This is a genomic window from Bordetella sp. MIP270_01_BMS (assembly GCF_054958705.1).
Genome location: NZ_CM143297.1, coordinates 969,570 through 1,026,973, shown reverse-complemented (window position 1 = coordinate 1,026,973; position 57,404 = coordinate 969,570). Strand labels below are relative to the sequence as shown.

Annotated in this window: 51 protein-coding genes and 1 pseudogene (2 of these 52 cut by a window edge); 28 read left to right on the top strand and 24 right to left on the bottom strand. The window is 64.7% G+C overall.

Annotated features, from left to right (window positions below):
• Positions 1-267 carry the 5' portion of a single-stranded-DNA-specific exonuclease RecJ gene (gene recJ / locus ACV17W_RS04715; protein WP_462595288.1) on the bottom strand. The gene continues 1,434 nt to the left of window position 1, outside the view, so 267 of the gene's 1,701 nt are visible here — the first part of the coding sequence; it begins with the start codon at positions 265-267; its stop codon lies off the left edge, out of view.
• On the bottom strand, positions 249-1,193 hold the full coding sequence (locus ACV17W_RS04710; RefSeq protein ID WP_462595287.1) for a hypothetical protein: 945 nt from the start codon (positions 1,191-1,193) through the stop codon (positions 249-251). Before ACV17W_RS04710 ends, recJ begins: the two co-directional genes overlap by 19 nt.
• 112 nt (positions 1,194-1,305) lie before the next feature.
• Between ACV17W_RS04710 and ACV17W_RS04705 the strand changes: the two genes are divergently transcribed.
• The 8 genes from ACV17W_RS04705 (at position 1,306) to greB (ending at position 11,517) form a co-directional block, all read left to right on the top strand.
• Positions 1,306-2,538 carry a lipoprotein-releasing ABC transporter permease subunit gene (locus ACV17W_RS04705; protein WP_462596460.1) on the top strand — a complete coding sequence of 411 codons (1,233 nt, stop codon included), beginning with the start codon at positions 1,306-1,308 and terminating at the stop codon, positions 2,536-2,538.
• A complete protein-coding gene (locus ACV17W_RS04700) occupies positions 2,531-3,238 on the top strand; it encodes an ABC transporter ATP-binding protein (protein WP_462595286.1) in 708 nt (235 codons plus the stop codon). Before ACV17W_RS04705 ends, ACV17W_RS04700 begins: the two co-directional genes overlap by 8 nt.
• A 77-nt stretch (positions 3,239-3,315) precedes the next feature.
• Complete coding sequence (locus ACV17W_RS04695) at positions 3,316-4,116, top strand: TatD family hydrolase (protein WP_462595285.1); 801 nt, start codon at positions 3,316-3,318, stop codon at positions 4,114-4,116.
• Positions 4,117-4,310: 194 nt separating this feature from the next.
• Positions 4,311-6,548: a TonB-dependent receptor domain-containing protein gene (locus ACV17W_RS04690; protein ID WP_462595284.1), complete on the top strand. Its 2,238-nt coding sequence runs from the start codon at positions 4,311-4,313 to the stop codon at positions 6,546-6,548.
• Between the two features lie 136 nt (positions 6,549-6,684).
• Positions 6,685-9,099: a DNA internalization-related competence protein ComEC/Rec2 gene (locus ACV17W_RS04685; RefSeq protein ID WP_462595283.1), complete on the top strand. Its 2,415-nt coding sequence runs from the start codon at positions 6,685-6,687 to the stop codon at positions 9,097-9,099.
• Positions 9,100-9,134: 35 nt separating this feature from the next.
• Complete coding sequence (locus ACV17W_RS04680; RefSeq protein ID WP_462595282.1) at positions 9,135-10,070, top strand: alpha/beta fold hydrolase; 936 nt, start codon at positions 9,135-9,137, stop codon at positions 10,068-10,070.
• 39 nt (positions 10,071-10,109) lie between these two features.
• Positions 10,110-10,952: a 3',5'-nucleoside bisphosphate phosphatase gene (locus tag ACV17W_RS04675; protein ID WP_462595281.1), complete on the top strand. Its 843-nt coding sequence runs from the start codon at positions 10,110-10,112 to the stop codon at positions 10,950-10,952.
• A gap of 7 nt (positions 10,953-10,959) precedes the next feature.
• On the top strand, positions 10,960-11,517 hold the full coding sequence (greB, locus tag ACV17W_RS04670) for a transcription elongation factor GreB (RefSeq protein WP_462595280.1): 558 nt from the start codon (positions 10,960-10,962) through the stop codon (positions 11,515-11,517).
• Between the two features lie 125 nt (positions 11,518-11,642).
• On the opposite strand, the gene ACV17W_RS04665 is transcribed toward greB, so the two are convergent.
• The 3 genes from ACV17W_RS04665 to ACV17W_RS04655 are packed head-to-tail and all read right to left on the bottom strand — an operon-like array spanning position 11,643 to position 14,552.
• Entirely contained in the window at positions 11,643-12,671 is a 1,029-nt protein-coding gene (locus tag ACV17W_RS04665) for a DctP family TRAP transporter solute-binding subunit (RefSeq protein WP_462595279.1), read from the bottom strand.
• Positions 12,672-12,720: 49 nt separating this feature from the next.
• The gene (locus ACV17W_RS04660) at positions 12,721-14,019 is read right to left on the bottom strand and encodes a TRAP transporter large permease (protein WP_462595278.1); all 1,299 of its coding nucleotides are present in this window, start codon (positions 14,017-14,019) and stop codon (positions 12,721-12,723) included.
• Positions 14,016-14,552, bottom strand: a complete 537-nt coding sequence (locus ACV17W_RS04655; protein ID WP_462595277.1) for a TRAP transporter small permease — start codon at positions 14,550-14,552, stop codon at positions 14,016-14,018. Before ACV17W_RS04655 ends, ACV17W_RS04660 begins: the two co-directional genes overlap by 4 nt.
• Positions 14,553-14,908: 356 nt before the next feature.
• On the opposite strand from ACV17W_RS04655, the gene purL reads away from it, so the two are divergent.
• From purL to ACV17W_RS04640, 3 genes are all read left to right on the top strand, one after another.
• A complete protein-coding gene (gene purL, locus ACV17W_RS04650) occupies positions 14,909-18,958 on the top strand; it encodes a phosphoribosylformylglycinamidine synthase (protein ID WP_462595276.1) in 4,050 nt (1,349 codons plus the stop codon).
• A gap of 121 nt (positions 18,959-19,079) precedes the next feature.
• Entirely contained in the window at positions 19,080-20,549 is a 1,470-nt protein-coding gene (locus ACV17W_RS04645) for a M20 family metallopeptidase (RefSeq protein ID WP_462595275.1), read from the top strand.
• Positions 20,550-20,559: 10 nt separating this feature from the next.
• Complete coding sequence (locus ACV17W_RS04640) at positions 20,560-21,114, top strand: DUF1415 domain-containing protein (RefSeq protein WP_462595274.1); 555 nt, start codon at positions 20,560-20,562, stop codon at positions 21,112-21,114.
• Between the two features lie 216 nt (positions 21,115-21,330).
• Here the strand turns inward: ACV17W_RS04640 and ACV17W_RS04635 are convergent, their stop codons facing one another.
• The 5 genes from ACV17W_RS04635 to ACV17W_RS04615 form a co-directional block, all read right to left on the bottom strand.
• Entirely contained in the window at positions 21,331-22,299 is a 969-nt protein-coding gene (locus ACV17W_RS04635; protein WP_462595273.1) for a bile acid:sodium symporter family protein, read from the bottom strand.
• A 160-nt stretch (positions 22,300-22,459) separates the two neighbouring features.
• Positions 22,460-23,440, bottom strand: coding sequence for a 4-hydroxythreonine-4-phosphate dehydrogenase PdxA (pdxA, locus tag ACV17W_RS04630; RefSeq protein WP_462595272.1), 981 nt, complete (start codon positions 23,438-23,440; stop codon positions 22,460-22,462).
• Positions 23,440-25,116 carry a PhoH family protein gene (locus tag ACV17W_RS04625; protein ID WP_462595271.1) on the bottom strand — a complete coding sequence of 559 codons (1,677 nt, stop codon included), beginning with the start codon at positions 25,114-25,116 and terminating at the stop codon, positions 23,440-23,442. The genes pdxA and ACV17W_RS04625 overlap by 1 nt, the downstream gene beginning before the upstream one ends.
• 57 nt (positions 25,117-25,173) lie before the next feature.
• Positions 25,174-25,638: a peroxiredoxin gene (locus ACV17W_RS04620; protein ID WP_462595270.1), complete on the bottom strand. Its 465-nt coding sequence runs from the start codon at positions 25,636-25,638 to the stop codon at positions 25,174-25,176.
• Entirely contained in the window at positions 25,635-26,093 is a 459-nt protein-coding gene (locus ACV17W_RS04615; protein ID WP_462595269.1) for an Mth938-like domain-containing protein, read from the bottom strand. The genes ACV17W_RS04620 and ACV17W_RS04615 overlap by 4 nt, the downstream gene beginning before the upstream one ends.
• Positions 26,094-26,277: 184 nt before the next feature.
• On the opposite strand from ACV17W_RS04615, the gene alaC reads away from it, so the two are divergent.
• From alaC to ACV17W_RS04595, 4 genes are all read left to right on the top strand, one after another.
• Positions 26,278-27,465, top strand: a complete 1,188-nt coding sequence (alaC, locus tag ACV17W_RS04610) for an alanine transaminase (RefSeq protein WP_462595268.1) — start codon at positions 26,278-26,280, stop codon at positions 27,463-27,465.
• A gap of 90 nt (positions 27,466-27,555) precedes the next feature.
• Positions 27,556-28,917, top strand: coding sequence for a homoserine dehydrogenase (locus ACV17W_RS04605; protein WP_462595267.1), 1,362 nt, complete (start codon positions 27,556-27,558; stop codon positions 28,915-28,917).
• A complete protein-coding gene (gene thrC, locus ACV17W_RS04600) occupies positions 28,914-30,323 on the top strand; it encodes a threonine synthase (RefSeq protein ID WP_462595266.1) in 1,410 nt (469 codons plus the stop codon). The genes ACV17W_RS04605 and thrC overlap by 4 nt, the downstream gene beginning before the upstream one ends.
• Positions 30,324-30,536: 213 nt before the next feature.
• Positions 30,537-30,758, top strand: a complete 222-nt coding sequence (locus ACV17W_RS04595) for a YgdI/YgdR family lipoprotein (RefSeq protein ID WP_462595265.1) — start codon at positions 30,537-30,539, stop codon at positions 30,756-30,758.
• Between the two features lie 133 nt (positions 30,759-30,891).
• Here ACV17W_RS04595 and ACV17W_RS04590 read toward each other — a convergent pair whose 3' ends face one another.
• Positions 30,892-31,917: a class 1 fructose-bisphosphatase gene (locus ACV17W_RS04590; RefSeq protein ID WP_462595264.1), complete on the bottom strand. Its 1,026-nt coding sequence runs from the start codon at positions 31,915-31,917 to the stop codon at positions 30,892-30,894.
• Between the two features lie 37 nt (positions 31,918-31,954).
• Entirely contained in the window at positions 31,955-34,663 is a 2,709-nt protein-coding gene (gene pepN / locus ACV17W_RS04585) for an aminopeptidase N (protein ID WP_462595263.1), read from the bottom strand.
• A gap of 141 nt (positions 34,664-34,804) precedes the next feature.
• Here pepN and ACV17W_RS04580 point away from each other — a divergent pair, with 141 nt between their 5' ends.
• Positions 34,805-35,437: a DUF4136 domain-containing protein gene (locus ACV17W_RS04580; protein WP_462595262.1), complete on the top strand. Its 633-nt coding sequence runs from the start codon at positions 34,805-34,807 to the stop codon at positions 35,435-35,437.
• Positions 35,438-35,532: 95 nt separating this feature from the next.
• Here ACV17W_RS04580 and ACV17W_RS04575 read toward each other — a convergent pair whose 3' ends face one another.
• Complete coding sequence (locus ACV17W_RS04575) at positions 35,533-35,895, bottom strand: H-NS histone family protein (protein WP_462596459.1); 363 nt, start codon at positions 35,893-35,895, stop codon at positions 35,533-35,535.
• Positions 35,896-36,037: 142 nt separating this feature from the next.
• Between ACV17W_RS04575 and ACV17W_RS04570 the strand changes: the two genes are divergently transcribed.
• Both ACV17W_RS04570 and tldD read left to right on the top strand, forming a co-directional pair.
• Positions 36,038-36,856, top strand: coding sequence for a carbon-nitrogen hydrolase family protein (locus ACV17W_RS04570; RefSeq protein ID WP_462595261.1), 819 nt, complete (start codon positions 36,038-36,040; stop codon positions 36,854-36,856).
• Between the two features lie 18 nt (positions 36,857-36,874).
• Positions 36,875-38,335 carry a metalloprotease TldD gene (gene tldD / locus ACV17W_RS04565; protein ID WP_462595260.1) on the top strand — a complete coding sequence of 487 codons (1,461 nt, stop codon included), beginning with the start codon at positions 36,875-36,877 and terminating at the stop codon, positions 38,333-38,335.
• Between the two features lie 12 nt (positions 38,336-38,347).
• On the opposite strand, the gene ACV17W_RS04560 is transcribed toward tldD, so the two are convergent.
• A complete protein-coding gene (locus ACV17W_RS04560; RefSeq protein WP_462595259.1) occupies positions 38,348-38,917 on the bottom strand; it encodes a FecR family protein in 570 nt (189 codons plus the stop codon).
• A 50-nt stretch (positions 38,918-38,967) separates the two neighbouring features.
• Entirely contained in the window at positions 38,968-39,528 is a 561-nt protein-coding gene (locus tag ACV17W_RS04555) for a M23 family metallopeptidase (protein WP_462595258.1), read from the bottom strand.
• Between the two features lie 253 nt (positions 39,529-39,781).
• Here ACV17W_RS04555 and aroG point away from each other — a divergent pair, with 253 nt between their 5' ends.
• The 5 genes from aroG to glcF all read left to right on the top strand — a co-directional run bounded on the left by aroG (position 39,782) and on the right by glcF (position 46,308).
• Positions 39,782-40,855, top strand: coding sequence for a 3-deoxy-7-phosphoheptulonate synthase AroG (gene aroG / locus ACV17W_RS04550; protein WP_462595257.1), 1,074 nt, complete (start codon positions 39,782-39,784; stop codon positions 40,853-40,855).
• Between the two features lie 107 nt (positions 40,856-40,962).
• On the top strand, positions 40,963-42,372 hold the full coding sequence (locus tag ACV17W_RS04545) for an FAD-binding oxidoreductase (protein ID WP_462595256.1): 1,410 nt from the start codon (positions 40,963-40,965) through the stop codon (positions 42,370-42,372).
• An 88-nt stretch (positions 42,373-42,460) separates the two neighbouring features.
• The gene (locus tag ACV17W_RS04540; protein WP_462595255.1) at positions 42,461-43,960 is read left to right on the top strand and encodes an FAD-linked oxidase C-terminal domain-containing protein; all 1,500 of its coding nucleotides are present in this window, start codon (positions 42,461-42,463) and stop codon (positions 43,958-43,960) included.
• 11 nt (positions 43,961-43,971) lie between these two features.
• Positions 43,972-45,078: a glycolate oxidase subunit GlcE gene (gene glcE / locus ACV17W_RS04535; protein WP_462595254.1), complete on the top strand. Its 1,107-nt coding sequence runs from the start codon at positions 43,972-43,974 to the stop codon at positions 45,076-45,078.
• 6 nt (positions 45,079-45,084) lie between these two features.
• Positions 45,085-46,308 (top strand): glycolate oxidase subunit GlcF, encoded by a 1,224-nt coding sequence (gene glcF, locus ACV17W_RS04530; RefSeq protein WP_462595253.1) that lies wholly within the window; start codon positions 45,085-45,087, stop codon positions 46,306-46,308.
• A 29-nt stretch (positions 46,309-46,337) separates the two neighbouring features.
• Here glcF and ACV17W_RS04525 read toward each other — a convergent pair whose 3' ends face one another.
• The 7 genes from ACV17W_RS04525 to ACV17W_RS04495 form a co-directional block, all read right to left on the bottom strand.
• Positions 46,338-46,748 (bottom strand): MarR family winged helix-turn-helix transcriptional regulator, encoded by a 411-nt coding sequence (locus tag ACV17W_RS04525; RefSeq protein ID WP_462595252.1) that lies wholly within the window; start codon positions 46,746-46,748, stop codon positions 46,338-46,340.
• Positions 46,749-46,824: 76 nt separating this feature from the next.
• Entirely contained in the window at positions 46,825-47,310 is a 486-nt protein-coding gene (locus tag ACV17W_RS04520; protein ID WP_462595251.1) for a nucleoside deaminase, read from the bottom strand.
• Positions 47,310-47,702 (bottom strand): DMT family transporter, encoded by a 393-nt coding sequence (locus ACV17W_RS04515; protein WP_462595250.1) that lies wholly within the window; start codon positions 47,700-47,702, stop codon positions 47,310-47,312. The genes ACV17W_RS04520 and ACV17W_RS04515 overlap by 1 nt, the downstream gene beginning before the upstream one ends.
• Before the next feature lie 17 nt (positions 47,703-47,719).
• A complete protein-coding gene (locus tag ACV17W_RS04510; protein WP_462595249.1) occupies positions 47,720-48,040 on the bottom strand; it encodes a DMT family transporter in 321 nt (106 codons plus the stop codon).
• A 15-nt stretch (positions 48,041-48,055) separates the two neighbouring features.
• Positions 48,056-48,637, bottom strand: a complete 582-nt coding sequence (locus ACV17W_RS04505; RefSeq protein ID WP_462595248.1) for a DsbA family oxidoreductase — start codon at positions 48,635-48,637, stop codon at positions 48,056-48,058.
• A gap of 268 nt (positions 48,638-48,905) precedes the next feature.
• Positions 48,906-49,775, bottom strand: a complete 870-nt coding sequence (locus ACV17W_RS04500; RefSeq protein ID WP_462595247.1) for an N-formylglutamate amidohydrolase — start codon at positions 49,773-49,775, stop codon at positions 48,906-48,908.
• 60 nt (positions 49,776-49,835) lie between these two features.
• Complete coding sequence (locus tag ACV17W_RS04495; protein WP_462595246.1) at positions 49,836-50,825, bottom strand: Bug family tripartite tricarboxylate transporter substrate binding protein; 990 nt, start codon at positions 50,823-50,825, stop codon at positions 49,836-49,838.
• A gap of 154 nt (positions 50,826-50,979) precedes the next feature.
• On the opposite strand from ACV17W_RS04495, the gene gcvA reads away from it, so the two are divergent.
• From gcvA to ACV17W_RS04480, 3 genes are read left to right on the top strand one after another with little or no spacing between them, the layout of a single operon-like run.
• Complete coding sequence (gene gcvA, locus ACV17W_RS04490) at positions 50,980-51,900, top strand: transcriptional regulator GcvA (RefSeq protein WP_462595245.1); 921 nt, start codon at positions 50,980-50,982, stop codon at positions 51,898-51,900.
• 10 nt (positions 51,901-51,910) lie between these two features.
• Positions 51,911-53,041 carry a tRNA 2-thiouridine(34) synthase MnmA gene (gene mnmA / locus ACV17W_RS04485; protein WP_462595244.1) on the top strand — a complete coding sequence of 377 codons (1,131 nt, stop codon included), beginning with the start codon at positions 51,911-51,913 and terminating at the stop codon, positions 53,039-53,041.
• A gap of 53 nt (positions 53,042-53,094) precedes the next feature.
• Positions 53,095-53,913, top strand: a complete 819-nt coding sequence (locus ACV17W_RS04480) for a sulfite exporter TauE/SafE family protein (RefSeq protein WP_462595243.1) — start codon at positions 53,095-53,097, stop codon at positions 53,911-53,913.
• A gap of 134 nt (positions 53,914-54,047) precedes the next feature.
• On the opposite strand, the gene ACV17W_RS04475 is transcribed toward ACV17W_RS04480, so the two are convergent.
• Complete coding sequence (locus tag ACV17W_RS04475) at positions 54,048-54,656, bottom strand: glutathione S-transferase (RefSeq protein WP_462595242.1); 609 nt, start codon at positions 54,654-54,656, stop codon at positions 54,048-54,050.
• A gap of 163 nt (positions 54,657-54,819) precedes the next feature.
• Here ACV17W_RS04475 and purB point away from each other — a divergent pair.
• Positions 54,820-56,195, top strand: a pseudogene (gene purB / locus ACV17W_RS04470) (adenylosuccinate lyase).
• Between the two features lie 50 nt (positions 56,196-56,245).
• Complete coding sequence (locus tag ACV17W_RS04465) at positions 56,246-56,704, top strand: c-type cytochrome (protein WP_462595241.1); 459 nt, start codon at positions 56,246-56,248, stop codon at positions 56,702-56,704.
• Positions 56,705-56,812: 108 nt separating this feature from the next.
• On the opposite strand, the gene ACV17W_RS04460 is transcribed toward ACV17W_RS04465, so the two are convergent.
• A protein-coding gene (locus ACV17W_RS04460) for a cytochrome b/b6 domain-containing protein (protein WP_462595240.1) crosses the window boundary here: on the bottom strand, positions 56,813-57,404 show its 3' portion. The gene runs 101 nt beyond the window's last position; 592 of the gene's 693 nt are visible here — the last part of the coding sequence; its start codon lies off the right edge, out of view — the gene reads right to left on this strand; it ends in the stop codon at positions 56,813-56,815.

Below are 57,404 nucleotides of genomic sequence, written 5' to 3'. Positions count from 1 at the left end.
GGCCGTGGCGCCGTCGCAGTCGTAATCGGCCACGATCAGCATCCGCTTGCCCTGCGCGATGGCGTCGGCCAGAATGGCCGCGGCACGATCCACATGGGTCAGGCCGGCCGGCGGCAGCAAGGCGGGCCATGCCAGGCGCGTCTGGTCGGGGTGGCAAACGCCGCGCGCGGCCCACAGGCGGGCCAGCAGGGGGTGCACGCCCGCCGCCTCGAGAATGCGGCAAGCGTCAAAATCGGTCGAGCGTACAGTCAGACGGGGTGAGACCACCAGGCATTCCAGTTTTTCTTGCGTGCGGGCAGCCAGCCCAGCAGGCGGCCTCGCGGTTTCAGGGACAAATCGGCGCGCCGGTCGGCGCCCAGCAGGACCAGTTGCAGGCCCGTGGCCGGCAGGCGGGAAGGATCGGCCAGCGGGCGCAACCGGTGGCGGTCGAGCTCGGCCAGCGCCTCCAGCCAGGCCGCCCAATCGCCTGCGCGATGTGGAGCGTCGAGCTCTGTGGCGACTTCGGCGGGCGCAGCCGGCGTTGCCGGCCAGGCGCGCGCGCCTCCGTAGAGCCACAGGGCGTTGACGGGGGGCACCCCGCGCGCGACCCGGGCTTCGTTGACGGGGTGTTCATGCCATGCCATCTGGATTTCGTTCAGCAGCCGGCGCCACGGACGCATGGCGGGATCCTGGCTCCACCAGTCTCGCAGTGGCAGGCCTGCGACGGCTGCGGGACTTACCGTGGGCGGCGCCAGGCCTTCGGGCAGGCTCAGGCGCCAGCGCTGCGGACCCACCGACTGCGCCGAGAAGCCGGCCGCGGCAAGACTGGGTTGAGCCGTGTCCAGCAGGGCCAAGCCTTCTTCGGCGCGGACGTCCAGTCCCTCAGGGTCGAGCAGGACGGCCTGATCGGTGCCCAACGCGAGGTGGGACAATTCGGCAAGCCAGACGGGCTTGCCGTCATCGGCCACCGCGGGGGCGCGCAGCGGACCGAGCCCGCTGCCCAGCGGCGTACCCGGACCAGGCCGGTAGCCCGCCTGCACCAGTTGCCAGGCCTCGAACGGCGTGCACCCATGTACGCGCGCGTCAAACGCCGTGACATGGGCAGTGGCGCCTTGCAGCCAGGCATGCAGCACGGGGGCACGCTGAGGCAGCAGGCGTGCCAGTTCGGCGGCGACAGGCAGGGGAGGCAGGGCGCCCGGTATAGCTATGAGCATGGCGCCGATTGTAGTCGCTGGCAACGGCCCCGGCCGAGGCACCGGTTAATGCCATAATGCGCGAGTGCTGAAAATACCTTACGAACTCTGGATCGGCGCCCGCTACGCGGGTATGGCGCGCATCCGCCAGCGACGCGGCCGCCGCGATCGCTTCATCTCGTTCATCGCCGCCACATCGATGGCGGGCATTGCGCTGGGCGTCGCTGCCCTGATCGTCGTGCTGTCGGTCATGAACGGGTTCCAGAAAGAGGTGCGCGACCGCATGCTGTCGGTGCTGCCTCATATCGAACTGTATATTCCCGGCGCCGTTCCAGAACGGGTGCTGGAGCAATGGCGGCAGTTCGCCGATTCTGCCGAACGCAACAGCGAGGTCCGGGGGGCCGCGCCTTTCGTCGCCGCCCAGGCAATGCTGGCGCGGGGCCAGGCCCTGCGAGGTGTACAGGTACGCGGCATCGACCCCGCCACCGAGGGGCGTGTATCCGATATCCCAGGCCAGATGAGCACCGGAAGGCTTTCCGACCTGAAGGCGGGAAGCTTTGGCGTGGTGCTCGGTCGCGATCTGGCGGATGCCCTGGGGGTTCAGGTGGGCGATACCCTTCTGATGCTGGCGCCGCAGGGCTCGATCAGTCCGGCCGGCTTCACGCCGCGTATGCGTCAGTTCACGGTGGTGGGCACCTTCACCTCCGGCCACTATGAATATGATTCCAGCCTCGCCTTCATCGACGCACAGGATGCGGCGCGCGTGTTCCGCGACAGTGGCACTGCGGGCGTGCGCCTGCGCGTGCAGGATATGCAGCGCGCCCCCCAAGTGGCTGCCGAATTGAGCAAGGTGTTGCCGCCGTATGTCATGGCCAGCGACTGGTCGCGCAACAATCGCACCTGGTTTGCCGCCGTCCAGACCGAAAAGCGCATGATGTTCCTGATTCTTGCCCTGATCGTGGCTGTGGCCGCTTTCAACCTGCTCTCATCGCTGGTGATGGCCGTGAAGGACAAGCAGTCCGACATCGCGATCCTGCGTACCCTGGGCGCGGGCCCCGGCGAAGTGGCCCGGATATTCCTGGTGCAGGGGGCGCTGATCGGCGTGGTCGGCACGGTCGTCGGCGTGCTCGGCGGCATGCTGATTGCCTATAACATCCACATCATTGTGCCCTTCATCGAAGGTCTGCTGGGTATCCATTTCCTGCCTCGCGAGATTTATTTCATCAGCGAACTGCCGTCCGATCCGCAATCGGGTGACATCATCACCATAGGCGTGACTTCACTGGTGCTCTCGCTGCTGGCCACGCTGTATCCCAGCTGGCGCGCCTCGCGCCTGCAACCCGCCCAGGTGCTGCGCCATGACTGACGCCGATCGGACTTCCGCCGCCGACACGCCGGCCTTGCAAGCGTGCAACCTGGTCAAGGCCTACGACGAGGGGCCGTCGCGCATCCAGGTGCTGGACGACGTCAGTCTTACCGTGGCGCGGGGGGAAATGGTTGCCATCGTCGGTGCGTCAGGATCGGGCAAGAGTACGCTGCTGCACATCCTGGGCTTGCTCGACGTGCCGACGTCCGGCGAAGTGATGATCGACGGCGTATCCGGCGCCGGGTTGTCAGAGTCGCAAAAGAGCGCGTTGCGAAACCGCAGCCTCGGCTTCGTCTACCAGTTCCACCACCTGCTGCCCGAGTTCTCCGCCGTGGACAACATCGCGATGCCGCTGATTGTGCGCCGGGAGCCGCGCAACAAGGCGCGCGCCGCGGCACGCGAAGTGTTGTCGCTGGTTGGTCTGGCCCAGCGCGAACACCATTTTCCCGGCCAGTTGTCCGGCGGAGAGCGGCAACGCGTCGCGCTGGCGCGGGCGCTGGTCACGCGCCCGGCCTGCGTCCTGGCCGACGAGCCCACTGGCAACCTGGATCGCGGCACGGCGCACAAGATGTTCGAGCTGCTGACTCGGGTGAATCGCGAGTCCGGTACGGCGTTTGCTATCGTCACGCATGACGCCGAACTGGCCAGGCTGGCCGACCGCCAGTTGCTGATGGAGCGCGGGCAACTGGTTTCGGGCTAGGAAGGCGGCGCGGCCCGCCTCAATGCGGGCGCGCCGGCCGGGCGCCCGGCGCCCGGCGCAGCGTTCATCGACACGCCATGCTTATAGATACGCACTGTCATCTCGACGCAGCCGAATTCAGCGACGACCGTCTGGACGTGGCGCGCCGCGCACACGCGGCGGGCGTGCATCACATTGTCATTCCGGCGGTCGAACAGGCCAATTTCCAGATCGTGCGCGAACTCGCCCATGAGATTGAAGGCGGCGCGTACGCACTGGGAATCCACCCACTGTTCGTGGGGCGGGCGCAGGAATCCGACCTGGAGGTTTTGCGCAGTGCCGTGGTGGCTTCCCTGGACGATCCGCGTTTCGTCGCCATCGGCGAGATCGGGCTGGACTTTTTTGTGCCGGACATCGCGACCGGCGCGGCCCGCGACCGCCAGGAACGCTACTATGACGCGCAGCTTGCCCTGGCTGCTGAATTCGACCTGCCCGTGCTGCTGCATGTGCGGCGTTCGCAAGACATCGTTTTGAAGTACCTGCGCCGCCGCACGGGCGTGCGCGGCGGCATTGCCCATGCCTTCAACGGCAGCGCGCAGCAGGCGAGGGCCTTTGTCGAACGCGGGTTTGCATTGGGCTTTGGCGGCGCGATGACCTATTCCCGCGCCCTCCAGATACGGCGCCATGCCACCGATATCGGTCTTGAGCATCTGGTGCTGGAAACCGATGCGCCAGACATTCCTCCCGCCTGGCTGCACGCGCCTGATCGGCGCAACGACCCTGCGCAATTGCCGGGTATAGCCAAGGTCCTGGGCGACCTGCGCGGGCTGGACACGGCCGAAATCGCTCGCGTGACTTCGGCCAACGCGCGACGCGTCCTGCCGCGTCTCTCCGCTTAACACCTTTCCCCCCCGCTTGATTCGTGTCTTGTCTGGACGCAAGCCGTTGGTGCGCCTTAACACTAGTTTGTATTGACATAATTCTGAGAATCAATATCATTACGAACCTTACAGAAATCTGAAGTTCTTGGACGCGGCCGGGCGGTCTCCCGCCTGTGGCGCTTCTTCTTTTCGAATTGACCGGAGATCCTGACGTGACCGAACCGCTGCCAGTGCCGCGCCCTGTTTCATCGCTTTCCAGGCGCAGCGCGCGTTATTCCGCTTTGATGGCCGCCGCTGCCGCCGTGTGCGCGGCAAGCGCGCAGCAAGCCCCGGCGGAAGACACCATGGGGGTGGCGCAACTGGATACCGTCGTGGTCACCGCTTCGGGTTTCGAACAGGAGGTCAAGAATGCGCCGGCGTCGATTTCAGTGGTCACCCGGGAGCAGCTCGAGCAGCGGCCCTTTCACAACCTTGCCGACGCGGTGGCTGATATCGAAGGCGTGTCGGTCGAGCGGGGCGGCAAGACCGGTGGCATGAACATCAGCATACGCGGCATGCCGAGCGACTACACCCTGATCCTGGTAGATGGAAAACGGGTCAACCGCAACAGCAGCGGCTCGCGTCCCAACGGCTTCGGCGACGTGGACACCAATTTCATCCCGCCGATGGCGGCCATCGACCGCATCGAGGTGGTGCGCGGGCCGATGTCCACGCTCTATGGTTCCGACGCCATGGGCGGCGTGATCAACATCATCACGCGCAAGGTGGCGGAAGAGTGGGGCGGTCAGGTCACGGTGGACGGTACCGTCCAGGGAGATAGCCGCTACGGCAACAGTTACGGCACGGCGTTCTATCTGAGCGGCCCCATCAAGAATGACCTGCTCGGGTTGTCGCTGCGCGGCGGATTTCAGCGCACGCTGGGCGCCACTGGCGACTTCGCCGCGACGCAGGCGGAATACGACAGCGGCGATTACACGGGCGACCTGGCCAGCTTCAGCGGTCTGGGCGAAAGCAAGCTGACCAATGTGGGCATGCGCCTGGCGCTGACGCCGAACCGCAATCACGACATCCTGCTCGACATAGACCAGAGCTGGCAGAACTACGACAACTCGAACAGCCAGGTGGGCACGCTCAACAGCGAGATCGCTCCGGGCCAGGCCGGCGGCGGTTACTCGCCCGAAATCAAGTTCAACCGCACGCGCTATGCCTTGACGCATCTGGGCCGCTACGAGTCGGTCACGTCCGATACCAGCCTGGTGTATGACACCACTGAGACCAAGGGGCGTACCAACCCCATCAGCGCGCCGCCTCAGGCCTACGATGGCACGTCGCGGAAGCTGGAATACGACAACTGGGTCTTCGATACGAAGTGGACCATGCCGCTGTTCAACGACCGCCACAACCTGACCGTGGGCGGACAATGGCGCGAACAGAGTTTCGTCGACTCGCTGGCTTCGGCCCCGCTGGACCTGAAGCAATGGCAATGGGCGCTCTTTGCCGAAGATGAATGGCGCATTGTGGATGACCTGGCGCTGACGGTGGGTGCACGCTACGACCGCAACGAGCAATTCGGTGGCCAGTGGAGCCCGCGTGGCTACCTGGTATGGAACGCGGATCCCGCGTGGACGTTCAAGGGCGGCGTCAGCCGGGGATACAAGACCCCGGACATCAACCTGATGACCGACGGCATCATCGGACTGGGTGGGCAGGGCACCATTCCGCTGCTGGGCAATTCGCAACTCACGCCGGAACGCAGCACCTCTTCGGAACTTGGCGTGCTGTTCGACAACCAGGAAGGGCTGCGCGGCAACCTGACGTTCTTCCACACCAAGTTCAAGGACAAGATCGAGACCGAAGACGTGCCGAATTGCCGGGCCCCCGGCAATAATGTGCCTGGCTGCCTGGATCTGGGCGACTGGCAACGTCGTGGCGTGCCCGTGGCCACGTTCTCGCGCCGCGTCAACGTCGACTCGGCCACTATCCGCGGACTTGAATTCGGCGGCAGCATTCCGCTGTACGAAGGCGTGTCCTTCAATGGCAACTATACGTACACCGCCAGCGAGCAGACGTCGGGCGCGTCGCAGGGGCAGCCGCTGGGCTCGCAGCCTCGCCATGCCTTGAACCTGGGCCTGAACTGGCGTGTCAATGAGCGCGCCAATGCATGGATACGCGGCGAATACCGTGCGAAGCAATTCCAGGGCGTGGACTGGAACGGCAAGCAGGTGTTCTACAACCCGTACTGGCTGGCCAGCGCAGGCGGGTCATACGCGGTCAACAAGAACGTCACCTTGTCGGCAGCCGTGTTCAACCTCTTCGACAAGAACTTCGTGGACTACGGCGCGCCGCGCACGGGCACGACTACGCCGGCCGCCAACGCCAGCTGGACCAATTCCTATCGCCAGGTTCTCGAAGGACGGCGCCTCTGGGTGTCAGCCAACATCACATTCTGACCGCATTGTCGAGGTGGCGGACGGCCGCCTCGGGCGGACTATTCCGCCCACATGAGGCCCCTGATCGAGATCCCCGGGCTTACGCTGTGCGCTTTGGGAGAGCGCCATCGTCGGGCGTCTGTTTTTATCGGGTCTGGTGGCCGGCGCGGCGGCCGTACAGCAGCTTCCGGCACTGCCGCAGCCGGGCTGGGGACCGTCCTGGGCGGCCGCGCTCTTGTTGGCAACCGGGGTGTTGTTACGCTGCCCGACGACGCAGGCATGGGCCCGTCGAGGCGCCGCCCTTTGGCTGGGGATCGGCCTCGGCCTTGGTTGGGCGGTGTGGCAGGCGCAGGCCAGGTTGGATGCCGGACTGCAGCCGCAGCATAACGACGCCGTCAGCCGCCTGGTGGTGCGCGTGGCCGATCTGCCACAAGGCGATGGGTCGTCATGGCGCTTTACGGGCGAGCTCGATACCGACCGGCCATCGGGCATCCCGAAGCGCATCATGGTGTCCTGGCGCGCGCCGCCCGGCGCCCAGTTGCAGCCGCCCGTGCCGGGCCAGGTGTGGCGCATGGCATTGGTGTTGCGTCGGCCGCATGGCGCGCGCAACCCGCATGGGCAAGATGCCGAGGCCCGGTTGTTCGCCGCGGGAATCCGCGCTACCGCAACCGTTCGGGGACGCCCTGCGCTACTGAGCGACCAGCCCCGGTTTCACATGGGAATCCTGATCGAACGCCTGCGTCACCACGTGCGCGAGGGAATGCGCGCCGCGATGGGTGAGCGTCGCTATGCTCCGGTGTTGATCGCCCTGGCCATGGGGGACCAGGCGGCCGTGTCACGCGAGGACTGGCAGATTTTCAACCGAACCGGCATCACGCATCTGGTGTCGATCAGCGGCATGCATGTCACGCTGATAGCCGGGCTGGGGGGCGCCTTCGCCGCAGCGGTCTGGCGGCGCGCACGGTGGCGGCAGGCGGGCCTCGCGGAGTTTTTGCCTGCGCAAACCGCAGGGGCCGCCGCTGCGTTGCTGGTGGCATTGCTGTATTGCCTGTTGGCGGGGTGGGGCGTGCCCGCACGACGCACATTTTTCATGCTGGCCGTGGTCGCGATGTGTGCCATGCTCCGCTTGCCGCTGGCGGCGACGCGAGTGCTGGCCATGGCTGCGGCCGCCGTGGTGTTGATGGACCCCTGGGCCGTATTGGCTCCCGGCTTCTGGTTGTCGTTTGGCGCTGTGGCCATCCTGATGCGTGCGACGCCATCGGCAGCGCGTCCAGGCCCGGCGCGGCGCGACGCGTGGCCGGCGCGGTTCCGGCGGCTGCTGCGCGAGTTCACGCGGGTACAACTGGCCATCACTCTCGGCCTGGTGCCTTTGCTGGCGTATCTGATGCATCAGGTGTCGCTGGCCTCACCGCTGGTCAATGCCTTCGCCATCCCCATCGTCAGCTTCCTGGTGACTCCGCTGGCCCTGCTGTGCGCGGCATTCTGCGCGGTCCCCGGCCTGCAGCTGGCCGCCCAGGCATGCGGCATTGCCGGGCATGCAATCTTCGAAATCACGATGGTTCCAGTCGCCTGGATCGGGGCCGCCCGATGGGCCGTGTTTGACGTGCCTGCGGCTCCGTGGCCATGGGCGGCGCTCGCGCTGGCCGGCGTGGCCTGGGCATTGCAGGCTCCCGGCTTACCCGCGCGCGTCGCAGGTTGGATGCTGATGGTGCCCATGCTCTGCTGGCGGCCGGACCGGCCGCCGCCGGGGTACTGGACCCTGACCGCCCTCGACGTCGGGCAGGGCAGTGCCATCGTTGTCGAGACGGCCACGCGCGTCTGGCTGTTCGATGCGGGCCCGCGACAGGGGGATGCGACGGACGCAGGGGCGCGCGCCATCGTGCCCTTCCTGCGCGCGCGAGGCCACCGCGCCCTGGACGGCCTGGTCGTCTCGCATGGCGATGCGGACCACGCCGGCGGGCTGGCAAGTGTTCTCGCGGCGCTGCCAGTGCGGCAAGCCTGGGTCTCATTCGACCTGCCCGCGCTGCTGAGCAGGCAGCCCCCGTCTCCCTCATCCCGGAATCCGCCGCCACTGCCAGACCAGGTCCAGCCCTGCGTGGCGGGTCAGTCGTGGGAGGCCGATGGCATCACGTTCCGCATGCTGCACCCGCCCGCAGGCACCCGTTTGCAGGGAAACCAGCGCAGTTGCGTCGTGCTGCTGCAGGGGCGCGCGCATGCGGCCTTGCTGCCCGGCGATATCGGTGCGGCACAGGAACGCAGCGTGTCCGCGCAATTGCCGGCCGTGGATGTGGTGCTGGCGCCTCATCATGGATCCGCGAGTTCGTCCAGCGCGGCGCTGGTGCGCGCCGCGGGCGCGAAGCATGTGATTGCCCAGGTCGGGCACCTGAATCGTTTTCGGCATCCGGCGCCATCGGTACAGGCGCGCTGGCAGGACGCTGGCGCGCGGCTCTGGCGCACCGACCGGCATGGCGCCGTGACCATCGCGTCTACGGCCGCCGGGCTTGCTGCGCGAGCGCAGGCGCACGAGGCGCAGCGGTACTGGCACCAGGGCCGGCACGGATCGCTGCTATAAGATGTGATCCTCTCGACTGCGTACCTGGAGCCTTCATGGTGCAACCCCGATTCGATTTTGTCACCTGCGCCAGCCCCGCAGGACTGCACCGCATGGCCTATACCGAATGGGGCGACCCAGCCAATGACCGGATAGTGCTGTGCGTGCATGGCCTGACCCGGACGGGGCGCGATTTCGACACGCTGGCGCGGCGCCTGGCCGGCGATTTTCGTGTGGTGTGCCCTGATGTGGTGGGGCGCGGCCGGTCAGATTGGCTCGCCAACCCGGCCTTCTATACCGTCCCTCAGTATGTGTCCGACATGGTGACCCTGCTGGCGCGGCTGCAGCCTGCGTCACTGTCCTGGGTAGGAACATCGATGGGTGGCCTTATCGGGCTGGCCCTGGCGGGCGCCGCTGCCTATGCACGGCTGGCGCGCAGCGGCCAGCCTAACGCCGATGCCTGGCCGGTCACCCGCGACATCAGACTGGAACGCATGGTGCTCAACGACGTGGGGCCGCGTCTCGAGGCCGCCGCGTTGAGCCGCATCGGCCAGTATGTGGGGCAACCCGGGCAATTCGATACCTACGAACAGGCTGTCGAGGCAGTACGGCAGGTTTCCTCGACCTTTGGCCCGCATACCGACGAGCAATGGGATTCGTTGGCGCGCCATGTTTACGTCCAGCGTGCCGGGAAATGGGTCAAGCACTACGATCTGCGGCTCGCGCTGCCGCTAGCGACCCAGACCGCAGAAGCGTATTCGGCGGGCGAACAGATACTCTGGAACTCGTACGATTCGCTGAATTGCCCGGTGCTGATCGTGCGTGGAGCCCAGTCAGACTTGCTGACCGAGGCCACTGCGCACGAAATGCTTGCGCGCAATCCCCAATCGCGGTTGATCGAAGTTCCCGGGGTGGGGCATGCGCCGACGCTGCTCGACGACGCGCAGATCGACCCGCTGGTGGATTTTCTTCGAGCCCCGCGCGAGGCCTGAGACGGGTGCGGAGTGCCGTGGCGGTCGTACAATAGGCTTATGCAAGCTGCCCAGAACGTCGATCTGCACTGCCATTCCACTGTGTCCGACGGTGTGCTGCCGCCGGCCGAAGTGGCCGCGCGCGCCTGCGCCAATGGGGTGGATCTCTGGGCCCTGACCGATCACGACGAAGTGGGCGGACTGGCGCAGGCAGGCGCAGCAGCCGCCGAGTTCGGCATGCGCTTCATCACCGGTGTTGAAATCTCGGTGACCTGGGCTGGGCAGACCGTACATATTGTGGGCCTGGGATTCGACGCCGCCAACCAGGCATTGGTCGAAGGGCTGCGCGCCACGCGCGCGGGCCGCGCCGAGCGCGCCCGCCGCATGGGCCAGCGACTGGCCGATATGGGCATGCCAGGCGCCTACGAAGGCGCGCTGCCATTCGCCGGCAACCCTGAGCTGGTCAGCCGCACCCACTTCGCCCGTTATCTGGTTCAGGCAGGCTACTGCCCCGACGTGCAGACCGTGTTCAACAAATACCTCGGCGATGATTGTCCCGGGCACGTGCCCATGCAATGGGCGGCGCTTCCCGATGCCGTGGGCTGGATCCTCGGCGCGGGCGGGCGCGCCGTCATAGCCCATCCCGGGCGCTACAAGTATTCGCCCATGCAATTCGACGCGCTTTTCGACGAATTCCGGCAGTGCGGCGGAGTCGGCATCGAAGTCACGACGGGCAGCCACACGCCCGAAGAGGCCCGGCAATACGCGCAGGTGGCGCGGCGCTACGGTTTCCTGGCGTCGCGCGGGTCCGACTTCCACAGCCCGCGGGAAAGCCGCGTCGACCTGGGCGCATTGCCGCCGCTGCCCGACGACCTCAAGCCCGTATGGCACGATTGGCTGTAATCCATCCATGAACAAGGCTTTTGTCAAAGAGACTGATCGCGACGACGACGACGATCTGCCCGAGGCGCTTGCTCTGCCAGCGGGCACCCGCAACTACATGACACCCGCCGGATACGAGCGCTTGCGCGACGAACTTGCGCAGTTGATGAACGTCGAGCGTCCGGCCGTGGTGCAGGTCGTGTCCTGGGCGGCATCGAATGGCGACCGATCGGAAAACGGCGATTACCTGTATGGCAAGAAACGCCTGCGTGAAATCGACCGGCGCATGCGTTTCCTGACCAAGCGGCTCGACGTGGCCGAGGTCGTGGATCCCTCAATCCAGCCGAACCGTGACCAGGTTTTCTTCGGCGCCACAGTCACTTATCTCGACAAGGCGGGCGAAACCCATGTGGTCACCATAGTCGGGGTGGACGAAGCCGAGCCGCTTTCCGGCAAGATCAGCTGGATTTCCCCTGTGGCCCGAGCGCTGATCAAGTCGCGCGAAGGTGACACCGTCGTGCTGCGCACGCCCGGCGGGGTCGAAGAACTCGACATCCTCGAAGTTCGGTATCCCGACCCCGGCTGAGCGCCGGGGCGCTACGCCGTCGGCAAAAAAACACGGACGCCGATTCGGCGTCCGTGCTGGAGGCGGGTTCTGATGCCCGTCCGTCCGGTGGCGGCGATTGCCGCCGTTCTCCCCTGGGCTGCTGCTTATTTCTTGCGTGCTGCGATCGATTTCTCGGCCAGGTCGACCAGTTCTTCGCCGACGCGCGGCTTCCACTTGTCGTAAACCGGCTTGGTTGCCTTCACAAACTCGGCGTGCTGCGCCTCGGTGAGCGAAGTGACCGTGACACCGTGTCCCTCGATTTCCTTGAGCAACGACGGATCCTCGGGGGTGACACCCTTGCGGGCGATGGCGATCTGGCGCTTGCCGGCTTCCAGCGCTGCCTCGCGCACGATCTTGCGGTCTGCCTCTGACCAGGACTCCCAGACTTCGCGGTTCACGACGAAGACCAAGGGGTCGGCTACGTAGTTCCACAGCGTCAGGTACTTCTGGGCCACGTCGTACAGTTTGGCTCCGGTATAGATGGACAGCGGATTTTCCTGCCCATCGACCGCGCCGCTGGCCAAGGCAGGCTGGGCGTCAGCCCAGCTCATCTGCGTCGGATTGGCGCCCAGCGCGGTGAAAGTGTCGATATAGAGCGGCGATCCCACGACTCGCAGCTTCAGGCCCTTGAGATCCTCAGGCTTGGACACGGCGTGGCGCGAATTGCTGAGCTGGCGATAGCCATTTTCGCCCCAGGCCAGGGGGACGACGCCCGCCTTCTCGATGATCTTGAACATTTCCTTGCCGACTTCGCCTTGCACCAGCGCGTCGATGGCGGCGTAGTCCGGCATCAGGAAGGGCAGGGAAAACAGGTTCAGCTGCCTGACCTGCGGCGACCAGTTGATAGTGGACCCGACGGCCATGTCGATGACGCCCTGGCGAATCGCGGTGAACTCGCGGGTCTGGTCGCCCTGCACGAGCGAGGTTCCGGGATACACCTTGATGTTGATTCGGCCGTCAGTGCGCTCACGCACCAGGTCGGACCAGATCTGCGCACCCTGGCCCCACGGGAAGGTCGTACCCACGACGATGGACAGCTTGTATTCCGGCTTGTAGTTCTGTGCCTGTGCCGGCAGCATCGCCAGTCCGGTTGCCGCAAGCAGTGCGGCCCCTATCATGTTGCGTAGCTTCATTGCGTTCTCCTCGCGTAAAGACCTTATCGATTTTGAAATCTGCAACGGTTCAATAGCCCAGGCGTTGCGGCAACCACAGGGCAAGTTGCGGAAACGCCAGCACGGCTATCAGCACCATGAACATCGCACCCAGCAGCCATATCACCCACGGAAAGGTCGTTTCCATCGGTACGCGGGCAATGCGGCATGACACCATCAGATTCACCGCCAGCGGCGGGGTGAACTGTCCCAACGCCACCTTCAGCGTCAGGATGACGCCGAACCAGACCGGGTCCCAGCCATACGCGTTCGCGATCGGCATCAGCAGCGGAACAAAGATCAGGAAGATCGAGATCCCGTCCAGGAACATGCCCATGGTCATCAGCAGCAGAACCAGCAACGCCATGACGCCCCACTCGCCCAGGCCGGAATTCACGATGGCATGCGTGATGGGGTCGATGATGCTGAGCGTCGACAAAGCCCAGGCAAATATGCCGGCCAGGGCCACTACCATCATGATCACTGCCGACAGTTCGGCGGCCTCGCGCAGGATGACGAACAGGTCGCGCACGTGGATGGTGCGGTGGACGAACATGCCCACAAACAGGCCATAGAACACCGCCACCACCGCGGCCTCGGTAGGCGTGAACCAGCCCATGCGCATGCCGCCCAGTATCAGCACGGGAGCGGCCAGGCCCCAGCTGGCCGCACGCAGGCTGGCCCAGAACGGCGGGCGCGGCAGGTGGGCCTCGAGCATGCCGAGTCGATGTTTGCGCGCCAGCCATACTGCAGGGATCGCCAGGGCCAGTCCCGCCAGCAACCCGGGCACCATGCCGGCCGCGAACAGGGCTGGTACCGACGCGCCAGGCACGAGCACCGAATAAATGATGAAGGCGATCGAGGGTGGGATCAGTATGTCGGTCGCCGCCCCTGCGGCCACGACTGATGCCGAGAACGGTCCGGGATACCCCGCACGCGACATCGCGGCAATCATCACCGCACCGACCGCCGCCGCGCAGGCCGGGCCTGAACCGGAAATACCGCCCAGGAACATTGCCACCGCGATGGCGACCAGCGGCAGCATGCCCGAACTGCGGCCCACGATGGCTATCGCCAGGTCGACCAGTCGTCGCGCGACGCCGGACCGGTCGAAAATCGATCCGACCAGCACGAACATGGGAATGGCCAGGAGCGGATACTTCGCCAGCCCGGCATAGAAGTTCTGAGGCACTGCCAGCAGGCCGAACCACGCCACGTCCTGATTCGACAGCACAATGGCCAGCGTGCCGGCTACGCCGAGCGCCACGGACACGGGCACGCCTATGATCATCAGCACCGCAAACGACACGAAGAGCAGGGCGGCGATCATCGGCCTTGGCTCCAGGCGCGGCGCAACATGCCCAGTGCGCGCAGGCAGATGCCCGTGCCCAGGATCGGCAGCCAGATTGAATACCACCAGGTCGGTACGCCAATGGCTGGCGACGTTTCTTCGTAGCGGTATTCGTCCAGTACCAGGCGTGCCGACAACACGGTGAGCAGAACGAAGAACAGCAGCACCACGGTGTGGGAGATCAGCGCCAGCGGGCGCTGGCGCTGCGGCGGCCCCGTGTCGGCCACGGCTTCAATGCGTATGTGGTGATTGCGCACGAACGCGGCGCTGCCGCCGGCCAGCGTCAGCACGATCAGCAGGAACACCGAAATTTCTTCAGTCCACGCGAACGACTGGTCGGTGAAATAGCGCACGAGGACATTCGCGAAAGTCAGGACTGCCAATACGGCCAGCACGGTGACGGCCAACCCGTCTTCGAGGCCAAGAGGGACTTTTACGGCAGGGTCGCGTTCTGCGGGAAGAATGGGTTCAAGCGGCTCGGCCGGATCGGCGGGGGTTTCATGGCGGGACATGGATTTACTGCAGCGACAATGCGGGCAAGTCGGGATCGCAGCATCCTACCGTCGGCACGCTAACGCGTTAGTGCGTGTTTTCCCGCGGATGAAGGCCACTGGCAACACGCTGCAACGCAGCAAATCGTAGGGCCGGCCGGCGAACTCCGGGCGCCGTGCCCGTACGCGCGACCCGCAATAAGAGCTCGTGCTGCGTTGCGGCAGCGTCGGTATGCAGTGCGCGATTTAATTTGTAACAACGTCGGGCCGGCGAGTGGCCGGGAGCCGCCAGCCGCACGTCAAGACGCCGAACCCGGGAAATCCCTGAAAAGGTAAAATCCCTCTTTTGCTCCATCAATTTCAACGGCGCCCGCATCGTGTCCTTCGTCCAGCATTTGTCCGGTTCATCCGTCCTATCCGCCTTTCGCCGCGATCGACTGCTGGCACAGCTACGCGAAGCCGGGTTGCCCGTCGCCGACGTATCGGCCCGCTACGAGCACTTCGTCAACACCGACACGGCGCTTGGCGAAGCCCAGCAGCAGCAACTGGTGCAACTTCTCGACTACGGCACCGAGCCCGCAGGCGCCGCTCCAGCCAAGAGCCTCTCGCTCCTGGTCATTCCGCGACTGGGCACCATTTCCCCCTGGGCCAGCAAGGCCACCGATATTGCACACAATTGCGGCCTTGCCGCGGTGCGCCGCATCGAGCGGGGCGTGCGTTACTTCCTGGTGCCCGAGCGCGGGCTGCTGGGGGCCAAGGCATTCGACGAGGCCATGCTGGCCCGTGCCGCCGACTGTCTGCACGACCGCATGACCGAAACCGTCGTCAGTGCCGACTTCGATGGCCAGGCACTGTTCCAGCCCCTGGCGGGCAAGCCGATGCGGAAGGTGGCGGTACAGTCCGATGGGCGCGCCGCGCTCGCCGAGGCCAACATCACGCTGGGCCTGGCTCTGTCCGATGACGAAATCGACTATCTGGCGCAGGCATTCGGCAGCCTGGGGCGCGACCCTACCGACGTCGAACTCATGATGTTCGCCCAGGCCAACAGCGAACACTGCCGCCACAAGATCTTCAATGCGCAGTGGGTCATCGACGGCCAGCCGCAGTCCGACACCCTGTTCGGCATGATCCGTGCCACGCACAAGGCGCAGCCCGCGGGCACCGTGGTGGCTTACTCCGACAACGCCGCCGTCATGGAAGGCGGACCCGCACAGCGGTTCCAGGCCGGCGTGCCGCAAGGCGCTGCCTCGCAGGGGGCCGATGCCGCCCGTTATGTGCGTCGGGACGCGCTCGTGCATACGCTGATGAAAGTCGAGACCCACAATCATCCTACCGCCATCGCGCCGTTTCCAGGCGCCGCGACGGGGGCGGGCGGCGAGATCCGCGATGAAGGCGCGACGGGTCGCGGCTCCAAGCCCAAGGCGGGTCTCACCGGGTTCACGGTGTCGCACCTGCGCTTTCCCGATGCGCCGCAACCCTGGGAAGCCGACCACCACGGCTTGCCTGATCGCATTGCCTCGCCGCTGTCCATCATGATCGACGGGCCCATCGGCGGGGCCGCCTTCAACAACGAGTACGGCCGGCCGAACCTGCTGGGCTACTTCCGCACCTATGAGCAGACGGCGGGCGACACCCGTTGGGGTTACCACAAGCCCATCATGATCGCGGGCGGCCTGGGCAGCATCGACGCCGAATTGACGCACAAGGAAATCATTCCGCCCGGGGCGCTGCTGATTCAGCTGGGCGGGCCGGGCTTTCGCATCGGCATGGGAGGCGGCGCCGCTTCCAGCATCAGCATGGGAAGCAATTCCGCCGAACTCGACTTCGACTCCGTGCAACGCGGAAACCCCGAAATAGAACGCCGCGCGCAGGAAGTCATCGACCGCTGCTGGCAGCAGGGGACGGACAATCCCATCCTGGCCATCCACGATGTGGGTGCGGGCGGGCTGTCCAACGCCTTTCCCGAGCTGGTCAACGATGCGGGCCGCGGCGCCGTATTCGATCTGAAGCGCGTACCGGTCGAAGAGTCCGGGCTCTCGCCCGCGGAAATCTGGAGCAACGAATCGCAAGAGCGCTATGTGCTTGCCATTCTGCCGCAAGACCTTGACCGGTTCGACGCCATCGCCCGGCGCGAGCGTTGCCCCTATGCCGTGGTGGGGGTAGCCACCGAGTCGCGCCAGCTGCGCGTGGTCGACGGCGAGGGCCTGCCCGGCCTGGATACCGAGGCGCCGGCCAGCGCCGACGCGCGGCCCGTGGACGTTCCCATCGACGTCATCCTGGGCAAGCCGCCGCGCATGACCCGCGATGTGCAGCGCCTGCCGGGCGTGACACAGGCGCTCGACCTGGTTGGTATCGACCTCACCGACGCTGCTTACCGGGTGCTGCGCCATCCCACGGTGGCGAACAAGTCGTTCCTGATCACAATTGGCGACCGCACCGTGGGCGGGCTGTCCAGTCGCGATCAGATGGTGGGCCCTTGGCAGATCCCGGTGGCCGACTGCGCGGTCACCCTGGCCGACTACGAAGGCTTCCGCGGCGAAGCCATGGCCATGGGCGAACGCACACCGCTGGCCGTGCTGGATGCGCCTGCGTCCGGCCGCATGGCCGTTGCCGAAGCCCTGACCAACCTCGCGGCCGCCGACGTGGCGCGCCTGGAAGACATCAAGCTCTCGGCCAACTGGATGGCCGCCTGCGGCGTGCCCGGACAGGATGCCGCGCTGTTCGACACTGTCGCAGCGGTCAGTGAGCTGTGCCAGGCATCCGGGCTGTCCATACCCGTGGGCAAAGATTCGCTGTCCATGAAAACCACCTGGGAACACGAGGGCGAATCGCGGCAGGTGGTGGCGCCCGTCTCGCTCATCGTCACCGCCTTTGCGCCGGTGGGCGACGTGCGCGCCAGCCTGACGCCGCAACTGCGCACCGACGCGGGCGACAGTGTGCTGATCGTCATCGACCTCGGACGCGGCCGCCATCGCATGGGTGGCTCGATCCTGGCGCAGGCCTACAACCAGTTGGGCACCACCGTGCCCGACATCGATTCTCCGCAAGATCTGCGCGCGTTCTTCATCACGATCCGCACGCTGGCCGAGGCGGGCGTGCTGCTTGCCTACCACGACCGGTCCGACGGCGGGCTGTTCGCCACCCTGTGTGAAATGGCGTTTGCCGGCAGAACGGGCATATCGGTCAACCTGGACATGCTGACCTTCGATCCGGATTCGGCCGACTGGGGGGACTACAAGATCCGACCCGAGCAGGTCGCGGTGCAGCGCGATGAACTGACCCTGAAGGCGCTCTTTTCCGAAGAAGCCGGCGCGGTCATCCAGGTGCCGGCGGCGCAACGCGACGCCGTCATGCAGGTATTGCGCGGAGCCGGCCTGTCGGCCCATTCGCACGTCATAGGCGGGCTGAACGACGCCGACACCGTTGAATTCTTTCGCGACGGCAAGAAAGTCTGGAGCCAGCCCCGCGTCGATCTGGGTCGTGCCTGGAGCGAAGTCAGCTACCGCATCATGGCGCGCCGCGACAATCCGGCCTGCGCGCAGGCCGAATTCGACACCTGGAACGACGCCAAGGATCCGGGCCTGTCGCCGCGGGTGGCATTCGATCCGCAGGAAGACATCGCGGCCCCGTTCATCGCGACGGGCGCGCGTCCCCGCGTGGCCATTCTGCGCGAGCAGGGTTGCAACAGCCAGGTGGAAATGGCCTGGGCCTTCGACACCGCAGGCTTCGATGCGGTCGACGTCCACATGACCGACCTGTTGGCGGGCCGCATCGACCTGAGCACGATGCGCGGCCTGGTGGCGGTGGGCGGCTTCAGCTATGGCGACGTGCTGGGCGCAGGTGAAGGCTGGGCCCGCACCATTCGGTTCAATAGCCAGCTGTCGGATCAGTTTGCCGCGTACTTTGATCGTTCCGACACGTTCGCGCTGGGCGTGTGCAACGGGTGCCAGATGATGGCCGCCCTGGCACCCATGATCCCTGGCGCTTCGCATTGGCCGCGGTTCACGCGCAACCAGTCCGAGAAGTACGAGGCGCGCCTTTCACTCGTCGAGATCGCGGATTCGCCTTCGATATTCTTTGCCGGTATGGCAGGCACGCGCGTGCCGGTGGCGGTGGCGCATGGCGAAGGCTATGCCAACTACAGCCAGCAGGGCGACGCCGACCAGGTGCTGGTGGCCGCCCGCTTCATCGACCACCGCGGCAATCCTACCGAGGCTTATCCTTTCAACCCGAATGGCAGCCCCGGGGGCCAGACCTCGGTAACCACGGCCGATGGCCGCTTTACGGTCATCATGCCGCATCCGGAGCGCGTCACCCGCAACGTCATGATGTCGTGGGCACCGCAGAAGTGGGGTGAGGCCGACAGCGGTGGCGCCTTCAGTCCCTGGATGCGCATGTTCCGCAACGCTCGGGTCTGGGCTGGCTGAAGCACGCACTTCAAGGCTGGGCGAGCGCGGGCGGAGCCAGCCGGAGCCCGGCCGCCGCCGGGCCGCCCATTTTCCGTCGGGGGGCATAAAATCAAGATTCAGCCCGCCCAAAGGACTCGCCATGAACGCACGCATCCCCGACGACGCCTTGCCGCCCACGCTCGACCCGCAAGCCTTGCAAGCCTTCGTCGATCGCCAGTGGGACGATGAAATCATTCCGGCCCTGACCGACTACATCGCCGTGCCCGCCAAGAGCCCGGCCTTCGACGCCGACTGGGAAAAGAACGCCTACATCGAGCGCGTGGTGCGCGATGCGGCTCAGTGGGTCGAATCCCGCAGGGTGCATGGCCTGAAACTCGAGGTCGTGCGCTTGCCTGGCCGCACTCCCGTGATCTTCTTCGACGCACCCGCCACGCGCGCCGACAACGGCGACACCGTGCTCCTCTATGGCCATCTGGACAAGCAGCCCGAATTCTCGGGGTGGCGGTCCGACCTCGGTCCGTGGACGCCAAAGTATGAAGACGGCAAGCTTTACGGTCGTGGCGGCGCCGACGATGGCTACGCCATCTATGCGTCGCTGACGGCCATCATGGCGCTGGACGCGCAGGGCATACCCAGGCCGCGCTGCGTGGGCATCGTCGAGACCTGCGAGGAATCGGGCAGTTATGATCTCCTGCCCTACATCGACGCGCTGCGTTCCCGCCTGGGCAATGTCGCGCTGGTGATCTGCCTGGATTCGGGCGCGGGCAACTACGACCAGCTCTGGATGACAACCTCATTGCGTGGCATGGTAGCGGGCACGCTTGAAGTACAGGTGCTTGATGAAGGCGTGCATTCCGGTGATTCCAGCGGCGTGGTGCCCTCGAGCTTTCGGATTCTGCGGCACCTGCTCGATCGCCTCGAAGACAGTGGCACCGGTCGGCTGCTGCCACAAAGCCTGCACTGCGAAATTCCGGCCGAGCGCCGCGAGCAGGTGAAGGAAACCGCGCGCATCCTGGGCGACGAAGTCTGGCGGCGCTTTCCCTGGAGCTGCGGCGCCGACGGCGGCTTTGTGTTGCCCATGACGACGCAGCCTGAAGAAGCGCTGCTGAACCGCACTTGGCGTCCCACCTTGTCGGTAACAGGCGCCGAGGGTTTGCCGCCGCTTTCAAGCGCCGGCAATGTGCTGCGCCCGCGTACCGCTTTCAAGTTATCGCTGCGTTTGCCGCCGCTGGTCGATGCGGTTGCCGCGTCACAGGAGATCAAGCAGTTGCTTGAAGCCGACTCGCCGTACAACGCCAAAGTGATCTTCCACGCCAATCAGGGTGCCGCCACGGGCTGGAACGCGCCTGAGTCGGCGGCCTGGCTGACCCAGGCACTGGACGCCGCTTCGCGCCAATATTACGACGCCCCTTGTGGCTACATCGGGCAGGGCGGCACGATCCCCCTGATGAGCATGCTGCAGGAAGGCTTTCCCAAAGCGCAGTTCATGGTGTGCGGCGTGCTGGGTCCGAGATCCAACGCCCACGGGCCGAACGAATTCCTGCACGTACCCTATGGCAAGCGCCTGACCGCCGCCGTGGCACAGACCATGGCCGCCATGCCGGCCTGAACGAGAACGCATGATACATACCACGGGCGCCTATCAGCGCATCATCGACGAGACCCGCGCCTGGGTAGAGCGGGCCGTCATCGGCCTGAACCTGTGTCCCTTCGCCAAGGCGGTTCAGGTCAAGCAGCAGGTCCGCTATGCGGTCAGCGACGCTACCGATCCAGAGGGCGTACTGTCCGACCTCGAAGACGAACTCGTCTGGCTGTCGCAGGCCGACCCGCAGCATACCGACACCACGCTGCTCATCGTGCCTGACGCGATGGATGATTTTTACGAGTTCAACGATTTCGCCGATCTTTCCGACCGCTTGCTCAAGCGTCTGCGCCTGGTGGGCACCTTGCAGGTAGCCACCTTCCATCCCGAGTTCCAATTCGCCGATACCGCGCCGGACGACATTGAAAACTGCACCAACCGGTCGCCCCATCCCATACTGCATCTGCTGCGCGAAGACAGTATCGACCGGGCGGTCGAAGCATACGCCGACGCCGCAGAGATCTACGAGAAAAACATCGAGACGCTGCAGCGTCTTGGGTGGGATGGATGGCGCAGGCTGATGGCCGATTGAGCAGGCCGGCGGCACGCAGCATGCGGCGCGCCGCCGGCCGCTTTCCTTCGGCCCTGCGGATTTTCCGGCCCACCGCGTCTTGCAAGCCCCAAGCGGCAGGGCCCGTCTTGGGTTGCAGCGGGTAGACGCGTCTGGGCGCGCCATACGAACCAGTTCTATCCCGGCTCGACGGGCCTCGGGTCTTGGACGCGCGCGTGGCAGCGCGCCATCGCCACTTCAGTGAGGTCGTCTGGCGTAACGACCGGCCAATACGGCGCAGACCATCAATTGCAACTGGTGGAACAGCATCAGCGGCAGCACCACGGCACCCACGCCCTGGCCGGCGAAGATGATCTGCGCCATCGGGATGCCGCTCGCCAGGCTTTTCTTCGATCCGCCGAACAGCAGCGTGATGCGGTCTTCCAGGCGGAACCCGAAGAGCCGGCCCAACGCGACGCAGCCCAGCAGGCCCAGCGCCAGCAGCACCGCGCAGGTCAGCACCAGGCCCAGCAGGGCGGGGGCCGGCGTGTCATGCCACAGGCCTTCATTGATGGCTTCGGAAAACGCGGTGTAGACCACCAGCAGAATCGAGCCTTGGTCCACGAACTTCAACAATGCATTGCGGCGTCGTATCCACGCTCCGATCCAGCGGCGCAGGATCTGCCCCAGCACGAAGGGCAGCAGCAATTGCAGCATGATCTTGCCGACGGCATCGTATGAGACGGGCGCGCTGGCTCCGGCCATGACCACCGCGCCCACCAGCAACGGAGTCAGGAATATGCCCAGCAGGCTGGACGCCGAGGCACTGCAGACGGCCGCCGGCACATTGCCACGCGCAATCGAGGTGAAGGCGATGGCCGACTGCACGGTGGCGGGCAGGCAGCAAAGAAACAGCACGCCCGTATAGAGGTCCGGCGTCACCAGGGGTTGCAGCAGCGGTTGCAATGCCAGCCCCAGCAGCGGGAACATGATGAACGTGGCGGTGAATATGGTCATGTGCAGCCGCCAGTGCGTGACGCCCGCGATGATGGCTTCGCGCGACAGCCTCGCGCCATGCAGAAAGAACAGCAATGCGATGGCGATATTGGTGGTCCACTCGAACGCCGCCATGCCCTGGCCGCGCGCGGGAAGCACACTGGCGATGCATACGGTGATGATGAGGAACAGCGTGAAGCGGTCGGGCAGGAAGCGGGTAAGGCGGGGCATGAAGCGGCGGCGATGCGAGACCGCTAACGGCGGTCGAAGGGCCGTATTGTAGACCTGCGGCGCCGGCTCGACGTTCAGCTTGCTGTGAGGTTGGGCGCCTGCTGCCCGCAGTACCTGGCGGCGCGCGCGACGCCGCCTGGAGCCGACGGGCGGGCAGGGCTCAAGGGGTCATGGCCAGCGCCAGATCGAACGCAGCCACCAGCGACGCCGGATCCGCCAGGCCTTTGCCGGCGATATCGAAAGCCGTGCCGTGGTCGACGCTGGTGCGCACGAATGGCAGTCCGACCGTGACATTCACCCCCTCGTCCACACCCAGGTACTTGACGGGTATCAGGCCCTGGTCGTGGTATTGGGCGACCACGATGTCGAATTCGCCGCGGCGTGCGCGCATGAACACGGTATCGCCCGGCCATGGGCCCGATACGTCCAGGCCCTCGGCGCGCGCCGCGGCGATGGCCGGCCCTATGACATCGAGATCCTCGCGCCCGAACTTGCCGTCTTCGCCGGCATGGGGATTGAGCCCTGCCACCGCGATGCGCGGCCGTTCTATGCCCATCTGGCGGCAGGCGCGATCGGCCAGCCGGATGGCGCGAGTCTCGGCCTGCGGCGTGATGGCGCGCGGCACCTCGGAAAGCGCCATGTGGATGGTCACCAGCAGCACGCGCAGCTCGTTGTTGGCCAGCATCATGGCGTAGTCCGGCGTTTGCGTGCGCTCGGCCAGGATTTCGGTGTGGCCCGGCTGGTCGATGCCGGCGAGGTGCATCGAATGCTTATTCAGCGGCGCCGTGACGATGGCCCGGATAAGGCCGGCCTGCGCCGCGTCGATCGCCGCGCACAGATAGTCGTAGGCAGCCCGCCCCGCAGGCGCGGTGGCGCGCCCGATAGGAAGGTCTTCTGGCAGCGGCGCGCTGCACGACACGACTTCGATGCTGCCAGGCGCTCCCGTGGCCTGCGCGGCGGCCCCTATTTCGACGATGTCCAGGCGCGCGCCCAGCGCCGCCGCAGCGCGCCGCATGGCCCCGGCATCGCCAAACACGACGGCCGGGGCCTGCAGCCCCTGGGCGCACGCCTTGACTATGATTTCCGGGCCGATGCCGGCGGCATCGCCCATCGTGATGCCGACCGGCGCTTGCGTCGACATTACAGGACGTCACCTGCGTAATCGGCCAGGCGCGACCGCTCGCCGCGTTGCAATGTCACGTGGCCCGCATGCGGCCAGCCCTTGAAGCGGTCCACCACGAACGTCAGGCCAGAGCTGCCCTCCGTGAGATAGGGAGTATCGATCTGAGCGATATTGCCCAAGCAGACAACCTTTGTGCCGGGGCCGGCGCGAGTGACCAGGGTCTTCATCTGTTTCGGCGTCAGATTCTGAGCTTCGTCGATGATCAGGTACTTGTTGAGGAACGTCCGTCCGCGCATGAAGTTCAGCGACTTTACCTTGATGCGGGAGCGAATCAGGTCCATGGTGGCGGCGCGGCCCCAGTCGCCGCCATCGCCGTCGCCCATGTTGAGCACGTCGAGGTTGTCCTCGAGCGCGCCCATCCAGGGCAGCATTTTTTCTTCCTCGGTGCCGGGAAGGAAGCCGATGTCTTCGCCCACGGGCACCGTGACACGCGTCATGATGATTTCCGTATAGCGCTTGGTCTCCAGTACCTGGGTGATGCCCGAGGCCAGAGCGAGCAGCGTCTTGCCCGTTCCCGCCTGGCCCAGCAGCGACACGAAGTCGCAGTCGGGGTTCATCAGCAGGTTCATGGCGAAGTTCTGTTCGCGGTTGCGGGCGGTGATTCCCCACACATTGTTCTTGCCGTGGGTGTAGTCGCGCAGTGTGGCCAGCACCGCGGTCTTGCCGCTGACTTCGCGCACCTGCGCGTACAGCGGCATCTGCCCTTCGAAATAAACGAACTGGTTCACCACGAACTGCGCGCACAGCGGGCCGTGCACGCGATAGAACGTCGTGCCGCCTTGCTGCCACGATTCGACATCCTTTCCGTGGCGGTTCCAGAAGTCTTCGGGCAGCTGCATTACGCCCGAGTACATCAGATCGGTGTCTTCCAGAACCTGGTCGTTGAAGTAATCCTCGGCCGCCATGCCCAGCGTGCGGGCCTTCAGGCGCATATTGATGTCTTTGGACACCAGCACCACTTCACGTTCGGGAAAGCGCTCCTGCAGCGCGCGCACGACACCCAGAATCTGGTTGTCGGCCTTGCCCATGGGCAGGTCGGCGGGCAGCGTGCTGTGGATGGCCGTGGTCTGGAACATCAGCCGGCCCGTGGCATCCTTGTTGCCGAGCGCGCTCAGTTCGAGCCCCTCGTCGAGCTGCTTGGCATCGTTGACCAGCGCATCGAGCGAACGGCTGACCTGGCGCGCATTGCGCGCCACTTCCGACATGCCCTTTTTTTGGTGATCCAGTTCTTCCAGCGTCATCATCGGCAGGAATATGTCGTGCTCTTCGAAGCGGAACAGCGAGCTGGGATCGTGAAGCAGTACGTTGGTATCCAGCACGAACAGCTTCCGGTCGCCGGCGGCGGCGCGCGGTCGCGCTTTGCGGGCTGTTGGACGCTGCGCAGGTGCGGACGCCGGGGCAGGTGCGGCAGCAGTCGCGGGCGAGGGCGCCTTGGCCACGGGCGTGGCGGCGTGCGCGTTGGCCGCCTGGGACTTGAAACCGTCGAGTTCGGGTTGCACTGGCTGCGACGGTGCCGGCGAGCCAGATTCTTGCGAGCCGGCGCGCTTGGAGGATCGCGACGTTTTACGAGCGGCTTCGCCCGAGGGGAATGTCAGGATGGCTGCAGGGCGGGACGGCATCTTCGGTAGCGGCATATAGGTGATTCTCCTGGGGGGCCGGCTCTAGCGCCTGACGGGTGTAACGTGAACGACTCAGCCGATGCTGCGTGCCGCCTGCAGCACTTCGCTGGCGTGGTTGGGCACCTTCACCCCACGCCATTCCTGCACCAGCCGGCCTTCAGCATCGATGAGAAAGGTGCTGCGCTCGATGCCGCGCACCTGTTTACCGTACATATTCTTCTGTTTGATGACGCCATACAGGTTGCACACTGCCTCGTCGGCGTCGGAAATGAGCGGGAAGGGCAGCTGGTGCTTTTCCTGGAAGTTCGCATGCGACTTGAGCGAGTCGCGCGAAATGCCCACGACGACCGCTCCTGCCGCCAGGAACTCGGCATGCAGGTCGCGGAAATCCTGGCTTTGCGTGGTGCAGCCCGGGGTGTTGTCTTTGGGGTAGAAGTACAGCACCACGGCGCGGCCGCGGCATTGTTCCAGACTGATGGGGCCGATCGTGCTTTCGGCGGTGAATTGCGGGGCGGGCTTGCCTATGAGAGGCGTCATGCAGGGGGATCTCCGTGGGTAGGCAGCAGCGCGGCGACCACGCGTCGGCCTTCTGCCATCAGGATGTTGTAGGTACGGGCCGCGGCCTGGGTATCCATGACCTCGACGCCCACGCCGGCGCCGAGCAGGGGGCGCAACACGTCGGCGGCCAACAGCCGCTGCCGGCTCCCGGTGCCCACGAGCAGTACTTCGGGGCCCTGGCCGCGCGCGGGCGCAGCCGCCTCGGGCGCATCCAGGAACGCCATCGGGTCGCTGGCGGCTGCCGTGAGGCCGGCCGCCTGCTGCAGCAACGCTGCGGTGATGTCTGTGGCCGCCAGGACCGGCCATTCGGCGACGGCGCCTTCCGGGCCGAAGGCCACCGCGTGGGAAAATCGTACCTGGTTGACCTCTAAGTAACCGTCACCGTAGGCGGTGACGGTGTTCAGGGCCGATGCAGGGTCGGTATGCAGCTTCAAGAAAAACTCCGGCTTTATGCTTCCGATCATAGCGCATCGGAATCGGTGAATGTTGCAGGGTATCCACGGGCGTCGGATGCCGGACTCGCCATTTGCCGCACGGCCCGGCTTGCGCTAGATTACTAAGTTTTGCTGCACCGCAAACCGCGTTGTGCCCCAGCCCATATCCCAAGGAATTATCCCCATGAGGAAGTTCTCCCGCATCGAGCGTCTGCCTCCGTATGTGTTCAATATCACCGGCGAGCTCAAAATGGCCGCCCGACGGCGCGGAGAGGACATCATCGACATGTCCATGGGCAATCCCGATGGGCCCACGCCAAAGCATATCGTCGACAAGCTGGTCGAGGCATCCACCCGGCCCACGACCCACGGCTATTCGGTGTCGAAGGGTATCCCCAGGCTGCGCAAGGCCATCTGCGACTGGTACCAGCGCCGCTATGCGGTCGAGCTCGACCCCGACAGCGAAGCGATCGTCACGATCGGCTCGAAAGAAGGCCTGGCGCACCTGATGCTGGCCACGCTCGATCGCGGCGATACCGTGCTGGTGCCGAACCCGAGCTATCCCATCCATATCTACGGGGCGGTCATTGCCGGCGCCAATATCCGCTCGGTACGCATGACCCCTGGCATCGACTTCTTCGAAGAGCTCGAGCGGGCGGTGCGCGAGTCGATTCCCAAACCCAAGATGATGATCCTGGGCTTTCCCAGCAACCCCACGGCGCAATGCGTCGACCTGTCTTTCTTCGAACGGGTGGTGGCGCTGGCCAAAGAGCACGACATCCTGGTGGTCCACGACCTGGCCTATGCCGATATCTGCTTCGACGGGTATGTGGCGCCGTCAATCATGCAGGTCCCGGGCGCCCGCGACGTGGCGGTCGAGTTCTTCACCATGAGCAAAAGCTATAACATGGCCGGCTGGCGCATCGGCTACATGGTGGGCAACCGTGAACTCGTCAACGCGCTGGCCCGCATCAAGAGTTATCACGACTACGGCACGTTCACCCCCATTCAAGTGGCCTCCATTGCGGCGCTCGATGGCCCGCAGGATTGCGTGAACGAAGTCGTCGAGCAGTATCGCAGCCGGCGCGACGTTCTGGCGCGCGGTCTGCACGAAGCCGGCTGGAACGTTGAAATTCCCAAAGCGTCCATGTACATCTGGGCGCAGATCCCCGAGCCTTACCGCGCAATGGGTTCGCTGGAATTCGCCAAGCGTGTCCTGTCCGACGCCAAGGTCGCCGTGTCGCCCGGCATCGGGTTCGGCGAATATGGCGACGAATACGTGCGTTTCGCCCTCATCGAGAACGAGCAGCGCACGCGGCAGGCCGTGCGCGGCATCAAAGACATGTTCCGCAAAGACGGCCTGCTGAAGTGATGGATCCGCGTTCCGCGCGTTAATGATACCTTTGCCGGTTGCCCGGCAACTATCCTGATGCCGGACGCCTGCCGTACCTGGAAATGAGAAATGACGAATTCTGCAAGTAAGCCGTCGGCCGCGGCCGCCCATGCATCGCGCGCCGAACTCCAGCCCATCAAGATCGGCCTGCTGGGCCTGGGCGTGGTGGGCGGCGGCACCTGGGCCGTGCTGGCCCGCAACGCCGAAGAAATCGCCCGGCGCGCGGGACGGCGCATCGAGATCAGCCGTATCGCCGTGCGCGATGTACCCAAGGCACGCGCCCGCATTGGCGACGCCGCCCGGGTCGACGCCGACGTGCACGCGCTGGTGCGCGATCCCGAAATCGATATCGTGGTCGAACTGATAGGCGGCGATACCCTGGCGCGCGAGCTGGTGCTGGAAGCCATTGCCCATCGCAAGCACGTGGTCACCGCCAACAAGGCGCTGTTGGCCAAGCATGGCAACGAAATCTTCGCGGCGGCTTCCGAGCAAGGCGTCATGGTGGCCTTCGAAGGCGCGGTGGCGGGCGGCATTCCCATCATCAAGGCCATACGCGAAGGGCTCACGGCCAATCGCATCGAATGGGTGGCCGGCATTATCAACGGCACTACCAATTTCATACTTTCCGAAATGCGGTCGCGCGGTCTGCCCTTCGCCGACGTGCTGGCCGAGGCGCAGCGCCTCGGCTATGCCGAAACCGACCCCACGTTCGATGTCGAGGGCGTCGACGCGGCGCACAAGCTCACCCTGCTGGCATCTCTGGCGTTCGGCGTGCCCGTCCAGTTCGACAAGGCCCATATCGAAGGCATATCGCAACTCGCCCAGGAAGATATCGCGCATGCCGAGCGCCTGGGTTATCGCATCAAATTGCTGGGCATTACCAAGCGGCGTGCCGATGGCATCGAACTGCGCGTGCATCCCGCCCTGGTGCCGGCCGAACGCCTGATCGCCAATGTCGAGGGCGCCATGAACGCCGTGCTGGTGCGCGGTGATGCCGTGGGCCCCACCCTGTACTATGGGCAGGGCGCCGGAGAAGAACCCACGGCCTCTGCGGTGGTGGCCGACCTGGTCGACGTGACACGGCTTCATACGGCCGACCCCGGGCATCGCGTACCGCATCTGGCTTTCCAGCCCGACGCCCTGTCCGATCTGGCCATCCTGCCCATCGAGCAGGTCAGCACCTCTTACTATCTGCGCCTGCGCGTCGACGATCAGCCCGGCGTGCTCGCCGACATTGCGCGAGTGCTGGCAGACCATTCAATTTCTATCGGCTCGATGATCCAGCAACCGTCGCATATCGGCGGCGCCGACATCATCTTCCTGACGCATCAGGCGCTGGAAGGCAACGTCAGCCGGGCCATCCAAAGCATCGAGCAATTGCCGTTCGTGCGTTCCAACGTCACGCGCCTGCGCGTCGAGAACCTCACATGAAATACATATCCACACGCGGTGGCATGGCCCCGCAAGCCTTCAGCGATATTCTGCTCGAAGGCCTGGCTCCCGATGGCGGCCTGGCAGTTCCTGAGTCGCTGCCCCAGATTTCCGCACAAACGCTGGAAAGCTGGCGCGGCCTGCCGTATGCCGACCTCGCATTCGAAGTGCTGTCCCGATTCGTCACCGACATTCCCGAAGAAGACCTGCGCGGGCTCACGCGCGCGGCATACCGCCAAGGGGTGTTCAGCAGCGAAGACATCGTTCCCTTGCGGCCCCTGACCGACGGACTGCACCTGCTGGGCCTTTCCGAAGGGCCCACGCTGGCCTTCAAGGACATGGCCATGCAGTTTCTGGGCCAGGTGTTCGAATACGTGCTGACGCGCCGCAATGCCACCCTCAACATCCTGGGAGCAACCTCGGGCGACACGGGTTCGGCGGCCGAATACGCGCTGCGCGGAAAGAAGGGCGTGGCGGTTTTCATGCTGTCGCCGCACGGACGCATGAGCGCCTTCCAGCGCGCCCAGATGTACTCGCTGCAGGATGAGAACATCCACAACATCGCCGTGCGCGGCGTCTTCGACGAAGCCCAGGATATCGTCAAGGCGCTCGCTGGCGATCTGGACTTCAAAACGCGCTACCGCATCGGTGCCGTGAATTCCATCAATTGGGCACGCATCGCCGCCCAGGTGGTCTATTACTTCCACGGCTGGTTGCGCGCCACGACGGCACCCGGCCAGCAGGTGTCGTTTGCGGTGCCATCCGGTAATTTCGGCAATATCCTGTCGGGCCACATTGCACGGGCCATGGGCCTGCCGGTTCGCAGGCTCGTGCTCGCCACCAATGAAAACAATGTGCTCGAAGAGTTCTTCCGCACCGGCGTCTATCGCCCCCGCAGCGCGACGAACACCTACGCAACGTCCAGTCCGTCCATGGACATCTCGCGTGCCTCGAATTTCGAGCGCTTCATCTTTGACCTCACCGGTCGCGATCCGCAGCGCGTGCAGGCCCTTTGGGCCGACCTGGCTCGCGATGGTCATTTCGACCTGTCGGCAATGAAACCCGAGTTCGAATCGCGGTATGGGTTCGTGGCAGGCACCAGTACGCACGCCGATCGTCTGGCAGTCATCCGCAGCACTTACGACACCACGGGCGTCCTGGTTGATCCGCATACTGCCGACGGCGTGAAAGTGGCCCGTGAATTCGTCGAACCCGGCGTACCCATGCTGGTGCTCGAGACCGCGCTGCCGGCCAAGTTTTCTGACACCATCGAAGCCGCGCTGGGCCGCCCGGTCACGCCGCCGCCCGCGCTGGCCGGGCTTGAATCCCTGCCGCAGCGCGTCACGGTCATGGACTGCGACGCACAGTTGGTCCGGCGCTACATCGAGGCCAACGCCAAAGTGTAAGGGTGTATCCGCTGTGTAATATTGCAACCCCGGCCTGAACAGCCGGGGGTTTTTTCTTTCCGCCTGCTCGCGCGGCGTTTGCCCCGGCAGGCGGAACGGGCCCAGCGGCGTGCCATTACACACTTATGCACTTTGCCCACATCCCGTCACGGTCTGGGCATAGGGTCGGGGCCTACAGTAAAGCTTCGTTCAACACCAGACGGAGAAACGCCCATGAACATCAAGACCACGACGCTTGCCCTGATGCTTTCCGGAGTCGGCGTACTGGCGGGCTGCTCGTCGCCCTCCGTGGTGCATACACGCGATGGCGGCCAGGTCGTCACCCCGGATGAGCCCGAGTACAACAAAAAATCTGGCTTTTACGAATACGAGCGCAATGGCAGCAAGGTCCAGGTGAACAAGGACGATGTGAAATCGATCGAAGAGGTGGACTGAGCGCGCGGCGACGCGCTGCCATGGACAAGGCCGCCATTTCGGCAGTTTGGCAGCGGCGCCCGCCGGCGCGGCCGGCCGGGCAGAAGGGTCTGGCACGCAAGTGTCAGGCCCTTCGCTGCGCTGAAACCTGCGGTCAGTCGGTGCCCTGGTTTTCCGCGTGGTAGCGGCCCACGCGTTCCACTTCGTTCTTCGAACCCAGAATCACGCTGACCCGCTGGTGCAGTTTCTCGGGCTGGATATCGAGAATGCGCTGCGTACCATCGATGGCCGCGCCGCCTGCCTGCTCGACAATCATGCTCATCGGGTTGGCCTCGTACATCAGGCGCAATTTGCCCGCCTTGCCCGGTTCGCGCGCATCCCACGGGTACATGAAGATGCCGCCACGGGTCAGAATGCGGTGCACGTCGGCCACCATCGAAGCCACCCAGCGCATGTTGAAGTCTTTGCCGAGTGGCCCGGTGGACCCCGCCAGGCATTCATCGACGTAGCGCTTCACGGGCGGGGCCCAATGGCGCAAGTTCGACATATTGATGGCAAATTCCTTGGTATCGGCCGGCACGCTGATCCGTTCATGGGTCAACACCCACGAACCCATTTCGCGATCGAGCGTGAAGCCCACCACACCGTTGCCGATGGTCAGGACCAACATGGTTTGCGGGCCATAGACCGCGTAGCCGGCGGCCACCTGCTGGTTGCCGGGCTGCAGGAAATCCTGTTCACAGACTTCCTCTGCGCCCGCCACGCGTTGCGGGGCGCGCAATACTGAGAAAATCGTGCCGATCGAGACATTCACATCGATGTTCGACGAGCCGTCGAGGGGATCGAACAGCAGCAGGTATTCGCCCTTGGGATAGCGGTTGGGTATCAGGTGGATGGTTTCCATTTCCTCGGACGCCATCGCGGCCAGATGCCCGCCCCATTCGTTGGCTTCCAGCAGAATCTCGTTGGAAAGCACGTCGAGTTTCTTCTGGACTTCGCCCTGGACGTTCTCGGATTCAAGGCTGCCCAGGACGCCGCCCAGGGCGCCCTTGCTGACGGCATGACTGATGGCCTTGCAGGCTCGCGCCACGATTTCGATGAGCAGGCGCACCTCGGGGGCCAGCGCATTCGCCGAGCGCTGCTGCTCGACCAGGTATTGGGTGAGGGTTTTATGTTTCAAGTGCGGTCTCCGTAAGCAGCGAGTAGGGGCCCGGAATTCATGCGGCGAACTCCAGTGCCTTGGATACGATTTCGAATACGTTGCGCGACAGCCCCGCGTGCTCGCGAACCCGATGCAGCGATGCCTGCATGGGGGCCCGCAAAGCCGGAACGAAACGGCTCCAGTTGTCGAGCGCCCGGGCCAGCCTCGCGGCAATCTCAGGGTTGAGCGAATCGAGGGCCAGTACCTGCTCGGCCCAGAACGCGTAACCTGTTCCGTCGGCGCGGTGCAGGCCTCGGGCGTTGTTCAGGCAGAACTGGAACACCAGCGCACGTGCGCGGTTGGGGTTGCGCAAGGTGAACGCAGGGTGCGCCATCAGCGCACGCACGGCATCCACATCGGTACCGCGCGCAGTGGCCTGCAGCGTGAACCATTTGTCGATGACGAGCGGGTCGTCCTGCCAGCGCGCGTAGAAGGCGTCGAGCGCCTGGCTTGCGACTGCGGCATCGCCGTAGCTGACGAGCGCCGACAGAGCCGCCAGGCTGTCGGTCATGTTGCCGGCCTGCTCGAACTGGGCTTGGGCAAGCGCCTGGGCTCCGGGCGCGCCCGCGGCCATCAAGTGGCCGAGCGCCTGGTTTTTCAATGCGCGTCGCCCGGCGGGACCGGGGGCCGGGCTGTATTCGCCCGGCGTCTGGTTGGCGTCGAACGTGGCGCGCCATGACGCGGCCAGCTCTCGCCCCAGTTCGGCGCGAAGGTGATCGCGGGCCGCGGACAAGGCGGGCGGGTCGATCTGCTGCATGCGCTCGGCCAGCGTCTTTTCCGACGGCAGGGCCAGGGCACGCGCACGATAGCCCGCATCCAGTGCCGGGTCCGTGAGCAGGGCGCGCCAGGCGTTGATAAATGCCGCCTGCACCTGGAGCGCGGCGCCAGCCTGATGTTGAGATGCCAGCGAAAGGATCTGCCGCGTGGCGAGTTCCTGGCCGGCTTCCCAGCGGGCGAAGGGGTCGGTGTCGTGGGCCGACAGCAGAGCCAATTCGGCATCGGACCAGTCGTATTCCACCACGACCGGCGCGGAAAAGCCGCGCAGCAGAGATGGTATGGGCCGAGCCGGAATGTCTTCGAACACCCATTGCTGCGATTGCTGCGTCAGTTCGAGCAACACGGTGTCCTGGGCCGGGCCCTCGTCCAGACGCAAGGGCACTGCGTTGCCTTGCGGGTCGAGCAGGCCGAATGCAAACGGAATGTGCAGGGGTGGCTTGACGAGTTCATCGCCCGCGCGCCTTTCGACCCCGACGGGCGGGCAGCGCTGGGCCAGCGTAACCGTGCAGCGCCGCTGGTCGGGGTCATGGGCCAGCGTCACCGTAACGCGTGGCGTGCCGGCCTGGCTGTACCACCGGCGGAACACCGAAAGATCGCGTCCCGGATGCTGGCGCACATATACCGATTCCATCGCGGCCACGAAATCGTCGCACGTGACGGCCTGGCCGTCGTGGCGACGGAAATACTCGTCCATGCCGGCGCGGAAGCCCTCGGCGCCCAGCAGGGTGTGCTGCATGCGTATGACTTCGGCGCCTTTTTCGTACACGGTAGCGGTATAGAAGTTACCGATCTCCTGGTAGCTTTCCGGCCGGATGGGATGCGCCATCGGGCCCGCATCTTCCGGGTACTGCGCCGCTCGCAGAGTGACGACATCATCGATGCGCTTGACGGCCCGGGCGCTTGCCGCGGCGGACGCATCCAGGTCGCGCGCCATCATGTCGGCGGTGAACTCCTGGTCGCGGAATACAGTCAAGCCTTCCTTCAGGCTGAGCTGGAACCAGTCGCGGCAGGTCACGCGATTGCCGGTCCAGTTGTGGAAATACTCGTGCCCGATGACGGCCTCGATGCCTTCGTAATTTGCGTCCGTGGCGGTTTGGGGGTCGGCCAGCACGTAGGCTGAGTTGAAGATGTTCAGCCCTTTGTTCTCCATGGCCCCCATGTTGAAGTCGCGCACGGCGACCACCATGAAGCGGTCGAGGTCGAGTTCAAGGCCGAATCGCGTTTCGTCCCAGCGCAAAGCCCGCACCAAGGATTGCAGCGCCCATTCGGTGCGATCTTCCATTCCGGGATCGCTGTACACCTGCAACAGCACAGTACGCCCCGACGCCGTCTGCACAGTGGTTTCACGGTGCGTCAAACGCCCGGCCACCAGCGCGAACAAATAGCTCGGTTTGGGGAAGGGATCTTCCCATTCGGCTTCCTGGCGACCGTCGGGCAAGCTGCGGGTCGCAACCAGGTTGCCGTTCGATAGCAGTACGGGGTAGTCGGCCCCGGCGCGCAGCGTGACGCGGTAGCGCGACATTACATCGGGCCGGTCGGGGAACCAGGTGATGCGGCGGAATCCCTCGGCTTCACACTGGGTAAAGAAATTGCCGCCCGATACGTACAGCCCCATCAGGGTGGAATTGGCCTCCGGCCGGCAGCGGCTGACAATCTCAACGCTGGCGCGGGAAGGGAGTCCGTTCAGTGTCAGGGTGTGCTCGTCGAGCGTGTAGGCGCTTTCGGGCCACGGCCGCCCATCGACCTGCAAGGACACCAGTTGCAGTTCGGCGCCATCCAGGACCAGCGGCGCGTCCGGCGCGGCATCCGGCTGGCGTTCGATGCGCAGGGTGCTGTGCACCTGTGTGGAAGCTGGATCCAGGTCGAATGCCAACGATACTTCCGGAATGGCAAACGGGTAGGGCTGATAATCCTTGCGATAGACGGTTACAGGCGTTTCAGTGCGCATGCGAGGATCGGTCCAAAATGGGCAATGGCGTATTGTAGTAGTAGCCCGCAAGTGCCATGGCCGCGGAAATATCCGGTTGAAAACTTTCGGCGGCTGGCATGGTCGAAATGTACGTATGATGGCGCAATCGGAGAACCGCTCATGTCTCGAAACTGGTCGAATATCTGGCGCGGCGCCGCCGTGGCGCTGGTCCTGACTGCAGGGTTGCTCAGTGGTTGCACGTCCCCCACCGTACAGGCCAGGGTCACGTCCTTTCAGCAGTGGCCGGCCGGCGTAGAAGGCCAGACCTATCGTTTCGTCGATGCGGTGCCTGGGCAGGCCGGCAATCTCGAATACCAGACTTACCGGGACGCACTGCGCGCCAGTATCGGGCCCACCGGCCTCGTCGAGGCCAGGGCCGACCAGCACGCCCGCTTCAAGGTTTCATTCGATTATGGCGCCGAACAGACCCAGGTCATGGTCCGTCGGGCCTACGATCCCTATTTCTACGGCGGGTTCGGGGGATTTTATGGGCCGCCGTGGTGGGGAGGCGGCATGGGATACTGGGGGCCGGAATGGGTCGACGTACCCGCGGTGGCATATCGCAACCGGCTCAGTGTGCAGATACACGATACGGCGCGAGGCGGAGCCGAGGTTTATCGGGCAACGGCTTATATTGTGACCAACCAGGCAGATCTGGTTCGCGCGATGCCTTTCCTGGCCCGTGCCATTTTCGACAGCTTCCCCGGTAACAATGGATCGGAACGCCAGGTGGAATTTCCATTGGCACGATAGTGCCATTCCAGGTATTCCGGCATTAACCCGTCGTGTTGCGATGATTATCCCGGCTGAGGCCGGGATAATCAGGCAAACCCGGCAGGGCGCGAGTATTAATCGCCGATCAGGAAGGTTTCGCGATTGCGGCCTTCCGCTTCCTCGGCCGTCAGCCAGCGCGGTGCCTTGCCGCGGCCGCTCCAGGTTTCGCCGGTCTTGGGGTGACGATATTTGGGCGCGACCTGGCGTTTGGCGGCGGGTGCCGGCTTGCGGGCGGCCGAGGTGCGCGCAGTTTTGGCATTACCATTGAATGCCGCCGCGATTTCTTCAGGGGTAATATTGTATTCACGCATTGAAGCTACGATTGACGCTATAACAGGTTTGCGGCGCTTGTTTTGCAGCGCTTCTGCTTTTTTTTGCAATTTGTTTATTTCTTTTTCTATTTTTGCTTGCAGAGCTGAGTAGCTTTCTCGGGGCATGAGCAATTCCTGGGTTTTAAACAGATTAACAGGCATAGCATCGCCTACAGGGCTGAAGTAGCGGCTACGCTCTCCATAATACATAGTCGTTCGCCCTGAGCATTATGTTGGACTGATTTTCTTAATTGCAGAGGGCAGATAAATGGACATTTCCGGGTCGAATTCAGTGCGCGTCGCAGCCGTTCAAATGGTATCCACCCCCGACGTAACCGATAATCTCCGGCAGGCGGCCGATTTAATACAGGCAGCCGCGCGATCCGGGGCCCGGCTGATCTCGCTGCCCGAATATTTCTGCTTTATGGGTAAGGGCGATCTGCAGAAGCTGGAAATCAAGGAGCAACCGGGCGGGGGTCCCATCCAGGATTTCCTGTCCGACCAGGCGCGCTGCCACGGCGTGTGGCTGGCCGGTGGGACGCTGCCGCTGGCCTGCCCGGATCCCGGGCGAGTGTTCAACACCACCTTTGTGTATGGGCCGGACGGGCAATCGGTGGCGCGCTACGACAAAATCCATTTATTCAATTTCCAGCGTGGCGGCGAGGCCTACGATGAGTCGATCGCCATTCGGCCCGGCGACACCGTGCGCGCGTTCGACGCACCGTGGGGCCGGGTAGGCCTTTCTGTGTGCTATGACCTGCGCTTTCCCGAGTTGTACCGGGCCCTGGGGCAGGTCGACCTTATCCTGGTGCCTGCCGCATTCACGTACACGACAGGCAAGGCACACTGGGAATTACTCTTGCGGGCCCGCGCCATCGAAAACCAGTGCTACGTGCTGGCGGCTGCGCAGGGCGGGCACCACCCCAACGGTCGGCGCACCTGGGGCCATTCCATGCTGATCGACCCCTGGGGCGAAATAGTCGACGTGCTGCCCGAAGGGCCGGGCGTGGTCAGCGGTACCATAGAGCCTGAGCGTCTGGCGCAAGTGCGGGCGTCGCTGCCCGCATTGAGCCACCGCGTCCTGTAGAAACAGAGACACACATTCATGAACCTGATCGATCCCGATATCCAAGCCCTCGCCACCGCAAAGTCATTGCTGCTCGACCCCTGGGGATTGGACGAATCCCATCTGGCCCGCGCATTGGGCGAAATCTTTACCCACAAGGTCGATTACGCCGACCTCTATTTCCAGTACACGCGCAGCGAAGGCTGGAGCCTGGAAGAGGGTATCGTCAAGACCGGCAGTTTTTCCATAGGCCAGGGTGTGGGGGTGCGCGCCATCAGCGGCGAAAAGACGGCCTTCGCCTATTCCGACTCGCTTTCTGCCGACGCGCTGCTTTCGTCGGCGCACGCCGTGCGGGGCATTGCCCGCCGCGGCGCCGGCAAAGTCAAGGTGGCGGCGCAGGTGCCGCCTGAGGCGGGGCGCAGCCTGTACGCAGATCTCGATCCGCTGGCTACCCTGAGCGCGCCCGAAAAAGTAGCGCTGCTCGAGCGCGTTGAACGCATGGCGCGCGCGCGCGACCCGCACGTCATCCAGGTGATGGCCGGCTTGGGTGCGGAATACGACGTCGTGCTCGTGGCGGGTAGCGATGGTCGCCTGGCCGCAGACATACGCCCCCTGGTCCGGCTGTCGCTCACGGTGATCGCCGAGCGCAATGGCCGTCGCGAGATGGGCCATGCCGGCGGCGGAGGCCGACTGGGGCTCGCTTATTTCTCCGATGACATGTTGTCTGGCTACGTGGACCGGGCCGTCCATGAAGCCATGGTCAATCTCGATGCACGACCGGCGCCAGCTGGCGAAATGACGGTCGTGCTCGGCTCGGGATGGCCGGGGATACTTCTGCACGAAGCCGTGGGCCATGGCCTCGAAGGCGACTTCAACCGGAAGGGCTCCAGCGTGTTCTCGGGGCGCATCGGCCAACGAGTGGCTTCAAAAGGCGTCACGGTGGTGGACGATGGCACGCTGCCCGACCGCCGCGGCTCGCTGAATATCGACGACGAAGGCAACGCCACACAGCGCAATGTACTGATCGAAGACGGCATTCTGCGCGGATACATGCAGGACACGCTCAACGCGCGCCTCATGAAGACCGCCGCCACCGGTAACGGTCGACGCGAGTCGTTCGCACACCTGCCCATGCCCCGCATGACCAACACCTACATGCTGGCTGGCGAGACGCCCGCCGAAGAAATCATCGCGTCGGTCAAGCGCGGGCTGTACGCGGCCAATTTCGGGGGCGGCCAGGTAGACATCACCAACGGCAAGTTCGTGTTCTCGGCGTCCGAGGCCTACATGATCGAAAACGGCAAGATCACCTATCCGGTGAAGGGCGCCACGCTGATCGGCAATGGCCCGGATGCCATGAACCGCGTCAGCCTGATCGGCAACGACCTTCAGCTGGATTCGGGTGTGGGTACCTGCGGAAAGGACGGGCAGAGCGTGCCGGTGGGCGTAGGCATGCCCACGGTTCGCATGGAAGGGCTCACGGTGGGTGGCACGGCCTGAGCGCGGGCCGCCTCAGCCTCCGGTAATCCAGCTGCCCACGCTGGCGGGATCGACGCGTATCAGTTCGTGCTGCTGTCGGCCCCGCCATATCGTCAGACTGTCGCCGGCCTGCATTTCCACGTATTCTCGCGGGCCGGCGGTGGCGGTGCGTACCTTCAGACTGCCGCTCTGCACCTCGACCTGCATGGCGTCCTGGGTCACCCGAACGTTGAACCGGATGTCGGGTACACGCTCCCGCGTGCCGACGATCTCTACCGCTTCCTGACCGCTGCTGACTTCAAACGCGACGCGGCGCTGCCAGCGCACGTGAAAAAATGCCTCGCCCGTGACCAGCGTCACGTGGCGACGGCGCGCGTAATAACTGACTGCCAAGGCAGTGCTGCGATTGAGCGCCACCGTGGAGGCATCGGGCAGTGTGAGTTTGAGCAGTTCCGTGGCGCCGGTGCGCACCTGGTTGCTGTATTGCGCGGACGTGTCACGCAGCACCCAGTTCGCAGTCAGGGCGAGCGCCAGGCCCAGCAGCACGACGCCGGCCGTGATGGCCAGCCAGCGCCGGGCACGTGTCGATACCGCCAAGTCCATATCGCGTCGCATCAGTTCATGAATAAGCGAGAGTGTAGCGCCGGGCGCGCTCAGCGCCCGCGCAGCAGCGGATACGGATTGATGGCGCCGCCGGACTGGTAGATGCCGTAATGCAGATGAGGCGGCGTGGTGCGCGCGTTGCCGGTATTGCCGACATAACCCAGCGTGTCGCCGGCGGCGACGAGCGCGCCCTGCTCGAGATCCGCATAGTCGTCCAGGTGAGCGTAATAGTGCATCTGGCGTCCGGGACCCAGGACCCAGACTACCTGTCCACCTAGATTATTGGTGCCCACGCGCGTGACGACGCCTTCGGTGGTCGACAGCACGGCCGTGCCGCGCGGGGCGAAGATATCTATGCCTTCATGAGTGCGGCCGGCCGAGCGGGATGCGCCCCATGTGTCGGTCAGCTGCCTGGGTGAAATGCCTGCCACCGGAACGGGAAGGTCCGTGGGAACGGGTTGCAGCGACAGGCGCATCATGTGCCAGGGGGCGCGAAAACTGTCCGGCAGGCGGGGCCATCCCCACCATGCAAGCCAGCCCAGCGCCGCAATAAAAATGAGGCGCGTCATTGCGCGCAAGAGACCATGCCGTCCGTTCGATTGTCCTGTCATGTAAGTTTGATGGGCTGGGGTGAGCGCAGTTCGCCCGAATATTCGTGGACGAGTAAAAAAGTTTGTGCTAGAGTTTCTCGCTATGAAATTCGCGTCCCCCGCTTTTTATTTTTATTTTTTTGGTTTTCTGAAGCCGCTGGCGGAGGAAGGGACGCGCTCAATCTGAAGTTCGAACAAAATCCCTCGAAAAAGCCGCCAGCCCCCTGGCGGCTTTTTTGTGCCGTCAGCCTGGCGGGCAACCAGGAGTCACACCGTGTCGCACAATACCGACGATCTTCGCATCCGCGAGATCAAAGAGCTGAACCCGCCGTCCCATGTGATGCGCGAATTTCCCTGCACCACACAGGCTTCGGAAACCGTCTACGCCGCCCGTCAGAGTATGCACCGCATCCTGCACGGCATGGACGACCGCCTGATTGTCATCATCGGGCCTTGTTCCATTCACGACACCCGGGCCGCAATGGAATACGCCTCGCGCCTGAAGGCGGTGCGCGACCGACTGCATGGCGAACTCGAGATCGTGATGCGTGTGTATTTCGAGAAGCCGCGCACCACGGTGGGCTGGAAGGGCCTGATCAACGATCCCGGGCTGGACGGAAGCTTCGACATCAATCGCGGCATCCGGGTGGCGCGTGAACTGCTGCTCGACATCAATTCCCAGGGTTTGCCCGCCGGGTGCGAGTTTCTCGACATGATCACCCCGCAGTACATCGCCGACCTGGTGTCCTGGGGCGCGATCGGGGCGCGCACTACCGAAAGCCAGGTTCATCGCGAGCTGGCTTCCGGGCTGTCGAGCCCCGTGGGTTTCAAGAATGGCACCGATGGCAATGTGAAGATTGCCGTGGATGCCATCAAGGCGGCATCGCAACCCCATCATTTCCTGTCGGTGACCAAGGGGGGCCATTCCGCGATCGTATCGACGGCCGGCAACGAAGATTGCCACGTCATTCTGCGTGGCGGCAAGGCGCCCAATTACGATGCAGCCAGCGTCTCCGCAGCCTGCCAGGACATGGCCAAGGCCGGGCTCGCCCAGCGCGTCATGATCGATGCCAGCCACGCCAACAGCAGCAAGAATCCCGAGAACCAGCCTCAGGTGATTGACGACGTGGCGCGCCAGATCGAAAACGGCGACGCCCGGATTGTCGGCGTCATGGTCGAAAGCCATCTGCTGGCGGGGCGCCAGGATATGGTGCCGGGCGAACCGCTGGTGTATGGGCAAAGCGTCACCGACGGATGCATCGACTGGGACGCCTCGGTGCAAGTGCTCGACAGGCTGGCGCGCGCGGTCAAAGAGCGCCGCAGGACGCTTGCGACGGCAGGAAAGTAAGGCAATCCGCGGGGCCGTGCTGCGCCTGCCGGCCGGCCAGCGGGAGGCTCTCCGGCCCACGCCGGCGTAGAATGGCGTATTACCGTTTTCTCAGCGTTGATGTCGCCATGAATGCTCCCGCCGTCCCCGAACCCTTGCGTCGCCCCGTGCCGGCTGCCTGTCTGGACGCCTTGCGGGCGCAGTTCGCCGACCGGCTGTCTGAATCGCACGCGGTGCGCGAGCATCATGGCCGCGATGAATCGCCGTACCCGCCCATGTTGCCCGACGCGGTGGTCTTTGCCGAAACAACCGAAGAAGTCGCCGCAGTGGCGCGCCTGTGCAACGAGCATCGCGTGCCGCTCATTCCCTACGGCGCCGGCTCGTCGCTGGAAGGGCATTTGCTTGCCATCCAGGGTGGCATCAGTCTGGATCTTTCTCGCATGAACCGGCTGTTGGCCGTGAACGCCGAAGACCTGACCGCCACGGTGCAGGCGGGCGTCACCCGCAAGCAGCTGAACGAACAGATCCGCGACACCGGGCTCTTCTTTCCTATCGACCCCGGGGCGGACGCCAGCCTGGGCGGCATGGCCGCCACCCGTGCCTCGGGCACCAACGCCGTGCGCTACGGCACCATGCGCGAGAATGTGATGTCGCTGACGGTCGTCACGGCCGACGGCCGCGTCATCCGCACGGCCGGGCGGGCCCGCAAGTCCTCGGCCGGCTACGACCTGACGCGCCTGTTTGTGGGCAGCGAAGGCACGCTGGGCATCATCACTGAAGTCACCGTACGTCTGTATCCGCAACCCGAGGCCGTATCGGCGGCGGTCTGCAATTTCTCGGCGCTCGACGACGCCGTTAGAAGCGTCATCGAGATCATCCAAATGGGCGTGCCGGTGGCCCGGGTCGAGTTCATGGACGCGGCCGCGGTGCGCGCCGTCAACCTGCACAGCAAATTGAGCCTGCGCGAGAGCCCCATGCTGGTGTTCGAGTTTCACGGCAGTCCGGCGGCGGTGCAAGAGCATGCCGAAATCGTACAGAGCATCACGGCCGAACACGGCGGCATGGACTTCGAATGGGCCGAGCGGCCCGAAGACCGCAGCCGTCTCTGGACGGCGCGCCACAACGCTTATTTCGCCGGGCTGCAGTTGCGCCCGGGATGCCGCGCCAGCACTACCGACGTGTGCGTTCCCATCTCGCGGCTTGCGGATTGTGTCCGAGAAACGGTCGAGGAACTCGAACGCGCAAGCTTTCCGTACACCATCGTCGGCCATGTCGGCGACGGCAATTTCCATGTGCTGATGTTGCTTGATGCCGACAGCGAAGCCGAATGGCAAGAATCTGAAACGATAAATCACAATTTGGTGCGACGCGCCATTGCGGCCGATGGAACGTGTACCGGCGAACATGGAATCGGATTGCACAAGATGCAGTTTCTGGCGGATGAGCACGGCCCGGACGCCCTGGCCCTCATGCGCAGCATCAAGCATGCGTTCGACCCGAACAATATCCTGAACCCGGGCAAGATCTTCAGTTGGTAAGTTCGCACGACCGAGGCGGCCGCGACCCTTGCGGGTGCGGGTAAATCCGCTCTGCCGAGAATGATAGCCTCGCGCTATCGTTGCGCTCATGAATTCACTGGCTGAAGCTAACCTGAGCCACGCTGAGCATCCGTTCTCTGCGACGCGCGTCATCGACGCGCTGCATGGGGCCTTGCCCGCGCATTGCGTGCTGTACCGCGAAGAAGACACGCGCCCCTACGAGTGCGATGGCCTTTCGTTATATCGCGCCTTGCCACCGGTGGTGGTGCTGCCCGAAACCGAAGAGCAGGTGGTTGCGGTCATGCGCCTGTGCAAGCGGCTCAACGTTCCGCTGGTGGCGCGCGGGGCGGGCACCGGACTGTCCGGTGGCGCCATGCCCCATGCCCAGGGCGTGCTGATGGGCCTGTCCAAGTTCAATCGCATCAAACGCATCGACGCAGACAGCGCCACGGCCGTGGTGGAGCCGGGGGTGCGAAACCTGGCCATTTCGGAAGCGGCGGCGCCCTACGGCCTGTATTACGCGCCCGATCCTTCCAGCCAGATTGCATGCTCCATTGGCGGGAACGTCGCCGAGAACTCCGGCGGCGTGCATTGCCTGAAATATGGTCTTACGGTGCACAACGTCCTGCGGGTGCGCGTCGTGACCATCGATGGCGAAATCGTCGAGCTGGGCTCCGAGGCGCCCGACGCGCCCGGCCTCGATCTGCTGGCGTTGTTCATCGGCTCGGAAGGCATGCTCGGCGTGGCCACCGAGATCACGGTCAGGCTGATTCCAGCGCCCGCGAGCGCCCAGGTCATCATGGCGAGCTTTTCCAGTGTCGAGGCTGCGGGGCAGGCGGTCACGGACGTCATCGCCGCGGGCATCATCCCGGCCGGTCTCGAGATGATGGACCGGCGCGCCGTGGAGATGGTCGAGCCTTTCGTCAATGCCGGCTATGACGTGACGGCGCAGGCCATCCTACTGTGTGAATCCGATGGAACGGCCGAAGAAGTGGCGCACGAAGTGCAGCGCATGGAAGCGGTCTTCCACCAGGCTGGCGCCACGCGCCTGCAAGTGTCGCGCGACGAGGCAGAGCGGCTCAGATTCTGGGCCGGCCGCAAGAATGCCTTCCCGGCGGCGGGCCGCATCTCGCCCGACTATTACTGCATGGACGGTACGATCCCGCGCCGCCATCTGGCCCGCGTGCTGGGCGCCATCGAGCAGATGGAGGACGAATACGGCTTGCGCTGCGCCAACGTGTTCCATGCCGGCGATGGCAATCTGCATCCGCTGATTTTGTTTGATTCGAACAAGCCCGACGAAGTCGAGCGGGCAGAGAAGTTCGGCGCGGCGATTCTCGAGCTGTGCGTGCAAGTAGGAGGCACCCTGACCGGCGAGCACGGGGTGGGAATGGAGAAAATAAATCAAATGTGTGTGCAATTTTCGCGTGATGAACTCGACGCGTTTCTGGCAGTGAAGCGAGCGTTCGACCCCCCTGGCCTGCTGAACCCCGAAAAGGTCATTCCAACTCTGGCGCGTTGCGCCGAGTACGGCAAGATGCACGTGCACGCCGGACAGATCAGCTTTCCCGACCTGGCGCGCTTTTAGGGCGGCGTCATATGGAATTCGTCCTGTCGGAGTTGTGCGACCAGGTCATGACGGCGCGCGCGGGTCACAAGCCCTTGTTCGTCATGGGAGGGGGCAGCAAATCGTTCTATGGGAACTACCGGCCCGTCAGGCCGCAGGATGGCCATTGCCTGCTCGACATGACACCGTACAGCGGCATCGTGAGCTACCAGCCGTCTGAACTCGTCGTGTCGGTGCGGGCAGGAACTCCCCTGTCCACGCTTGAAGCCACGCTGGCAGAACAGGGGCAGATGCTGGCCTTCGAACCTCCGCACTTCAGTCCTGCCGCCACGGTGGGAGGCTGCGTGGCGGCCGGCCTGGCCGGGCCGCGCCGCATGGCCGCGGGCGCGGTGCGCGATTTCGTGCTGGGCGCGCGCCTGCTCGATTCACAGGGCCGCATCCTGTCGTTCGGGGGCGAGGTCATGAAGAACGTCGCGGGCTATGACGTGTCGCGCCTGCTTGCCGGGTCGCACGGCATATTCGGCGCGCTGCTCGATATATCGCTGAAAGTCGTTCCACGGCCTCAGGAAGAGCGTACGCTGCGCTACGAAGCGACCCAGGAGCAGGCACTGCGCGATTTCACCGCATGGCGCGGCCAGCCGCTGGCCGTTTCGGCAAGCTGCTGGACCCCTGCGGAGCAAGGCCCGGGTCAGGTTACCGTGCGCCTGTCGGGCGCGCCGCCTGCGGTTCGCGCCGCTGCGGCCCGCATCGGCGGCGAGGTGCTGGACGAAGGCGAGGCTGCCCGTTGGTGGACGTCGCTGCGCGAGCAGACGCATCCGTTTTTCAACCGGGGCCAGCCTCTGTGGCGGCTGGCATTGCCGCCGGCGACGCCGCCGCTGCCCCTGGACAGGCCAGTGCTGGTCGAATGGGGCGGCGGCCAGCGCTGGGTCAGCGGAGGCAAGGATGCGCATGCCATGCGCGAATTGGCACAGCAATGGGGCGGGCATGCCACGCTGTTCCGTGCCAACGGCATCGACAACCCGGCTGACGGCGTCTTTCACCCGTTATCGGCGGGCGTTGCGGCGATCACGCGGCGCCTGAAACACGAACTCGATCCGGCCGGGCTGTTCAATCCGGGCCGGTTGATACACGAGCTATAGGCGGGTATGCAAACCAATCTTGCGCCCTGGGCACGCAATTCGGACTATGGCCGTGAGGCCGACGAGATACTGCGCCGCTGCGTGCACTGCGGATTCTGCACTGCAACGTGTCCTACCTATCAGGTATTGGGCGACGAGCTCGATGGGCCGCGCGGCCGCATCTATCTGATCAAGCAGGTGCTCGAAGGTGCCGAGCCCACGCAGTCTACTCAACGCCATCTCGACCGATGCCTGACTTGCCGGAATTGCGAAACCACCTGTCCCTCGGGAGTGCAGTATGGGCATCTGGTGGATATCGGCCGCCGAGTGGTCGACGAAAAGGTACAGCGTCCGTGGCGCGAGCGCGCGCTGCGGCTGATGCTGCGCAAGGGAATGAACTCGAGCCTGTTTGCGCCCGCGATGCGGGCCGGACAGATGCTGCGGGCCGTGTTGCCGGCCGGGCTGAAGCGCAAAGTGCCCGCCTGGCGCAGTCCGGGCCTCTTGCCGGATGCGGCGCGGCATTCGCGCCAGGTGCTGATGTTGTCCGGCTGTGTGCAGCCTGCCATGATGCCCACCATCGATGCCGCCACAGTGCGCGTGCTGGACGCCCTGGGCATCGGTGCGCGCATCGTATCCGGGGCACGCTGTTGCGGGGCCGTCAATTTCCACCTGGATGCCCAGGCCGAAGCCCTGGACCAGATGCGGGCCAATATCGATGCCTGGTGGCCCCTGGTGCAGCGTGGCGAGATCGAAGCCATTGTCATGAACGCGTCTGGCTGCGGAGCCATGGTCAAGGAGTATGCGCATCACCTGCGCAATGATGCGCAGTATGCCGAGAAGGCCGCGCGCGTCGTCGCCCTGGTCAAAGACGTTGCGGAAGTCGTGGCGCCGCATGCACAGGCCTTGCGCTCCAGGATGACGCCGGCGGGTAAGGCAGTGTTTCACCCACCGTGCACCCTGCAACACTGGCAGGGCTTGCGGCCTCTGAGCGAACGCTTGCTGTCCGACCTGGGTTTCGAATTGCTGCCCTTCAGCGACAGACACCTGTGCTGCGGCTCCGCAGGCGCGTATTCGGTGTTGAACCCGGGCATGGCCCTCGAACTGCGCGACCGCAAACTGGGCGCGATCGAGCCTCACGCGCCGCCGGTCATCATTTCATCGAACATCGGCTGTATTACGCACCTGCAAAGCGGGACCGATACGCCGGTGCGTCACTGGATCGAAGTCGTGGACGAACGCCTGCGCCGGTAAACGGCGTGGCCGTATTCGCACCACTGCGCTTATCTGGCTTTGGACGGGGCGCCTGACAGGAACTGATCGGCGCCGTGTTTTTTCAGCGCGGATGCCAGGGCGCGTTCGTAATCGGGATGCGCACTGGCCAGGCGCGCGCTGCCCTGGTCGGTCAGCACGGCGTACACGCCGCGCTTGTCGTCCGGACACAGGTCGCGCACGGCCAGGCCGCCGCGTTCCAACCGTTCAACCATGCGCGACACCGAACTTTGATTCAGGCCCAGATGGGTGGCCAGTTCCTGCATGCGCAGTTCGGTGTCCGGCGATTTCGCCAGGATGGCCAGCGCGCGGTATTCCGACAGCCCCAGGCCATGTTCGGACTGCAGGGCCCGAGCCAAATCGGACTCGACAAGCGCTGCCGCCTGGATGAGGTGCAACCATGCATCGCTTTTCTTCGTCATTGCGCAAGGTACCTGTGCAAGTGGATATCCCGGCATTTTCGCATATGCATGCTCATGCAATGATGGCGGCTTCGCCTCAGGGCAGTGGCCGGCGCGCGCTGTACGCCTGGAATGGCTCCAGGGCGCGCGGCACGGTGTGCCTGGCGACGGCCAGGCCGGGCCAATCGAGAGGTTCGCGCGCCAACAGCGAGTACGTGCCGCGATAATCGAAACCGTGGGCGGCAGCCTCATCCCGATCGACGGCAAAGCGGATGCGCGGAATGCCGGCGGACAACGCGCTCAGATAGCACATCGCGCATGGTTCGCCCGAGGCCAGCAGTGTGGCCCCGGAGAGGCGCGTGGCCCCCGCGCGCCGGCACGCCTCTCTGATCGCCTCGACCTCGGCGTGGGCGGTGGGATCCAGATGCTCGCGCACCCGGTTGACCCCGCGTCCGAGCACCATGCCGTGCTCGTCGATCACCAGGGCGGCGAACGGGATGCCTCCGCCCTGGACGTGCCTCAGCGACAGGGCCACCGTGTCTTCCATGCGCGCATCCCAAGAAGAGGACAGGTCGGCGCTCATCAGTGCGCCCCGGCCGGCGCTGTTGCGCCGCGTTTGCCCAGCTTGGCGCTGTCGGCCAGTTTCAGCCACACGACCCCGACGATGATGACGGCCAGCCAGAACGCCTGCGTCCAGCTCAGGGGTTGATGCATCACCACACTGCCCAGAACGGCGGCCCCTACTGAACCGATGCCTGCCCACACTGCATACCCGATGCCGACGTCGATCGTGCGCAGCGCGACGCTGAGCGTGTATAGCGTCAGCAGGAAGAAGACGACGGCCGCCACAGACCAATCCAAGACCGTGAATGCCTTGCTGCTTGCTACGCTGAGGGCATAGCCGATTTCGAAAACGCCCGCCAGCATCAGCATCAGCCAGGCGCGCCCGTTCGTTGTGTTGTGCTCGATAGTCATGATGATGGTCCTTATATTTACGCCGCGCCGCTGAGCCGCAGGCCCACGACGCCACCGATTACCAGAAGAATGCCCAGGAGTTTCTTGCCATTGAGCGGTTGCCCGAAGAACAAGGCCCCGAGCACGACAATTCCGACACCCGCAACCGAGGTCCATATCGCATACCCCACGCCGACATCGAACGTCAGCAGCGCGAGGCTCAGAAAGAACGTGGCGATCGCGCCGCTCACCAACGTGGCGGCGGTCCAGCCGACACGGGTAAAACCCATGGCCTTGCCTGCCGATACGGCCACCGCGATTTCAAAGACCACTGCAATACCAAGATAGATCCAGTTCATGAGAAGCTTCCTTTGTCAGATACCGAGGGCGGTCGCAAGGTCATCCGCGGCAGGGACGCCGCGGATCACTCGCTCTCCCACGATCAGGGTGGGAACAGAGTTGATGCCCAGCACGGTGCGTGCATGAAGCTGGGCGGATTGGTGACGTTCGGCATAGGTGCCGTCCGCCAGGCACCTGCGCGCGGCGTCTGGGTTCAGCCCCGACTCGGCGGCCAGTTGCGCCAGTACGTCAATATTTCCGATGTCCAGGTCTTCCTGGAAGAACGCGCGCAACACCCGTGTGGCATAGGCGTGGTCCACGCCGCGCTCTTTTGCCATCAGCAGCAGTTCCGACGCCCGTGCGGTGCGGGGCTGCGGCGAAATGGACGGCAGGCGGATCGTTACGCCCAGCCGGGCCGCCATGGGATATACCGAGCGCTGCCACACTGCAGGCAGGTACGGATCTTCAGGCCGCAGGGTGGGAACGGGGGCCGGCCGCAATTCAAAGGCGCGCCAGTCGATTTGAAGATCCCGGACTGACGCCAGGTCGGATAACACCTTTTCCGCCAGTAGACAGTAAGGGCAGACGAAATCGGAGTAGAGGGTAATGGTGGGCATCGTTCGTACCTGTGTAAATGCATGTGCATGCATATTAATGAGCGTTCCTGGTCTTGTCAATATGCATGCATGCGCATGCATTTAATAGTTCAGGGCTTCAGACTCGCGGGGAAGGGTGGGGCTGAGGGCGCGGGGAAGCAGGGGGGCGACCGGGCATGCCCCGTACAGGGGCGAAGTGGCCGCCGGGCGTGCGTTGCCGGGCGGCAACGCGGGCGGGATGGTCTGGCCTTCGGGGAACGAGGTCTGGCGTCCGGTGGGCGCCAGTTCGTCAGGCCAGTTGTGTCCGGATCCAGTCGAGCAGGGCGCCCGTGAGCTCGCGCAGGTCGGTCTTCAGCTTGTCATAGCCGGCGGACGGACGCAGGGTGGTTTCATCCATGTAGAGCTTGCGGTTGATCTCGATCTGCAGGCTGTGGCGGCCGTCGGCGGGCCGGCCAAAGGCCCGCACCAGTTCTACGCCCTTGTAGGGGTCGTTGACGGTCACTTGATAGCCGCGCGAGCCGAGCCAGGCTGCCACGAACTCGCGGAACGCCGGGTCGCTGGTCGAGCCGTCGCGATCGCCCAGCACGAAATCGGGATGCACCAGTCCGGGTTTGTCGGTGGCATAGGCGCCGGCGACACTGGGCATGGAATGGCAATTGATGTGCCAGACACGGCCATGGCGGGCGTGTGCCGTATCGATCAGGCGTCCCAGCTCGGCATGGTAGGGCTTCCAGCAGGCATCGATGCGATGGCGTACTTCTTCGAGGCTCAGTTTGCGCTGGTAGAGCGGTGTGCCGTCATCGAGCATGCGCCAGATCAGGCCCTTGCCCAGCCTGACCTTGGCCGAATCGGGTAGCGCATCAGGCCAGGGCTCGGCCAGCAGTTGGGGGTCGACCTCGTCAAGCGAGCGGTTGGCGTCGATATATGCGCGAGGGAAGGTAGCGGCGATCAGCGGCACGCCCATTGCCACGGCATCCCCCCACAGGTCATCAACCCACGTGTCTTCCGCCGTGCGCAGCGCCGCCAGCGGCGCCGACGACGCGAAGTCTGGCGGATAAGTCGTGCCGCTATGCGGCGAGTCGAGCACCAGCGGAACAGAAGCTTCGGGGTGGGCGGCTGGCAGGGCCAGGCGATAGGACAGAGGTTTATTGATGAGCATGGGGTAGGGATACGGCGGCAATACAGGAAACGGCCCCCGCCACCGGCGGGGGCAGACCGATCAGTCGATCCTCACATTGGCTTCTTGGGCGACGCGCTTGTTCTTCGCGATTTCCGCGGAGATCTGTTGCGCGTATTCGTCCGGCGTGTTGGCGACCGGCGCCGCGCCCAGGTTCTCGAGGCGTTGCACCACCGACGGATCGGCGCTCACCTGGACGACCGCGGCGTGCAGCTTGTCGAGAATGGGCTTGGGCAGGTTGGCGGGACCCACGAGCCCGAACCAGGACGAGTCGTTCACGGCTTGCAGGCCGGCCTCGGCAAATGTGGGCACATCGGGCAGGGCGGCGACGCGCTTGGGCGCGGCGACCGCCAGCGGCACCAGCTTGCCGGCCTGCACGTGCGGCAGCGACGAGGGCAGATTGTCATACAGGACGTCGACCTGGCCGGCCAGCGTATCGTTGAGCGCGGGGCCCACGCCACGGTAAGGCACGTGCATCAGGTCGGTGCCCGATGCCATCTTGAACAGTTCGCCCATCATGTGCGAAACGGATCCATTGCCCGCCGAGGCGTACGCCAGCTTGCCCGGATCCTGTTTGGCCAGTGCGATGAACTCGGTGATGTTCTTGGCCGGCACCTTGGGGTTGACCACCATGATGTTCGGCACGGCGGCCAGGTTCGAAATCGGCGTGAAGTCTTTCTCGGCGTCGAACGGCAGGTTCTGGTAAATGGCGGGATTGATGCCGTGCGTGCTGACGGTGGCAATACCGAGCGTGTAGCCGTCGGGTTCGCTGCTGGCCACCTGGGCGCTGCCGATTGAACCGCCGGCGCCTGCCTTGTTTTCCACCACGACTGTCTGGCCCAGCGCTTTGCTGAGCTGGTCGGCGAACAGGCGGCCGACGATATCGGTGGTGCCGCCGGGCGGGAAGGGCACCACGAGGCGGATGGGCTTGGTGGGATAGGCATCCTGCGCCAGGGCGACGCCGGCCGTCAGCGGCGACGCCGCGACGGCGGCAGTGAGGGACAGACCCAGGATGAAATTGCGACGTTGCATGAGTTCCCCTGTAGAGATGATCGATATGTTGCATTGCGCAAGCTGTACGATTCTGGTTGGTAAGGCGCGGTTTGCGCAAACGAAAGATTCTCCGTAAGCTATTCCTTTTCCTCATGGTCACGGTTGCATTTACTTGCAATTGGCCCGCGCCTTCATGCGCCGATTCTGCCCCTCCCTCACTGATTTACAGGCTTTCGAGGTGGCTGCTAGGCATAGCAGCTTCACCCGCGCCGCGCAGGAACTCTGCGTCACGCAGGGTGCCGTCAGTAAACAAGTGAAACATCTTGAGGCCTTTTTAGGCGTGGAGCTATTCCTGCGTATCAGGCAAGGGCTGGTGCTGACCGAGGCGGGGCAGAGCTATCTGAAGAAGATCCAGGCGGGGCTGAGCCAGATCGAGGCGGCCACCGTCGAGTTGATGGCGCATCAGGGGCAAGGGGGCACGCTCTACCTCACCTGTATGCCTACTTTCGGCGCCCGTTGGTTGATTCCCCGTCTGTCCGCCTTCATGCGGATACGCCCTGACATTCACGTGGAGTTCCTGCCCCATCGCCAGGGCTACGATTTTTCCAACCAGGAGCTCGATGCCGCGGTGCGTTTCGGCGACGGCATCTGGCCGGGCAGCGGCGCCGACTATATCGTGGGGCGGGATATCGTGCCCGTGTGCAGTCCGCGTCTGGTCAGCCCGGCATGCGACCATGCCGAAGAACTGCTGCGTTATCCGTTGTTGCACCATACCTCTGCGCTCGAGGGCTGGCGCGACTGGTTCGAACAGGCAGGCTGCGATGCGCGGCGCGCCCTCGAAGGCGCCCGTTTCGATCAATATTCCCTGCTGTCGCAGGCGGCGGCCGCGGGCTTTGGCATTGCCCTGATACCCCGCTGCCTTATCGAAGACGAATTGCGCGATGGCCGGCTTGCCGTGCCGCTTCAATTGCCGATACGCGCCCGCCAGGGCTATTACCTTTGCTACCCGGAGCAGAAAGCCAACCTGCCCATCCTGCAGGCGTTCCGCGCCTGGCTGATGGAGGTCTCGGCAGCGGCCGAGCCGCGTCCCGCCGAACCCGCCGCCTCGCTCTAAAATGGCCGCCATGTCTCTTGCATCTTTTACCTCTGTGTCGGGCAAAGGCCGCCGCGTAGTCGTCGGCATGTCGGGCGGCGTCGATTCGTCGGTAACGGCCTGGCTGCTCAAGCAGCAGGGCTACGAGGTCATCGGCCTGTTCATGAAGAACTGGGAAGACGACGACGATTCCGAATACTGTTCCACCCGCCAGGACCTGCTCGACGCCGCCAGCGTGGCCGACCTGGTCGGGGTCGACTTCGAATACGTCAATTTCGCCGCCGAATACAAAGACCGCGTTTTTTCCGAGTTTCTGCGCGAGTATTCCGCCGGCCGCACGCCCAACCCCGATGTGCTGTGCAACGCCGAGATCAAGTTCAAGGCATTCCTCGACCATGCCATGGCATTGGGCGCCGAACACATTGCCACCGGGCACTATGCGCGCGTGCGCTCGATCGCCGGGCCGCATGGTCGTGAATATCAATTGTTGAAAGCGCTAGACGGCAGCAAAGACCAGAGCTATTTCCTGCATCGCCTGAATCAGGCCCAGTTGTCGCGTACGCTGTTTCCGCTGGGCGAAATCCAGAAGACGGAAGTGCGGCGCATTGCGCACGAGATCGGCCTGCACAATGCGGCCAAGAAAGACTCCACCGGCATCTGTTTCATCGGCGAACGGCCGTTCCGGGAATTCCTCAACCGCTATCTGCCCACCGAACCCGGCGACATCCTCACCCCGCAGGGGCAGCGCGTAGGGCGCCACCACGGGCTGTCCTTCTACACGCTGGGCCAGCGCAAAGGCCTGGGCGTGGGGGGCGTCAAGGGCAGTCAGCGCGACGACGGCACGGCCGACGCCTGGTACGTGGCGCGCAAAGATCTGCAACGCAACATTCTTTATGTGGTGCAGGGGCATGACCACCCCTGGCTGCTTTCGAGCCGCCTGCAGGCCATCGACGCCAGCTGGGTGGCCGGCCGCCCGCCGGAGCCCGGCGCCTGCGGCGCCAAAACGCGTTATCGCCAGGCCGACGCGGCCTGCAGCATCGAATCGGCCAGCCAGGGCGACTTCGAACTCGCGTTCGCCCAGCCACAATGGGCGGTGACGCCCGGGCAGTCGGCCGTGCTCTATGACGGCGACATCTGCCTGGGCGGCGGCATCATCGCCTGAACGGCCCGGATGACGGCCGAGGCAAGAATTTCTATCAAACTAAGGAGTTTCAAGTGGATGTAGCAATGTTGGTTTGCCTGCTGGCGCTGGGGGCCGTGGTCGGGTTCGCGGCGGGCCTGCTCGGCATTGGCGGGGGCATGCTGCTGGTGCCTTTCCTCACCATGCTGTTTACCTGGCAGGGTATGGCGCCCGAACTCATCGTGCACGCCGCCATTGCCACTTCCATGACATCCATCCTGTTCACTTCGGTGTCCAGCGTGCGAGCCCATCAACGCAAGGGCACCATTCAATGGAAAATCGTCTTTGCGATGGCGCCCGGCATCATAGTCGGCGGCCTGCTTTCCGGAGGCGCTGCCTTCGCAGCCCTCAGTACCGCCTGGCTGTCGCTGTTTTTCGCGCTGTTCGTCGGCTATTCCGCCTGGAGCATGTTGCGCAACAAGAAGCCCAAGCCATCGCGCCAGATGCCCGGCGTCGTTGGTACTACGGCGGCGGGTGCAGGTATCGGCTTCCTGTCCGGACTGGTGGGGGCGGGGGGCGGCTTCTTGTCGGTGCCGTTCATGGTGTGGTGCAACGTCGCACTGCACGCCGCTGTCTCGACGTCGGCGGCGCTGGGCTTCCCCATCGCGCTGGCCAATAGCGTCGGATACGTGATCTCGGGCTTGAACGAACAGGTCAGCCGGCCCGGTATGCTGGGCTACATCTATTGGCCTGCGTTGCTGGCACTCGTGGCTACCAGCGTGCTTACCGCGCCCGCAGGGGCCCGCATGGCGCACCGCCTGCCCGTGGGTACGCTCAAACGGGTATTTGCCGGCCTCTTGTTTGCCCTGGCCGCGTATATGCTGACCAAGGCCTGGCAAGCCTTCGGCATGTGAATCACGCTATGGCGTCCGCGGGCGCCATGGCACTCGGCTGCCAGGTGCCTGTGCGGGCGCCGCGCGGTACACCGAAAGCCCGGCGGCGCGATGGCGGCCGGGCAACGGAGCAGGGTGGACGCGGTTCGCGCGGCTTACTTGGGGGGCGCGCTGTCGATGAACGACACGCGGGCCGAGAGCTTGTCGTAATGTCGCGCCAGGTTTGCGTGATCCGCCCGCCAGTCCAGGTCGGCGAAGCGGAAGTCCAGATAGCCGAGGGCACAGCCCACCGCGATGTCCGCCAGGCTGTAATTCACGCCCATGCAGTGGGCCTGGTCGCCCAGGCTGGTGTTCATCGCTTCGAGGCCCGCATGGATCTTGCGATATTGACGTTCAATCCATTCGGCGCTGCGCTGCGCTTCGGGGCGCAGTCTTTCGCGAACGATGATCACGCACGCATCGACCACGCCGTCGGCGATGGCTTCCCAGCACTTGACGGCCGCCCGTTCGCGACCCGGCTGGGGAATCAGGCGGGCAACCGGCGAGAGCGTATCGAGGTATTCGACGATGACGCGCGAATCGAACAGGGCGCCGCCGTCTTCCATCACCAGGCAGGGCACTTTGCCCAGCGGGTTGTAGGTCTGGATCTTCGTGTCGGGAGACCACACGTTCTCGAGTTCGAGCTGGTAGTCCAGCTTCTTCTCGGCCATGACGACCCGCACTTTGCGGACATAGGGACTGGTAAGCGAGCCGATCAGTTTCATGGAGGCCACAAGCGAAGTCGGAAAGCGGGCGCAGTATAGCAGGCGCAGTAAGGGCAAATGTACGAAGTTCGCTTTATGCAACGTTTTTTTGCCGGATTGTTACATCCGCGTGGGTGATAAAATCGGCACCCCGCCCATTATTCGCTATTTTCGCCTCCACGCCATGCAAATCGCCGACCAGATCAGTTACCTCAATGCGCTGTCCCCCCTGGACGGCCGTTATGCCGCCCGGGGCGACGCATTGCGAGGGCTGTTGTCCGAAGCGGGCTTCATGGCGCACCGTGTCGAGGTCGAAGTCGCCTGGCTGGTGGCGCTGTCCGACGCAGGTCTGCCCGAGCTCCCGTCGTTCACGCCCGGCGCGCGCGACCGCCTGGCGCAACTCGTGCGCGACTTTTCCGAGGCCGACGCGGCCCGCATCAAGGATATCGAACGCGTCACCAACCATGACGTCAAGGCGGTCGAATACTGGCTGAAAGAACAGGTGGCCGAAGATCCGGAACTGGCCCGCGCGGCCGAGTTCATCCATTTCGCCTGCACCTCCGAAGACATCAACAACACTTCGCACGCCCTGATGCTGACGCGTGCTCGCTCCGAGGTGGTCGTGCCTCGCCTGCGCCAGATTGCCGACACGCTCGCCGCCATGGCCGGGCAGTACGCCGATCAGCCCATGCTGTCGCGCACGCACGGACAGCCCGCCAGCCCCACCACGCTGGGCAAGGAATTCGCCAATGTTGCGGCGCGGCTCAAGCGCGCCATCGAAGCCATCGAGGCCGTCGAGCCGCTGGCCAAGCTCAATGGCGCCACGGGCAATTACAACGCACACCTGTCGGCGTATCCCGAGATCGACTGGCCGGCGTTCAGCGCCCGCGTGCTGGCCGGCCTGGGGCTCACGCAGAACCGCCACACCATCCAGATCGAACCGCATGACTGGATGGCGGCACTGTTCGACGCCGTGGCCCGCGCCAACGTCATCGTGCTCGACCTCGATCGCGACATCTGGGGCTATGTGGCCCTGGGCTATTTCAAGCAGCGGCTGAAAGAAGGTGAGGTGGGTTCGTCCACCATGCCCCACAAAGTCAATCCGATCGACTTCGAAAATTCCGAAGGCAATCTGGGGCTGGCCAATGCGGTGCTGCGCCATCTGTCCGAAAAGCTCCCGGTATCGCGCTGGCAGCGCGATCTCACCGATTCGACCGTGCTGCGCAATCTGGGCGTGGGCCTGGGTTACAGCGTGGTGGCCTGGGATTCCTGCCTGCGCGGGTTGGGCAAGCTCGAAGTCAACACTGCCGCGATCGATGCCGACATCGATGCGTGCTGGGAGGTCTTGCTGAACCGGTCCAGACCGTCATGCGCCGCTATGGCCTGCCGCAGCCGTACGAACAGCTCAAGGCGCTGACCCGCGGCAAGGGCATCACCGAATCCGCGTTGCGCGAGTTCGTCAGCGGCCTTGAATTGCCGGACGATGCGAAGGCCCGCCTGCTGGCCCTGACCCCGCGTGCCTACGTGGGACTGGCGGCCCAGCTGGCCCGGGCGGTATAGTCGCCACTGCCGGCTGGGCCGGCTTTGTCGTACTTATCGGGAGATTCTTCATGAAGCAGTTCCCCCTGCTGGTCGCCGCTGCCTGTGTCAGCGTCATGTCACTCTGGGCCGCGCCTGCGCAAGCTCAATTCGCCAAACCGGCCGATGCCATCAAGTATCGCCAGTCGGCGCTGACGCTGATGGGTTCGCACTTCGGGCGCATGCAGCCCGTCATCAAGGGTCAGGTTCCTTACGATGCCGCCCAGATCAAGGCGAACGTCCAGATCCTGAATACGCTGGCAGCACTGCCTTGGGCCGCATTCGGTCCCGGCACCGAGGGTGGAGATGCACGCCCCGAAGTCTGGAGCGATGCAGCCGGTTTTCAGCAGAAGCGCGAACGCTTTGCGGACAGCATGGTCAAGCTGACCGCGGCTGCCGACTCAGACGATCTGGACAAGCTGCGGGCGGCATTTGGCGACGTGGGCGCCAGCTGCAAGGCCTGCCACGACTCATACCGAAAGAAGAAGTAAGCCGCGCCGGCCTGCTGCCGCGGCCGGCCAGGCAGGGGGCGCGCATCCCGACGGGGGGCGCCCCGCGTGCAGCTTGGCCGGCAGCGAGCGTCTGGCGGCTGGGCCGCGTCAGGAAAACGAGAAATCGGCCACGACTTCAAGCGACTGTATCCAGAAGACGACGCCTGCCGCGATGACGGCCACGACCACCGCCCGCAGCCAGATCCGCGGCCCGTCTTCGGAGGCCGGCGTGCCGGGCGGAACATCCTGCGGGCGCGCATCGCCAGTGATCATGGGGCGCACCAGGCGCTTGCGGCGCACCCCCGCATACCATGCCACCGCCAGGACGTGCAGGCCGACCAGCCCAAGAATGATCCATTCGTTGGTGCGGTGCCAGAACGTGAACCAGGAGGCCAGGGACGGGCCGACACGCGCATAAAGCGGGCCCTGCGTCATGATGTCGTCGGTGGCGAACAATCCGCTTACCGACTGGAACGCCACCAACGCGATCAGCGCAATCACCGACCATGCCCCAAGCGGGTTGTGTCCAGCCGGCGCGGAGTGGCCTTGCAGGTATCGTTTGATGGCCGAGGGGCCGCGCACGAAAGTGGCGAACCTGGCGTAGCGGGGGCCCACAAACCCCCAGATCACGCGGAAGATGACCAGGCCAAGGGCTGCCTGGCCAAACCGCACATGCCATTCCATGTTCAAGCCGCCAAGC

What these genes read in the sequence shown, in the direction of transcription:
- pdxA (WP_462595272.1), bottom strand. Translation starts at nt 23,440, where the DNA reads ATGTCGACGCAAGCGCCGGTCGGCATCACGATGGGCGATGCCGCCGGC.
- ACV17W_RS04710 (WP_462595287.1), bottom strand. Translation starts at nt 1,193, where the DNA reads ATGCTCATAGCTATACCGGGCGCCCTGCCTCCCCTGCCTGTCGCCGCC.
- glcE (WP_462595254.1), top strand. Translation starts at nt 43,972, where the DNA reads ATGGAATTCGTCCTGTCGGAGTTGTGCGACCAGGTCATGACGGCGCGC.
- ACV17W_RS04645 (WP_462595275.1), top strand. Translation starts at nt 19,080, where the DNA reads ATGAACGCACGCATCCCCGACGACGCCTTGCCGCCCACGCTCGACCCG.
- ACV17W_RS04655 (WP_462595277.1), bottom strand. Translation starts at nt 14,552, where the DNA reads ATGTCCCGCCATGAAACCCCCGCCGATCCGGCCGAGCCGCTTGAACCC.
- glcF (WP_462595253.1), top strand. Translation starts at nt 45,085, where the DNA reads ATGCAAACCAATCTTGCGCCCTGGGCACGCAATTCGGACTATGGCCGT.
- ACV17W_RS04515 (WP_462595250.1), bottom strand. Translation starts at nt 47,702, where the DNA reads ATGACTATCGAGCACAACACAACGAACGGGCGCGCCTGGCTGATGCTG.
- ACV17W_RS04660 (WP_462595278.1), bottom strand. Translation starts at nt 14,019, where the DNA reads ATGATCGCCGCCCTGCTCTTCGTGTCGTTTGCGGTGCTGATGATCATA.
- ACV17W_RS04475 (WP_462595242.1), bottom strand. Translation starts at nt 54,656, where the DNA reads ATGAAACTGATCGGCTCGCTTACCAGTCCCTATGTCCGCAAAGTGCGG.
- ACV17W_RS04620 (WP_462595270.1), bottom strand. Translation starts at nt 25,638, where the DNA reads ATGACGCCTCTCATAGGCAAGCCCGCCCCGCAATTCACCGCCGAAAGC.
- ACV17W_RS04695 (WP_462595285.1), top strand. Translation starts at nt 3,316, where the DNA reads ATGCTTATAGATACGCACTGTCATCTCGACGCAGCCGAATTCAGCGAC.
- ACV17W_RS04520 (WP_462595251.1), bottom strand. Translation starts at nt 47,310, where the DNA reads ATGAGCGCCGACCTGTCCTCTTCTTGGGATGCGCGCATGGAAGACACG.
- greB (WP_462595280.1), top strand. Translation starts at nt 10,960, where the DNA reads ATGAACAAGGCTTTTGTCAAAGAGACTGATCGCGACGACGACGACGAT.
- ACV17W_RS04700 (WP_462595286.1), top strand. Translation starts at nt 2,531, where the DNA reads ATGACTGACGCCGATCGGACTTCCGCCGCCGACACGCCGGCCTTGCAA.
- ACV17W_RS04540 (WP_462595255.1), top strand. Translation starts at nt 42,461, where the DNA reads ATGAATTCACTGGCTGAAGCTAACCTGAGCCACGCTGAGCATCCGTTC.
- ACV17W_RS04595 (WP_462595265.1), top strand. Translation starts at nt 30,537, where the DNA reads ATGAACATCAAGACCACGACGCTTGCCCTGATGCTTTCCGGAGTCGGC.
- ACV17W_RS04665 (WP_462595279.1), bottom strand. Translation starts at nt 12,671, where the DNA reads ATGAAGCTACGCAACATGATAGGGGCCGCACTGCTTGCGGCAACCGGA.
- thrC (WP_462595266.1), top strand. Translation starts at nt 28,914, where the DNA reads ATGAAATACATATCCACACGCGGTGGCATGGCCCCGCAAGCCTTCAGC.
- ACV17W_RS04495 (WP_462595246.1), bottom strand. Translation starts at nt 50,825, where the DNA reads ATGCAACGTCGCAATTTCATCCTGGGTCTGTCCCTCACTGCCGCCGTC.
- ACV17W_RS04510 (WP_462595249.1), bottom strand. Translation starts at nt 48,040, where the DNA reads ATGAACTGGATCTATCTTGGTATTGCAGTGGTCTTTGAAATCGCGGTG.
- ACV17W_RS04635 (WP_462595273.1), bottom strand. Translation starts at nt 22,299, where the DNA reads ATGCCCCGCCTTACCCGCTTCCTGCCCGACCGCTTCACGCTGTTCCTC.
- ACV17W_RS04505 (WP_462595248.1), bottom strand. Translation starts at nt 48,637, where the DNA reads ATGCCCACCATTACCCTCTACTCCGATTTCGTCTGCCCTTACTGTCTA.
- ACV17W_RS04675 (WP_462595281.1), top strand. Translation starts at nt 10,110, where the DNA reads ATGCAAGCTGCCCAGAACGTCGATCTGCACTGCCATTCCACTGTGTCC.
- ACV17W_RS04500 (WP_462595247.1), bottom strand. Translation starts at nt 49,775, where the DNA reads ATGCTCATCAATAAACCTCTGTCCTATCGCCTGGCCCTGCCAGCCGCC.
- ACV17W_RS04465 (WP_462595241.1), top strand. Translation starts at nt 56,246, where the DNA reads ATGAAGCAGTTCCCCCTGCTGGTCGCCGCTGCCTGTGTCAGCGTCATG.
- ACV17W_RS04680 (WP_462595282.1), top strand. Translation starts at nt 9,135, where the DNA reads ATGGTGCAACCCCGATTCGATTTTGTCACCTGCGCCAGCCCCGCAGGA.
- ACV17W_RS04560 (WP_462595259.1), bottom strand. Translation starts at nt 38,917, where the DNA reads ATGGACTTGGCGGTATCGACACGTGCCCGGCGCTGGCTGGCCATCACG.
- ACV17W_RS04555 (WP_462595258.1), bottom strand. Translation starts at nt 39,528, where the DNA reads ATGACAGGACAATCGAACGGACGGCATGGTCTCTTGCGCGCAATGACG.
- ACV17W_RS04625 (WP_462595271.1), bottom strand. Translation starts at nt 25,116, where the DNA reads ATGCCGCTACCGAAGATGCCGTCCCGCCCTGCAGCCATCCTGACATTC.
- alaC (WP_462595268.1), top strand. Translation starts at nt 26,278, where the DNA reads ATGAGGAAGTTCTCCCGCATCGAGCGTCTGCCTCCGTATGTGTTCAAT.
- pepN (WP_462595263.1), bottom strand. Translation starts at nt 34,663, where the DNA reads ATGCGCACTGAAACGCCTGTAACCGTCTATCGCAAGGATTATCAGCCC.
- ACV17W_RS04640 (WP_462595274.1), top strand. Translation starts at nt 20,560, where the DNA reads ATGATACATACCACGGGCGCCTATCAGCGCATCATCGACGAGACCCGC.
- ACV17W_RS04570 (WP_462595261.1), top strand. Translation starts at nt 36,038, where the DNA reads ATGGACATTTCCGGGTCGAATTCAGTGCGCGTCGCAGCCGTTCAAATG.
- ACV17W_RS04580 (WP_462595262.1), top strand. Translation starts at nt 34,805, where the DNA reads ATGTCTCGAAACTGGTCGAATATCTGGCGCGGCGCCGCCGTGGCGCTG.
- ACV17W_RS04605 (WP_462595267.1), top strand. Translation starts at nt 27,556, where the DNA reads ATGACGAATTCTGCAAGTAAGCCGTCGGCCGCGGCCGCCCATGCATCG.
- ACV17W_RS04705 (WP_462596460.1), top strand. Translation starts at nt 1,306, where the DNA reads ATGGCGCGCATCCGCCAGCGACGCGGCCGCCGCGATCGCTTCATCTCG.
- ACV17W_RS04575 (WP_462596459.1), bottom strand. Translation starts at nt 35,895, where the DNA reads ATGCCCCGAGAAAGCTACTCAGCTCTGCAAGCAAAAATAGAAAAAGAA.
- ACV17W_RS04545 (WP_462595256.1), top strand. Translation starts at nt 40,963, where the DNA reads ATGAATGCTCCCGCCGTCCCCGAACCCTTGCGTCGCCCCGTGCCGGCT.
- mnmA (WP_462595244.1), top strand. Translation starts at nt 51,911, where the DNA reads ATGTCTCTTGCATCTTTTACCTCTGTGTCGGGCAAAGGCCGCCGCGTA.
- gcvA (WP_462595245.1), top strand. Translation starts at nt 50,980, where the DNA reads ATGCGCCGATTCTGCCCCTCCCTCACTGATTTACAGGCTTTCGAGGTG.
- tldD (WP_462595260.1), top strand. Translation starts at nt 36,875, where the DNA reads ATGAACCTGATCGATCCCGATATCCAAGCCCTCGCCACCGCAAAGTCA.
- ACV17W_RS04525 (WP_462595252.1), bottom strand. Translation starts at nt 46,748, where the DNA reads ATGACGAAGAAAAGCGATGCATGGTTGCACCTCATCCAGGCGGCAGCG.